The organism is Thalassolituus sp. UBA2590, assembly GCF_002339775.1.
Lineage (GTDB): Bacteria > Pseudomonadota > Gammaproteobacteria > Pseudomonadales > Oceanobacteraceae > Thalassolituus.
The window spans coordinates 1-43,732 of record NZ_DDKU01000134.1; the positions used below are offsets into that span (position 1 = coordinate 1).

The 43,732-nt window shown below is 51.7% G+C and carries 44 protein-coding genes, 1 rRNA gene and 1 pseudogene; 17 read left to right on the forward strand and 29 right to left on the reverse strand.

The genetic code is table 11. From position 1 onward, the window contains the following. The 5 genes from B2067_RS11610 to ilvY form a co-directional block, all read right to left on the reverse strand. Nucleotides 1-266, reverse strand: a 16S ribosomal RNA gene (locus tag B2067_RS11610); the annotation flags it as partial. A gap of 584 nt (nucleotides 267-850) precedes the next feature. Further along, complete coding sequence (locus tag B2067_RS11615) at nucleotides 851-1,468, reverse strand: sulfite oxidase heme-binding subunit YedZ (protein WP_068438609.1); 618 nt, start codon at nucleotides 1,466-1,468, stop codon at nucleotides 851-853. After that, entirely contained in the window at nucleotides 1,459-2,463 is a 1,005-nt protein-coding gene (gene msrP / locus B2067_RS11620; RefSeq protein ID WP_068438606.1) for a protein-methionine-sulfoxide reductase catalytic subunit MsrP, read from the reverse strand. The genes B2067_RS11615 and msrP overlap by 10 nt, the downstream gene beginning before the upstream one ends. Nucleotides 2,464-2,554: 91 nt before the next feature. After that, on the reverse strand, nucleotides 2,555-3,328 hold the full coding sequence (gene pssA / locus B2067_RS11625; protein ID WP_084189041.1) for a CDP-diacylglycerol--serine O-phosphatidyltransferase: 774 nt from the start codon (nucleotides 3,326-3,328) through the stop codon (nucleotides 2,555-2,557). 59 nt (nucleotides 3,329-3,387) lie between these two features. Continuing rightward, nucleotides 3,388-4,263 carry an HTH-type transcriptional activator IlvY gene (gene ilvY / locus B2067_RS11630; protein ID WP_068438116.1) on the reverse strand — a complete coding sequence of 292 codons (876 nt, stop codon included), beginning with the start codon at nucleotides 4,261-4,263 and terminating at the stop codon, nucleotides 3,388-3,390. A gap of 328 nt (nucleotides 4,264-4,591) precedes the next feature. Here ilvY and ilvC point away from each other — a divergent pair, with 328 nt between their 5' ends. From ilvC to B2067_RS11645, 3 genes are all read left to right on the forward strand, one after another. Continuing rightward, complete coding sequence (ilvC, locus tag B2067_RS11635; protein ID WP_068438119.1) at nucleotides 4,592-6,082, forward strand: ketol-acid reductoisomerase; 1,491 nt, start codon at nucleotides 4,592-4,594, stop codon at nucleotides 6,080-6,082. Between the two features lie 135 nt (nucleotides 6,083-6,217). Further along, entirely contained in the window at nucleotides 6,218-7,411 is a 1,194-nt protein-coding gene (gene dapC, locus B2067_RS11640; RefSeq protein WP_068438124.1) for a succinyldiaminopimelate transaminase, read from the forward strand. Between the two features lie 9 nt (nucleotides 7,412-7,420). Next, nucleotides 7,421-7,849 (forward strand): SufE family protein, encoded by a 429-nt coding sequence (locus B2067_RS11645; protein WP_068438126.1) that lies wholly within the window; start codon nucleotides 7,421-7,423, stop codon nucleotides 7,847-7,849. Nucleotides 7,850-7,862: 13 nt separating this feature from the next. Here B2067_RS11645 and B2067_RS11650 read toward each other — a convergent pair whose 3' ends face one another. From B2067_RS11650 to B2067_RS11675, 6 genes are all read right to left on the reverse strand, one after another. Next, entirely contained in the window at nucleotides 7,863-9,095 is a 1,233-nt protein-coding gene (locus B2067_RS11650; RefSeq protein WP_301388568.1) for a sensor domain-containing phosphodiesterase, read from the reverse strand. Between the two features lie 291 nt (nucleotides 9,096-9,386). Continuing rightward, nucleotides 9,387-10,604 carry an EAL domain-containing protein gene (locus B2067_RS11655; RefSeq protein ID WP_068438128.1) on the reverse strand — a complete coding sequence of 406 codons (1,218 nt, stop codon included), beginning with the start codon at nucleotides 10,602-10,604 and terminating at the stop codon, nucleotides 9,387-9,389. 90 nt (nucleotides 10,605-10,694) lie between these two features. Then, the gene (locus tag B2067_RS11660) at nucleotides 10,695-11,156 is read right to left on the reverse strand and encodes a methyltransferase family protein (RefSeq protein WP_068438131.1); all 462 of its coding nucleotides are present in this window, start codon (nucleotides 11,154-11,156) and stop codon (nucleotides 10,695-10,697) included. A 96-nt stretch (nucleotides 11,157-11,252) separates the two neighbouring features. Continuing rightward, on the reverse strand, nucleotides 11,253-12,317 hold the full coding sequence (gene fba, locus B2067_RS11665; protein ID WP_301388569.1) for a class II fructose-bisphosphate aldolase: 1,065 nt from the start codon (nucleotides 12,315-12,317) through the stop codon (nucleotides 11,253-11,255). A 156-nt stretch (nucleotides 12,318-12,473) separates the two neighbouring features. After that, nucleotides 12,474-13,139, reverse strand: a complete 666-nt coding sequence (locus tag B2067_RS11670) for a cold shock domain-containing protein (RefSeq protein WP_301388570.1) — start codon at nucleotides 13,137-13,139, stop codon at nucleotides 12,474-12,476. A 323-nt stretch (nucleotides 13,140-13,462) separates the two neighbouring features. Beyond that, nucleotides 13,463-14,623 (reverse strand): phosphoglycerate kinase, encoded by a 1,161-nt coding sequence (locus B2067_RS11675; protein ID WP_301388571.1) that lies wholly within the window; start codon nucleotides 14,621-14,623, stop codon nucleotides 13,463-13,465. A gap of 337 nt (nucleotides 14,624-14,960) precedes the next feature. Here B2067_RS11675 and B2067_RS11680 point away from each other — a divergent pair, with 337 nt between their 5' ends. After that, entirely contained in the window at nucleotides 14,961-16,700 is a 1,740-nt protein-coding gene (locus B2067_RS11680; RefSeq protein ID WP_301388572.1) for an ABC transporter transmembrane domain-containing protein, read from the forward strand. Here B2067_RS11680 and B2067_RS11685 read toward each other — a convergent pair whose 3' ends face one another. After that, complete coding sequence (locus tag B2067_RS11685) at nucleotides 16,701-17,720, reverse strand: type I glyceraldehyde-3-phosphate dehydrogenase (RefSeq protein ID WP_301388573.1); 1,020 nt, start codon at nucleotides 17,718-17,720, stop codon at nucleotides 16,701-16,703. 120 nt (nucleotides 17,721-17,840) lie between these two features. Between B2067_RS11685 and B2067_RS11690 the strand changes: the two genes are divergently transcribed. Beyond that, complete coding sequence (locus B2067_RS11690) at nucleotides 17,841-18,497, forward strand: class I SAM-dependent methyltransferase (protein WP_301377938.1); 657 nt, start codon at nucleotides 17,841-17,843, stop codon at nucleotides 18,495-18,497. Between the two features lie 56 nt (nucleotides 18,498-18,553). Here the strand turns inward: B2067_RS11690 and B2067_RS11695 are convergent, their stop codons facing one another. After that, nucleotides 18,554-19,480 (reverse strand): AraC family transcriptional regulator, encoded by a 927-nt coding sequence (locus tag B2067_RS11695; RefSeq protein WP_301179754.1) that lies wholly within the window; start codon nucleotides 19,478-19,480, stop codon nucleotides 18,554-18,556. A gap of 267 nt (nucleotides 19,481-19,747) precedes the next feature. Between B2067_RS11695 and B2067_RS11700 the strand changes: the two genes are divergently transcribed. From B2067_RS11700 to B2067_RS11715, 4 genes are all read left to right on the forward strand, one after another. Continuing rightward, on the forward strand, nucleotides 19,748-21,268 hold the full coding sequence (locus B2067_RS11700) for an aldehyde dehydrogenase family protein (protein WP_301388574.1): 1,521 nt from the start codon (nucleotides 19,748-19,750) through the stop codon (nucleotides 21,266-21,268). A gap of 230 nt (nucleotides 21,269-21,498) precedes the next feature. Next, nucleotides 21,499-23,025, forward strand: a complete 1,527-nt coding sequence (locus B2067_RS11705; protein ID WP_301388575.1) for a protein adenylyltransferase SelO — start codon at nucleotides 21,499-21,501, stop codon at nucleotides 23,023-23,025. A gap of 120 nt (nucleotides 23,026-23,145) precedes the next feature. Beyond that, the gene (locus tag B2067_RS11710) at nucleotides 23,146-24,138 is read left to right on the forward strand and encodes a glutathione S-transferase family protein (RefSeq protein WP_301388576.1); all 993 of its coding nucleotides are present in this window, start codon (nucleotides 23,146-23,148) and stop codon (nucleotides 24,136-24,138) included. A 110-nt stretch (nucleotides 24,139-24,248) separates the two neighbouring features. Next, the gene (locus B2067_RS11715; RefSeq protein ID WP_301388577.1) at nucleotides 24,249-24,968 is read left to right on the forward strand and encodes a mobilization protein MobD; all 720 of its coding nucleotides are present in this window, start codon (nucleotides 24,249-24,251) and stop codon (nucleotides 24,966-24,968) included. An 18-nt stretch (nucleotides 24,969-24,986) separates the two neighbouring features. Here B2067_RS11715 and B2067_RS11720 read toward each other — a convergent pair whose 3' ends face one another. The 5 genes from B2067_RS11720 to alr all read right to left on the reverse strand — a co-directional run bounded on the left by B2067_RS11720 (nucleotide 24,987) and on the right by alr (nucleotide 28,934). Beyond that, a complete protein-coding gene (locus B2067_RS11720) occupies nucleotides 24,987-25,580 on the reverse strand; it encodes a hypothetical protein (RefSeq protein ID WP_301388578.1) in 594 nt (197 codons plus the stop codon). Nucleotides 25,581-25,663: 83 nt separating this feature from the next. Then, nucleotides 25,664-26,203 carry a hypothetical protein gene (locus B2067_RS11725; RefSeq protein WP_301388580.1) on the reverse strand — a complete coding sequence of 180 codons (540 nt, stop codon included), beginning with the start codon at nucleotides 26,201-26,203 and terminating at the stop codon, nucleotides 25,664-25,666. 105 nt (nucleotides 26,204-26,308) lie between these two features. Beyond that, nucleotides 26,309-27,142: a patatin-like phospholipase family protein gene (locus tag B2067_RS11730; protein ID WP_301388581.1), complete on the reverse strand. Its 834-nt coding sequence runs from the start codon at nucleotides 27,140-27,142 to the stop codon at nucleotides 26,309-26,311. Nucleotides 27,143-27,170: 28 nt separating this feature from the next. Next, nucleotides 27,171-27,686 carry a PaaI family thioesterase gene (locus tag B2067_RS11735; RefSeq protein ID WP_068438176.1) on the reverse strand — a complete coding sequence of 172 codons (516 nt, stop codon included), beginning with the start codon at nucleotides 27,684-27,686 and terminating at the stop codon, nucleotides 27,171-27,173. A gap of 177 nt (nucleotides 27,687-27,863) precedes the next feature. Then, nucleotides 27,864-28,934 (reverse strand): alanine racemase, encoded by a 1,071-nt coding sequence (gene alr, locus B2067_RS11740; protein WP_068438179.1) that lies wholly within the window; start codon nucleotides 28,932-28,934, stop codon nucleotides 27,864-27,866. 109 nt (nucleotides 28,935-29,043) lie between these two features. Here alr and B2067_RS11745 point away from each other — a divergent pair, with 109 nt between their 5' ends. Genes B2067_RS11745 through B2067_RS11755 form a run of 3 tightly spaced genes read left to right on the forward strand, consistent with a single transcriptional unit; the run spans nucleotide 29,044 to nucleotide 30,986 of the window. After that, complete coding sequence (locus B2067_RS11745) at nucleotides 29,044-30,228, forward strand: DnaT-like ssDNA-binding domain-containing protein (protein WP_068438181.1); 1,185 nt, start codon at nucleotides 29,044-29,046, stop codon at nucleotides 30,226-30,228. Then, the gene (locus tag B2067_RS11750; protein WP_301377944.1) at nucleotides 30,143-30,790 is read left to right on the forward strand and encodes a replication protein P; all 648 of its coding nucleotides are present in this window, start codon (nucleotides 30,143-30,145) and stop codon (nucleotides 30,788-30,790) included. The genes B2067_RS11745 and B2067_RS11750 overlap by 86 nt, the downstream gene beginning before the upstream one ends. Before the next feature lies 1 nt (nucleotide 30,791). Beyond that, complete coding sequence (locus B2067_RS11755) at nucleotides 30,792-30,986, forward strand: CPXCG motif-containing cysteine-rich protein (protein ID WP_301377945.1); 195 nt, start codon at nucleotides 30,792-30,794, stop codon at nucleotides 30,984-30,986. A 74-nt stretch (nucleotides 30,987-31,060) separates the two neighbouring features. Here B2067_RS11755 and B2067_RS11760 read toward each other — a convergent pair whose 3' ends face one another. From B2067_RS11760 to rpsF, 6 genes are all read right to left on the reverse strand, one after another. Then, on the reverse strand, nucleotides 31,061-31,600 hold the full coding sequence (locus tag B2067_RS11760; protein ID WP_068434933.1) for a GNAT family N-acetyltransferase: 540 nt from the start codon (nucleotides 31,598-31,600) through the stop codon (nucleotides 31,061-31,063). After that, nucleotides 31,600-32,202 (reverse strand): hypothetical protein, encoded by a 603-nt coding sequence (locus B2067_RS11765; RefSeq protein ID WP_301388582.1) that lies wholly within the window; start codon nucleotides 32,200-32,202, stop codon nucleotides 31,600-31,602. Before B2067_RS11765 ends, B2067_RS11760 begins: the two co-directional genes overlap by 1 nt. A gap of 38 nt (nucleotides 32,203-32,240) precedes the next feature. Then, nucleotides 32,241-33,629, reverse strand: coding sequence for a replicative DNA helicase (dnaB, locus tag B2067_RS11770; RefSeq protein WP_068438189.1), 1,389 nt, complete (start codon nucleotides 33,627-33,629; stop codon nucleotides 32,241-32,243). Nucleotides 33,630-33,726: 97 nt separating this feature from the next. Next, nucleotides 33,727-34,173, reverse strand: coding sequence for a 50S ribosomal protein L9 (rplI, locus tag B2067_RS11775; RefSeq protein ID WP_068436695.1), 447 nt, complete (start codon nucleotides 34,171-34,173; stop codon nucleotides 33,727-33,729). Between the two features lie 127 nt (nucleotides 34,174-34,300). Then, entirely contained in the window at nucleotides 34,301-34,531 is a 231-nt protein-coding gene (gene rpsR / locus B2067_RS11780) for a 30S ribosomal protein S18 (RefSeq protein WP_068438192.1), read from the reverse strand. A 14-nt stretch (nucleotides 34,532-34,545) separates the two neighbouring features. Beyond that, entirely contained in the window at nucleotides 34,546-34,977 is a 432-nt protein-coding gene (gene rpsF, locus B2067_RS11785) for a 30S ribosomal protein S6 (RefSeq protein ID WP_068435653.1), read from the reverse strand. Between the two features lie 354 nt (nucleotides 34,978-35,331). On the opposite strand from rpsF, the gene B2067_RS11790 reads away from it, so the two are divergent. From B2067_RS11790 to B2067_RS11805, 4 genes are all read left to right on the forward strand, one after another. Then, a complete protein-coding gene (locus tag B2067_RS11790) occupies nucleotides 35,332-35,589 on the forward strand; it encodes a hypothetical protein (protein ID WP_068435652.1) in 258 nt (85 codons plus the stop codon). Beyond that, nucleotides 35,582-35,950 carry a hypothetical protein gene (locus B2067_RS11795; protein WP_301388583.1) on the forward strand — a complete coding sequence of 123 codons (369 nt, stop codon included), beginning with the start codon at nucleotides 35,582-35,584 and terminating at the stop codon, nucleotides 35,948-35,950. Before B2067_RS11790 ends, B2067_RS11795 begins: the two co-directional genes overlap by 8 nt. 156 nt (nucleotides 35,951-36,106) lie before the next feature. Next, nucleotides 36,107-36,505 carry a hypothetical protein gene (locus B2067_RS11800; RefSeq protein ID WP_301377946.1) on the forward strand — a complete coding sequence of 133 codons (399 nt, stop codon included), beginning with the start codon at nucleotides 36,107-36,109 and terminating at the stop codon, nucleotides 36,503-36,505. 5 nt (nucleotides 36,506-36,510) lie between these two features. After that, the gene (locus tag B2067_RS11805) at nucleotides 36,511-36,939 is read left to right on the forward strand and encodes a hypothetical protein (RefSeq protein ID WP_301377947.1); all 429 of its coding nucleotides are present in this window, start codon (nucleotides 36,511-36,513) and stop codon (nucleotides 36,937-36,939) included. A 34-nt stretch (nucleotides 36,940-36,973) separates the two neighbouring features. Here B2067_RS11805 and B2067_RS11810 read toward each other — a convergent pair whose 3' ends face one another. The 3 genes from B2067_RS11810 to B2067_RS11820 all read right to left on the reverse strand — a co-directional run bounded on the left by B2067_RS11810 (nucleotide 36,974) and on the right by B2067_RS11820 (nucleotide 41,390). Then, nucleotides 36,974-39,754, reverse strand: a complete 2,781-nt coding sequence (locus tag B2067_RS11810; RefSeq protein ID WP_301388584.1) for an ExeM/NucH family extracellular endonuclease — start codon at nucleotides 39,752-39,754, stop codon at nucleotides 36,974-36,976. A gap of 146 nt (nucleotides 39,755-39,900) precedes the next feature. Continuing rightward, nucleotides 39,901-40,401, reverse strand: coding sequence for an NUDIX domain-containing protein (locus B2067_RS11815; RefSeq protein WP_301388585.1), 501 nt, complete (start codon nucleotides 40,399-40,401; stop codon nucleotides 39,901-39,903). After that, nucleotides 40,398-41,390 carry a CobW family GTP-binding protein gene (locus B2067_RS11820; protein ID WP_301388586.1) on the reverse strand — a complete coding sequence of 331 codons (993 nt, stop codon included), beginning with the start codon at nucleotides 41,388-41,390 and terminating at the stop codon, nucleotides 40,398-40,400. The genes B2067_RS11815 and B2067_RS11820 overlap by 4 nt, the downstream gene beginning before the upstream one ends. A 130-nt stretch (nucleotides 41,391-41,520) precedes the next feature. On the opposite strand from B2067_RS11820, the gene B2067_RS11825 reads away from it, so the two are divergent. After that, a complete protein-coding gene (locus B2067_RS11825) occupies nucleotides 41,521-42,324 on the forward strand; it encodes an inositol monophosphatase family protein (protein WP_068443740.1) in 804 nt (267 codons plus the stop codon). Here B2067_RS11825 and B2067_RS11830 read toward each other — a convergent pair. Together B2067_RS11830 and B2067_RS11835 are read right to left on the reverse strand one after the other, a co-directional pair. Beyond that, nucleotides 42,281-43,288 (reverse strand): lipase secretion chaperone, encoded by a 1,008-nt coding sequence (locus B2067_RS11830; protein WP_301388587.1) that lies wholly within the window; start codon nucleotides 43,286-43,288, stop codon nucleotides 42,281-42,283. The genes B2067_RS11825 and B2067_RS11830 overlap by 44 nt on opposite strands. 1 nt (nucleotide 43,289) lies before the next feature. Beyond that, a pseudogene (locus tag B2067_RS11835) lies at nucleotides 43,290-43,732 on the reverse strand (lipase); the annotation flags it as partial.

Sequence of the window (43,732 nt, forward strand, 5' to 3'; positions counted from 1 at the left end):
TTGGTAGGCCTTTACCCCACCAACTAGCTAATCTCACGCAGGCACATCCGATAGCGAGAGCCGAAGCCCCCTTTCCTCCGTAGAGCGTATGCGGTATTAGCCATCGTTTCCAATGGTTGTCCCCCACTACCGGGTAGTTTCCTACGCGTTACTCACCCGTCCGCCGCTCGTCAGCAGATAGCAAGCTATCTCTGTTACCGCTCGACTTGCATGTGTTAAGCCTGCCGCCAGCGTTCAATCTGAGCCATGATCAAACTCTTCAGTTTAAAAGTTTTCGATCGGTGGAATATCCGATCTAATCTTGCTCAAGAATAAAACTGTCAACATTCACGTAAATGAATTTTCGACGAGTTCTTACTTGAAATCTTATGTCTCCACAACATCTCAGTAAGCACCCACACGAATTACTTAATGCTAATTTTTAAAGAACGTTGCTTTGAATCTGCCAGAAGCTTTCTCTCAAAGCGGGCTGCGCATTTTACAGAAGCAGCTTTCGATGTCAACAAGTTTTTTAAACTTTCTTAAGAAGCGAACTTCTTAATTCTTGACATCTGATCCGGACAACTCAGCGTCCCGATCAGTGCGAAGCATTCTACCAGAGAACCTTTCGCTGTCAACCGTTAATTTTCAAAAAAATCTTTTAAAATCAACAAGTTGTAAACCTTTTCCAGACAACTCCGAGGAGCCTCTCTGTCGGATCAGGCGGCGCATTCTACAGTCTTTTCAGACTTGGTCAACACCTTTTTTCGACCCGTTTTCCTTTTCGTTTCAGCGCTGTGCTGGGTAACGATCAAGAGCGGCGCATTATAGAGATGCGGCGATTTGGGTCAACTACTTTCTGTAATAATTTTCAGGAAGTTCTGGCGCGTTTCTTCTTAGCAAAAAACCATAGTCTTAACGCCAGCAGGAATGCAGCTATAAGAGTGTAGGCGACAGGCTCAAACCAGCTAGCCCTGATTTGTAATAAATAGTGAACGGCTGCGAGGGCTACGATTACATAGATGAGTTGGTGCAGTTTCTTCCAGCGCCTCTTCAGCCTTCGCTGCCATGTTTTCGTCGAGGTGATCACCAGCGGCAACAAGAGCAACCATGATAAAGCTCCAACCAAGAGATATGGACGCTCCACGACCTCACGACCTAACTCACCCCACTGCCACCCCAGAAGGAGAGCCAGGTACGCTAATGCGTGCAAAGATACATAGAAAGCTGCATAGAGGCCCAACATTCTCCGGTGTGGCATCAGCCACTTCTGTTTCGTAAGTCTTACTATCGGTGTCACTGCGAGTGTCAGCAGCAAGAAGTTGAAGCCCCATGTGCCTGTAAAGTGGGTAATTGCCTTGCCAGGTTCCGGCCCTAACAGGTTCCATTCGCCTGTCTGCACCCGGACTATTGCCTGCACTAAGTATATGAGTGGTAGTGCGCAGGCGATACCAATAAGCCACCTACGCCCAGTCAGCGTTAGTACCATTTACGCAGATCCATACGTTTATACAGGTGAGCAACCTGTTTGCCGTACCCGTTAAACATTTCAGTCGGTATCCGGTTGGGGCTGAAGATGCTGTTAGGCAGGCGCCGCTCAGAAGCCTGACTCCATCGCGGATGATCGACTTCCGGATTTACGTTGGCATAGAAGCCATATTCCTGGGGAGCAAGATCGTTCCAAGTCGTCGGAGGCATGGTTTCGCGGAAACGGATTTTTACGATCGACTTAATGCTCTTGAAGCCGTACTTCCACGGAACAACAAGGCGCATCGGCGCTCCGTTCTGATTTGGCAGGACATTGCCGTACATCCCTACTGCCATGAGCGTCAGTGGATTCATGGCCTCATCCATTCTGAGCCCCTCTCGGTAAGGCCAATCGATAGTAGAGAATACCGAGCGCTGCCCCGGCATTTCTTTTGGTCGCTCAACAGTCACGAACTCGACGTACTTGGCTGAAGATAAGGGCTTGAAGCGTTTAATCAGCTCAGCCAGTGGGAAACCTACCCAAGGGATCACCATTGACCACGCCTCTACACAACGCAGTCGATAAATCCGCTCTTCCAGGTCGATTCCCTTTAGAAGATCTTCGAGCGCGAAGGAGCCTTTCACCTCGCACTCACCTTCAACAGTCATGTTCCATGGGTCTGTCGTGAACTTACCTGAGTTTTCGAATGGGTCCGACTTACTCATCCCGAACTCATAGAAGTTGTTGTACTGCGTAGCTGAGCTATAAGGCGCTGGCTTTTCACCAGCACCAAAGGACGTTTCAGACGCATTAACGACGGCCTTCTCCAGCCACTCAGGGCCTTCAGGTATACGACTACCTCCCTCAGGTGACACAAGCGCCTGTGCCTGTATTGTACTGAGTGCCGCTGCCGCAGTGAGACTGCCCTTCATAAAGAGACGCCTGTTGACGTACAACTCTTCTGGCGTGATCTCTGAAGGATCGATTTTGGGGTAACGACGCTTTGGAATCAGCATATGCACCTCTAATGGCTGAATTACTCTGACAAAAAAGCCCGGTTGTTGTGCCGGGCTTCTTTCCATATTTATGTCTACATTCGTATAGTCGTTAATCAAACAACTTTTCTTTCACCGCCCATGCCGGGCCAGATAATGCATACAACATAAAGACAGCCAGCAGGACCGTTGCGGGATCAATCGATACAATCGCAAAGCCCATAACAATGGCCAGCAAGGCGACAAAAGGAATCTTGCCGCGCAGATCCAGACCTTTGAAACTGTGGTACTTGAAGTTGCTGACCATTAACAGGCCCGCTGCGGTCACGATAATAGCCATCCACCAGGCAGCATCAGCTCCCTGCGTGCCCGACTCTGTGAAGACCCAGATATTCCCAGCAACAATTGCCGCTGCAGAAGGACTCGCCAGTCCGGTGAAGTAGTTTTTATCAGCCACCGCCAGCTGAGTATTAAAGCGCGCGAGACGTAGAGCTGCCCCCGCACAGTAGACGAAAGCTGCGACCCAGCCGACTTTACCCAGATCCTGCAACGCCCAGCTGAACGCGACCAGCGCAGGCGCCACACCAAAAGAGACCATGTCGGCGAGGCTGTCATACTCTGCGCCGAAATCACTCTGGGTATTCGTCATACGCGCAACGCGACCATCAAGTCCATCCAGCACCATGGCGACAAAAATTGCGATGGCTGCATTCTCAAAATCGCCGTTCATGCCGGCAACGACGGCGTAAAATCCTGAAAACAATGCACCCGTCGTAAACAGGTTGGGCAAGAGGTAAATCCCCTTCCTGTCCCTTTTGGTTGCTACCGGTACCTGAGCGTCTTCGTTATCACTCACACTATGATCCTTAATGTGTTCGGCCCGCATGAGCTGCGGATTTTAAAGTTCTGCGGCTATTATGGGCGAAACCAGTCCATCTGGCCATGTCATCGCCCTGCGGTTTGCCAAAGCGCCTGTAAGACTGGCTCATTGAGTCGTTCCGTCCGCGAGCAGAGCCCAATATGAAAGGGCTCCAGTTCAGGCGTTACCGACAACACCCGCACACGGTTAAGAAGTGGGCTGTTCTGTAAGACAACCTGAGGGACAACCCCAACACCCACGCCGAGTGCCACCATGCTGACAATGGCTTCGTGCCCCGTCACCTGTGCATAGATGTTGGGCGTCAGACTACGTGAAGCAAACCATTGGTTTACGCGTGTACGTGCCAGACCAGTCTCTGAGAGCACCATAGGCACCTCGGCCCACGATATGTCTGATTGTGAGAGCTGAGGAACAGTTCCCACCGTTCTTGGCGCGATAAACAGCAACGGCGACTCAGAAATCCCCCTGAACGTCAGGTCAGGCGACAATTGTTCGGGCCTTGCAGCAATCACGACATCCGCATCCCCGGAGGCGACTCTGGGGATAGACTCCGCGGCATCACCCGTATGAATCCGCAGATCAACTTTAGGATATTGCTCCCTGAACCGGGCCAACAGATCAGCCAGAAAAGAATAACTGGCGGTGACAGAACAAAAGAGCGTCAGCGACCCCTCCAGATCACTCACCTCCGCATTTACCGCGGAGCGCAGCGATTGCCAGGCATCCAGTGTCTGCTCCGCATGCTGGCGAAACAGCTCGCCGGCTGGCGTTAAGGTTAACGGCCCGCTGTCACGTACCAGTAACTGAGCACCCGCATCCTGTTCCATACGACTGATACGACGGCTGAGTGTTGAAGGGCTCATATGTAATTGCTGCCCCGCCCGTCCGAGATGCTGAGCTTCAACGACGGTAAGGAAAACCCGTAAGTCTTTGTATTCCATAGGCTAAATAGGTACCTGACTCGACATTGCAGTATTTGCAACAACTGCTAGCAATAATAGCATTTTACGCAACGACGCTCATCACCTATCATTCGTCTCGAATTTTTATATCAACCACTAGCTACACATCGCACCGTCTTGGAAGCGTAACCGAGGCAGTCAGAGCAAGGCGAGTGGTTTAACTTAACTGCGAAAGCGTCGGCGAAGATGGCCTGACAAGGCGGCGGTTCACTGGGAGCGCGGAGCTTATTGTAATAAGTGAGCACTCACGGTGAACCGGCAACACAGTCAGGGCGATGCAGCCAGCTTTCATTACAGGAGAATTGTGATGGGTGCTAACTACTTTAATACTCTGAACCTCCAGCAGAAGCTGGATCAACTCGGCCGCTGCCGTTTCATGGACCGTTCTGAATTCGCTTCTGAAGCTGAATTCCTGAAAGGTAAGAAAGTTGTCATCGTTGGTTGTGGTGCTCAGGGCCTGAACCAGGGTATGAACATGCGCGACTCTGGCCTGGACGTATCTTACGCTCTGCGTGAAGCTGCGATCGCTGAGAAACGTCAGTCATGGAAAAACGCTACCGAAAATGGCTTCAACGTTGGTACTTACGAAGAGCTGATCCCAACTGCTGACCTGGTTATGAACCTGACGCCAGACAAGCAGCACACTTCTGTTGTGAATGCGGTTATGCCTCTGATGAAAGAAGGCGCTTGCCTGGGTTACTCCCACGGCTTCAACATTGTTGAAGAAGGCATGCAGATCCGTGAAGACCTGACTGTTGTTATGGTTGCACCTAAGTGCCCGGGTTCTGAAGTACGTGAAGAATACAAGCGTGGCTTCGGTGTACCGACTCTGATCGCTGTTCACCCAGAAAACGACCCTAAAGGCGAAGGCTGGGACATCGCTAAAGCATGGGCTGCAGCGACTGGCGGTCACCGCGCTGGCTGTCTGGAATCGTCTTTCGTTGCTGAAGTTAAGTCTGACCTGATGGGCGAGCAGACTATTCTGTGCGGTATGCTGCAGACTGGTGCGATCCTGGGCTTCGAGAAAATGGTTGAAGACGGTATCGACGAAGGCTACGCAGCCAAGCTGATTCAGTACGGTTGGGAAACTGTGACTGAAGCTCTGAAGTACGGCGGCATCACTAACATGATGGATCGTCTGTCTAACCCAGCGAAAATCGTTGCGTTTGACATGGCTGAAGAACTGAAAGAACTGATGCGTCCTCTGTTCCGCAAGCACCAGGCTGACATCATGGAAGGCGAATTCTCTTCCACTATGATGGCCGACTGGGCAAACGACGATGCGAACCTGCTGAAATGGCGTGAAGAAACGGCAGAAACTGGCTTCGAAAAAGCACCAGCTTCTGACGTTCAGATCGACGAACAGGAATACTTCGACCACGGCATCATGCTGGTTGCTATGATCAAAGCGGGCGTTGAGCTGGCGTTCGAATCTATGGTTGAAAGCGGTATCGTTGAAGAGTCTGCTTACTACGAGTCTCTGCACGAAACTCCACTGATCGCGAACACTATTGCACGTCGTAAACTGTACGAGATGAACGTTGTTATCTCTGACACGGCTGAATACGGTAACTACCTGTTCTCTCACGCTGCCGTACCTCTGCTGCGCGAGAAGTTCATGCCACACATCAGCACTGACGTGATCGGTAAAGGCCTGAACCTGAAGTCTAATTCTGTAGACAACGCTCGTCTGATCGAAGTTAACGAAGCTATCCGTAACCACCCAGTTGAGTGGGTTGGTGCTGAGCTGCGTGGCTACATGACTGACATGAAGCGTATCGTTGAAGCGTCTAAATAAGACCTGCTTTAACTAGCAAATAAAAAGCCCCGCCAGTGCAGACTGGCGGGGCTTTCTTGTTTACTTCACACAATCGGAATTGCGCTGTAAAAGGGCTATAATGCGCGCTTTCTGAACAACAAGACCGGAAGCGGCATGAACCCAGATCTGAGCAAACTCCAGCCTTACCCATTTGAAAAACTGGCCAAACTGAAGGGCGAGGTCACGCCTCCTGCAGATCTGGAGCATATCGCCCTGTCGATTGGCGAACCTAAGCACCCAGCGCCGGAGTTTGTACTTGATACCCTGCGCACAGAACTGCAACGCGTTGAGAACTACCCGACGACGAAGGGCCTGCCAGAGTTGAACTCGGCCATCGCCAGCTGGCTGGAACGCCGTTTTTCGCTGGAGAACGTCGATCCGGTATCTCAGGTCATTCCGGTAAACGGTACCCGTGAAGCCATCTTTGCTTTTACTCAGGCAGTCGTTAATCGCAGCCAGTATCGTCCTCTGGTTGTTTCTCCGAATCCTTTCTACCAGATTTACGAAGGCGCAGCTTACCTTTCAGGTGCCGAACCGCACTTCTTACCATGCCTTGAGGAAAACGGTTTCAACCCGGATTACGATGCTGTGCCTGAAGAGGTCTGGCACCGCTGCCAGCTTTTGTTTGTCTGCACTCCTGGCAACCCGACCGGCTCAACCCTGAAGCTGGACGACTTCAGAAAACTGATTGAACTGGCCGATAAATACGATTTTGTACTCGCCAGCGACGAGTGCTATTCAGAAATTTATGTGGATGGTGCCGATGCACCGATGGGCCTGCTGGAAGCCTGTGAGCAACTCGGCCGCAAAGACTTCAAACGCTGCGTGGTATTCCACTCGCTGTCTAAACGCTCAAATCTGCCGGGCCTGCGCTCTGGCTTTATTGCCGGCGACGCCGATCTGCTGAAGCCGTTTTTGCTCTACCGTACTTACCATGGTTGCGCGATGCCGGTTCACACTCAACTAGCGAGCATCGCAGCCTGGAACGATGAAAGCCACGTACAGCAGAATCGCAGCGAGTACACTCAGAAGTTCCGCTCAGTTCTTGAGATTCTCAGCCCGGTACTGGACGTTAAACAGACGGAAGCGAGCTTCTATTTATGGCCCAAGACGCCGATTAACGAAGAAACATTTGCTCAGCAGCTGTTTGCTCAACAGAACGTGACTGTACTGCCGGGCTCATACCTTTCGCGTACAGTCGAAGGTATTAACCCTGGTGAGCACCGTATTCGCATGGCGCTGGTTGCTGAGACATCGGAGTGCATTGAAGCGGCTCAGCGTATTCGCACATTCATTGAATCTCTATAAGGAGCCAACATGTCCTTCGAAAGTCCTTTTGGAAATAGTATTACCAGTGAAGACATCGTCGATACTCTGAGCTTCTTCGATGACTGGGAAGAACGCTATAAGTACATTATTGACCTGGGGAAAGAACTTCCCGGAATGAGCGACGACAAGAAAACCGATGAGTTTCTTCTTCGTGGCTGCCAGAGCCAGGTATGGATTGATCACTCTGCGGAAGATGGAAAGCTTGTCTTTGAAGCCGACTCCGATGCACATATTGTTCGGGGGCTGCTGGGAATGGTGCTGGCGGCATACAACTTTAAAACGCCAGCAGAGATTCTTACTTTCGACAGTGATGAGTACTTTAAGCAGGTCGACTTAGTGAAGCACCTTAGCCCGACACGAGGAAATGGTTTGCGGGCCATGGTACAGAAAATTAAAGATACTGCAGCGGCTGCTTGACAGCCGCACTACGTCATTCAGTAAACGTTGCTAATGGCTGCGGGCGAGATAAAAGATAGCCCTGCCCGTAGCCTATAAACAGCGTCTCTAACTCAGCGAGTTCGCTTTCGGTTTCTATCCCCTCGGCGACAACTTTATATCCCTGAACTTCGGCAAAGCCCCTCAGCGCAGCAACCAGAGACTGCTTATCTCTGTCCTGATCGATGTCACGGATCAAGCTCATGTCCAGTTTCAACATATCCGGGCTGAGTAAAAGAATGTGACGCATGCTCGCATAGCCTGCACCCGCATCATCAATGGCCAGACGCATCCCCGAATCCCGAAGCGGTTTCAGGCGGGCATTTAAGAGGTCGTAGTCCGCGATTTCCTCATGCTCTGTCAGCTCGAGAACAATACGCTTTGCTTCTTCAGGGGTGTAAATTCCTGAAATATCACATTGGAGAAGGAAGGACGGCGTTACGTTGATAGAAACATATGCATTAGCAGGTAGCACCGCCAGGGCCTCTTTAGACTTCTCTACTACTCTGAGGCCAATCGCCGACGACAGGCCAAGGCGATCCGCATCAATAAAGAGTTGAGCCGGTGACAGATCAAGGTCTGTCGATAAACGCGCCAGTAATTCAAACCCCTTAACGGAACGGTCTGTCAGAGCACAGATTGGCTGGGCGTGCAGAAGTAACTCATCACGCTCGAGAATATCGAGAATGACTTCCTGACGCTGGCGATTTTCTTCGCTGCCTTTACGAGCATCTTCAATCAAAGCCGCAATAACATCAGCGAAAACCCGTACGAGCATCAGGCTACGATTATTAAGTTTTGGCTTAACCTCACGACTGAAAATACAGAACGTACCGAAGGTATGGCCATCAGACAAAACAACAGGAACACTGACGTGGGATTTAACGGGAATCGTCGTAAATTCGGGAACCAGGTCTGTTTCGCCACTTACTTCAGTATCCGGTACCAGCTGCTTAAGGCGGCCATCGGCGATCATCTCACAGAAACTATCTTTTAATGGGCCACAGCTGTCTTCAGACACCAGATTGGCATCACTGGCGCAATCGACGAAACGGAATACCCGCTGATCCTGGCTGAACTCAGATAAAAAACCCACATCCATATCAAGCCGATCACGTACAGAACGTATAAGACTCGAGATCGCTGTTTTCAGTGTTTCCGGGCTTTTAGGAGCAGGCTCATTGATCACCTCTGCGAGCTGTCTCGCGACATCCGGGCGCTTTTCCATTAAGTGATACCTTCAGACTCTTCACCATGGAACTATAGCACTCTGTCGGAATTAAACATGCCCCACAAGGTGACACCTCCCAGCATTCTCCAGTCAGGTCAAATATGGAGCGTTTGTACGGATTATTTCTGCAAAGCGTGAATAAATCTTCAACGGTCATTCAGGCAAATATCGTATTTTCAGCTCGGTTTATGGTGATTGAACCGACGATAGAAGACAAAATACGCCAAACTATGGCCAGCTTCCCAAATAAACTTAAACGCAAGAATCTACTGCTCAAGATATGTAGAACTACTGGCAATATTGCCCAAGTGATATCCCGGAGTGGAGCAGGTAGTCCTCATCCTGTTTATCCGATATTCCATCCGCAACTAAGGTGCTTCCCTGAGACCTTGAGAACAGCAAAAGAGCCTGCAGCATCGCCTGCTGGCCGGTGTCTGAGGCGATGCCACAAGTAAGGCCACTATCCAGTTTTACGAACTCAGGCTGTAGCTGCAATATATGCTGCATCGATGCAAATCCGGCCCCCGCATTATCAATAGACAACCGGATACCAGATTGACGCAGCGGCTGTAGTATTCGCTTCAGTTCATGATAACTGGCAACGCGGTCGTGTTCAGATATCTCAAAAACTATCCGGCCACAAAGATCATTATTGAGCCAAGCTGTAAAATTAAACTCTGCGAGAAATTCTGGCGTAACGTTAACTACTACATGTCTTTCATGGGGTGATGCTGATAGCTCAGCCAGCAATTGCTCAATTAAATTTACACCTATCAGATTTGCGAGACCTAAACGAACAGCCTGGTGCACAAGCAGTAGTGGGCTCGCTATGTTATCTGTTGCCCTCACCAGGCTCGGTATTAACTCCGTGCCCTCTTGCTTACCAGTATTAAGATTAACCAGCGGAACCCGAACATACTTCAGTCCATGTGTGGTGATCAGCTCGGTAACTTCGCTTTTCAATTGAATACGATGCTCAGATTCATACTGAGGTAAAGCCTCTGCCTCTTCGATCATAGTCGCGATCGCATCAGCAAACACCCGGCACATCGCCAGGCTTCGATAGTTAAGCTCAGGGATGGAATAACGACTGAAAACACAAAAGGTGCCAAACACAGAGCCGTCAGAGAACACGATAGGAACACTGATATGAGCCCCGACCGGCACCAGTTTCACAGCGGTGAGGTCACTTGCCCCGGAGGTCTGTTGTGCATCTCCTATCAGTTGCGGTGCGCGGCCATCCACGACCCTCTGACACAGGCTTTCACCCCGGTAATCCGATCCGCCAGACCGGACAATATCAACACCCGGAGCCGAATCTACCAGATAGAAGGTCCGCATATCCCCATCGAAGCGCGATATAAAGCCGACTTCCATTCTCAGCTTTGTTCGTGCGGTACGGAGTAAGCTCAACAGACTTTGCTCTAGCAGCTTACTGCCCTTCAGCACAGCAACCGGGTCAAAGGCGTAGGTAAGCTGCTCCAGAGCATCGGATAGATCAGACACACTAAAGGCCCAAAAGGAAAAACCTTACAGTATATGCTGGAATTTCGAAAAGTGTTCCGACCCGTGACTAAGGCCGTATACCAGGATGCCCTAGAGCCACCGCCTGACCCTGGCCTGATAATCTGAGTAATCCTGACCAAAGAGCATGAGCAGGGTCCGCTCTTCCGGAATTATCTGGAAGCGGGTGATGTACCCCACAAAAAGAGCAGGGCCAATGAACGAGGCCGGGCTCTGAAGCCACACAGCCAGCGCGCTCAGCAGTAAGGCCATTCCCAGGTACATGGGGTTGCGGGTAAATCGATACACTCCACCGGTGACCAGCGCTGACGCCTTCTCGATCTTGATCGGATTGATGGTCGTTTTCTTGCGGATAAATGAGACAAGCCCACCGGAATCCAGAAACAGGCCGATGACGACTAAAACACCCGTCACTGTTTGTGCAGTTACTCCCCACCAGTGTATTACCGGCGTCTGCGTGCTTAACCCCCACATCAGTAGTGCGCATAAAAGGCCAACCAAGGGAGGGGGTATTTTGTGCTCTAGCCTGCTCATCTTCATTCCTTTTTGGTTATATTTATTATGGTGCAGGAAATACAGGCAATAAAAAAGGCGCCGAAGCGCCTTTTTACTATCAACTGGATCAACAGATCAGCTGATTTTTGGATCAAGAGCACCGCTCTGGTACTTCTCGAACATATCGTCCAGAGAGATCGCTTTGATCTTAGACGCATTACCCGCAGTACCGAAGGCTTCGTAACGGGCGATACAGATCTCAGTCATCGCCTTCACAGATTCTTTCAGGTACTTACGTGGGTCAAACTCAGATGGGTTCTGAGCCATAAAGCGACGGATCGCACCAGTAGACGCCAGGCGCAGGTCGGTGTCGATGTTCACTTTACGAACGCCGTACTTAATACCTTCAACAATCTGCTCAACCGGCACACCGTAAGTTTCTGGAATCTCACCACCAAACTCGTTGATCACCGCCAGCCACTCCTGAGGTACAGAAGACGAGCCGTGCATAACCAGGTGAGTATCCGGAATACGCTTGTGGATCTCTTTGATACGGTCGATGGCCAGAATATCGTCTGTTGGCGGACGGGTGAACTTGTACGCACCGTGTGAGGTACCGCACGCGATCGCCAGCGCGTCTACCTGAGTCTTGCGTACGAAGTCAGCGGCTTCTTCAGGGTCAGTCAGCATCTGATCGTGAGACAGAGTGCCTTCTGCACCAATACCGTCTTCCTCACCAGCCTGACCGGTTTCCAGAGACCCCAGACAACCCAATTCGCCTTCGACCGAAACACCACAAGCGTGCGCCATTTCAACGGTGCGACGAGTCACATCAACGTTGTACTCGTAATCGGTTGGCGTTTTACCGTCTTCACCAAGAGAGCCGTCCATCATCACTGAGCTGAAGCCCAGCTGGATAGAACGCTGACATACCGCCGGAGAGGTACCGTGATCCTGGTGCATACATACCGGGATGTGCGGGAATTCTTCGATGGCAGCCAGAATCAGGTGGCGCAGAAACGGAGCACCTGCGTACTTACGGGCACCCGCAGACGCCTGAACGATCACTGGAGAATCCGTTTTATCTGCCGCTTCCATGATGGCGCGCATCTGTTCGAGGTTGTTTACGTTGAACGCTGGTACGCCGTAGCCGAACTCGGCTGCGTGGTCCAGCATCTGACGCATGCTGATCAATGCCATGAGAATACCTTCAATGGGTCTATAAAATGGGGACTAAAAAATATCCGGGTATTCTAGCGATTAAAGGTGGGGATAGAAACCTCCGGGCGAGAATGTCGGGCGGCAAGGTGGTCAAAGCATTTGAAACTCGTCCCGTTTGAGTTTGGCGATAGCGATTCAGGCAAGCCACTGGAACAAAGCAAAGCCACTTAACGTTGGTATAAGGACCATCATTGCGACCATCCCAATACAGCCATTTCCTTTGCTGTGTGTCGAATTAATCGGCTGCGAGGGATTATCTTTTAACCACTGCGAGTGACAAGTTTTACAGTAAAATCTAGTAAAGCCATTATTCCACGCTCTGATAGTTCGCATCTCATGAAGCGCCCGACTTCCGCAACCAGCACAATCAAACGATTTGTCTGCTGGTTTCTTCTGCCGATTCAGAATTAAAATTGCGACCGCGGCGATGACACAAAAGAGCCATAAATCGCCAACGCCTTTAGACCAATATAGTCCAACACCTATCGCAGCAACCGCGACTGAAGCGGTAAGAATACAGATGTAATCGAGGATGTCTTTTTTGGGTCCTTCAATCTGTTTTTTGGAGCGCTTGTAAGTTTTCTGAGTGCCTCGAGGCACGCTCTCGATCACAACCCCTCTGGCCTTAAGCTTCTGATTACCGTCTCGCGTGGGTTCGAAAAGCACGCTGTCACCTACTTGGGGCCTGCGAGCGTTCGTTTTTACCACAGAGATGTGGAAAAACACTTTTTCAGAGCCGTCCTCAGGTTGAATGAAGCCGAAACCTCCATCATCTTTCCAGTGGCAGATTTTTCCTTTCATAAGACAGCTAGCAATCCCTTATTAACAAATGATCATTCCGATTGACTGCTACATTATCCTTCACCCAACGCTTTCACAAGTTCCAATAAAAACCCCAGCATTGCTGGGGCTTAAATGGAGACAATCTTTCTAAGCTAAACCTTTTCCCTCGGCTAACGCCTAGTAAAACGGTGCTTGCGGTTGAGGCTGGTGATTCCTCGGCACGCCCATCGTCTCAAAATGCCTGTTCTGTTGATCCACCGATTGCTGAACGGCTGAGTCCTTATCGATGGTGTGCTGTGCGCAAGCCGTGAGCAGGCAAACAGCAATCAACATTAAAGCTTTCACTTCGCGCGCTCTTCCAGAATCGCAACCGCTGGCAGTACTTTGCCTTCTACGAATTCAAGGAATGCACCGCCACCGGTAGAGATGTAAGACACCTGCTCAGCAATGTTGTACTTGTCTACTGCCGCGAGGGTGTCACCGCCGCCCGCGATGGAGAAAGAGTCAGACGCAGCAATCGCCAGAGACAGCGCTTTGGTGCCTTCGCCGAACTGGTCGAATTCGAATACACCTACCGGGCCGTTCCAGATGATGGTTTTCGCTTCTTTCAGCTGTTCTGCCAGTGCTTTGGCGGAATCCGGGCCGATGTCGAAGATCATGTCGTCGGCTTCTACTTCATCTGCAGACTTCAGAGTCGCCACGGCAGTTTCAGAGAATTCTTTACCGCACACTACGTCGGTTGGTACTGGGATAGACACTTTTTCCATCAGCTTTTTCGCCGCTGGAATCAGGTCTTCTTCGTACAGTGACTTACCAACAGGCTTGCCTGCTGCCGCCAGGAAGGTGTTGGCGATACCGCCACCCACGATGATCTGGTCACAGATGTCGGACAGACTTTCGAGTACTTCCAGCTTGGTCGACACTTTAGAACCACCCACAATGGCGACCAGCGGACGAGCTGGTTTATCCAATGCTTTGCCGAGTGCATCGAGTTCGGCAGCCAGCAGAGGACCTGCACACGCAACCGGTGCAAATTTGGCGACACCGTGCGTCGATGCCTGAGCGCGGTGCGCCGTACCGAAGGCGTCCATCACGAAGATATCGCACAGTTCGGCGTAGGCTTTAGCCAGTTCATCTTCGTCTTTCTTTTCGCCTTTGTTAAAGCGTACGTTGTCGAGCAGTGCCAGTTCGCCGTCGGCCAGTTCGATGCCCACGCGGAAGTCTTTAACAACGTTTACATCGCGACCCAGCAGGTCAGCGAGGTGATCAGCCACAGGCTGCATGGAGAATTCTTCGGCGTATTCGCCTTCGGTCGGACGACCCAGGTGAGACATCACAATGACTTTGGCACCGGCTTCAAGCGCGTGCTGAATGGTTGGCAGTGACGCACGGATACGCACATCAGAAGTCACCTTGCCGTCTTTTACCGGCACGTTCAGGTCTTCGCGGATCAGAACCCGTTTTCCTTTCAGGTCCAGGTCGGTCATTTTCAAAACAGTCATAGTCATGTCCCAGATAATGGAGTCGTTTGTTTGTCAGGCGTTGCGGATAAGCCTCGGCTGACCGTCTGCCGCATGGACGCGGCAGCCGAGCGTACAAGGATGTATTCACCGCGTGTCAGCAGAGACTTACCGCCAACGCCTACACGACTGGCGGTGCCTATTTATGCAACCAGCCAGATCGATCAAAATTCGCGCGGGAGTATACCAGCATGAACAGTGCGTTTCATCGGCACACACATGACAATCACCGCCCAGAACTGACCTTTACCTTGTTTACCTCGGTCAGTGCCGATAGCCTGCTTACCCTTTTGTGTAATTACAGTTCAAAGGCTTTCTGATGCTGCGCTGGCTCTGGCAATTTATCCGCCCTTACAAACTGCGTTTAACCATTGCAGTGATCGCACTGGTGACTACGGCTGGCCTGACGCTCAGCCTTGGTCAGGGCGTTCGCCTGATGATCGATCAGGGGTTTGCGGCCAGTTCAGTCGAAGGCCTGAAAGACGCGGTGATCTTTTTCGCCGTATTGGTGGTTGCAGTGTCAGTCGGGGCTTACTTCCGGTTCTATATGGTGTCCTGGCTTGGCGAGCGGGTGGTCGCTGACATCCGTAAAACCCTCTACCGACACTTAGTCACTCTGCCGCCTTCCTTCTTTGAAGATAACCTGTCTGGCGAAATCCAGAGCAGGATCACTACCGATACTGCGCTCCTGCAAACCGTAATTGGCTCGTCGTTTTCCTTTGCTCTACGCAATGCCCTCACGTTTGTGGGCGGCATTACCCTGATGTTTATCACCAACCTCAAACTCAGCCTGATCGTGCTAGTAGCCGTGCCTCTGGTGGTGTTTCCTATGGTGTTTTTCGGGCGAAAAGTGAAAAAACTCTCGCGCGAAAGCCAGGACAAAGTCGCCAGCGTCGGCGCCTGGGCCGGGGAAAGTCTGCAACACATCAAAGTCGTGCAGGCCTTTACTCGTGAAGACAGCGTAAACAAACAGTTTGGCGACGCGGCAGAATCCGCCTTCGATGTCGCCTTGCTGCGCATTCGCCAACGCGCGTTTATGATCGCGCTGGTGATGATTCTGGTGATGGGGTCCGTTGCGGGCATGCTGTACGTCGGCGGTCACGATGTGATTACCGGCAGCCTGAGTGGCGGCGATCTGGCCGCCTTTGTGTTTTACGCCATCATGGTCGGCGGCTCGCTGGCCGCGGTGACCGAAGTCTACGGAGAAGTTCAACGCGCGGCGGGCGCAGCAGAGCGTATTCGTGAACTGATGGCGGCGGAGTCTGATATACGATCACCCGCCGACAATGTGACTCCTGCCGTAAAGCACAGCGAGACTCAGATTGCATTTCAAGAGGTCAGTTACCACTACCCTTCGCGGCAAGACAAAGCAGCCTTAACAGAACTCAATCTCGAGGTACGCGCTGGCGAGCGCATTGCCTTGGTCGGGCCATCCGGGGCAGGCAAATCCACCCTGTTCGATATGCTGCTGCGCTTTCGTGATCCGCAACATGGGCAAATTCTGGTGGAAGGCACACCATTGCCTGAATGGCAGTTACAGAGCCTGCGCAGCCAGTTTGCTCTAGTGCCTCAACAGCCGGTGCTGTTCAGCACTAACGTGCTGGAAAACCTGCGCTACGGCCGACCTGACGCCTCCGATGCGGATATTCTCGCTGCCGCCAAAGCGGCGCATGCCGATGAATTTATTCAGCAGCTGCCGGAACAATACGAGTCGTATCTGGGAGAAGGCGGCGTGAAACTATCGGGTGGTCAGAAGCAACGCTTGGCCATCGCCCGAGCGATTCTGCACGATCCGAAAATCCTCCTGCTTGATGAAGCCACCAGCGCCTTAGATGCCCAGAGCGAGTACCTTGTGCAACAGGCGTTAGATAAACTGATGCAGAACCGCACCAGCTTTGTGATCGCGCATCGTCTGTCGACCATCAAACACGTCGACCGCATCGTTGTGATGGACCAGGGGCGTATAGTGGCTGTCGGCACGCACGATGAACTGCTTGAACGCTCGCCCTTGTATAAGCGGTTGGCCGAGTTACAGTTTGGGGAAGAGAAAAGCGCTTAATCAGGCCTTGATCACAATCATCTCACTGGCCGTGTCCAACATACGGTTAGCAAAGCCCCACTCGTTATCAAACCAGACCAACAGTTTGAGCAAGCGTCCGCCGCTGACCCGGGTCTGAGTCGCATCCACAATGGCCGAACGCGGATCATGATTAAAATCGATAGAGGCGTGGGCTTCACGGGTCAGCCCCAGAATACCGTCGAACCTCTGATTAGCCGCTGTCGCCAGTAACTGATTCACCGCTTCGGTATCTGTCGCTTTGTTGAGTTGCAACGTGATATCCAACGCCGAGACATTGATGGTAGGCACACGCACGTGCAGGCTCTCTATTTTGCCGGCCAGTTGCGGCATCAGGCGCTCGATCCCCGCGGGTAACCCGGTATCGACAGGAATAATGCTCTGCACAGATGATCGGGTACGACGCAGGTCTGAGTGGTAGGCATCAATCACTGGCTGATCATTCATCGCGGAGTGGATGGTGGTCGTGACCCCGGCTTCAATGCCATAGGCCTGATCGATCAATGTCAGTACCGGAATCAGAGCATTGGTCGAGCAGGAACCGTTAGAAACAATGCGCTGATCCGCCGCCAGTGAGTCATGGTTGTGACCATAAATGATGGTGTTATCGACTGCGCTGTCTGCCGGGTTCGAAATCAGTACTTTCTTCGCACCGCGGCTGAGGTGCAGCTCGGCATCTTCGCGTGAGCGGATCTGGCCGCTGCATTCCAGCACCAGGTCCACGTCCAGCGCAGCCCAATCCAGTTCTGCCGGATCACTGATATGACGAACACAGATACGATCGCCGTTGACCATCAGGTGCTGCTGATCAGCGATGCTGACGGTGCCATTGAAGCGACCGTGCGTACTGTCGTAACGCAGCATGTAGCTCAGCGACTCAATGTCTGCCAGCTCGTTGATCGCGACCACTTCGATGTCCTGCCGGTAACCGTTTTCATAAAGCGCACGCAGCACACAGCGGCCGATACGTCCAAAACCGTTGATGGCGATACGGGTTGTCATGGGTTTGTGCGCCTCATTACTGTCTCATGATTGCCGGGCTTCTCAGAAGCTGGATACTATGCACTCTATTGTCGCGGAATTGGTCGCCGTAGGCAAAATGCACACACCGGAATACCCGACATGACTTATCCCCCCTGCCCTTTGTGCCACGAAACAGAGCAGATTTCGGTTCTCGACAGCGCCATGCCGCGTCGTTATCTCGCCTGCGGGCAGTGTTATCTGGCGTATATGCATCCCAATGACTACCTGAGTGCAGATGAAGAGAAAGCATACTATGCAACCCACGAGAACAGCATAGATGACGAAGGCTATGTCGGGTTTCTGAATATTCTGCTGGCGCCGTTATTAGATCTCATCGAGCAGAAAGAAAAGACAATAGCGCTGGACTATGGTTGTGGTCCGGGCCCCACCCTTTCTGTGTTGCTTGAGCAGAACGGCATCCACTGTGATAACTATGACCCGTTTTTCTTTCCGGAGGGCGTATCTCCGCCCTACGATGTCATCACGGCTACTGAATGCTTTGAGCACTTCCACCACCCGGAAAATGAGCTTAAGAAATTAGTATCAATGTTAAAGCCGGGAGGCCTTCTGGCTTTAATGACAAGTCGCTGGAGCAATGCCGAAAAATTCATGCACTGGCATTACAACCGTGATCCGACCCACGTGATTTTCATGCATAAAAAAACGACTCTGTTTATCGAAGAAAATTTCGGATTAGACAGTATTTTTCGTGATAAAAAACGCGTCATTATTTTCAGAAAAAAGAAACAAATATAAAAAGAAATAAATAGAAAAAACAAAAAAGGAAATTAATAAAACCTGAAAAACAGAAATCAACGCGACGCAAATTCTCTCGGCGTCATGCCGTACTGCTGATGGAAGCGACGAGAAAAATGACTTGGATTAGAAAACCCGAGTTCATAACAGGTACTGGTAATACTTTTTCCGCTACGGATAAGTTTGCAGGCGTGTTCTAAGCGACGCTGCTGCTGGTATTGGGCTGGGCTGCACCCAAGGCTATTTTTAAACTGCTGAAAAAGCTTAGTGCGCGACATACAGGCAACACGCGCAAGCTGATCAATATCCACCGACTGTGCAAGATTCTCTTCAATATAAGCCACGGCATTCGTCAGGCCCGACTGGGTCGGGTTCTGTTGCACACAACGCAGTAAGAAATCCCGCCCCTGCTGACGTAGCATCCGCGCTACCAGCTCATTTACTCCGAAGTTCAATACCAGGTCACAATCGTCTTCTTTCTGTACGTGGCTGGCGACGATACGCTCTAGTAGCTGCTGAGTAGCATCGGTGTGAGCGAGATGCCACTGACGTGTCTCGACTTCCCACTCACCCAGATCTTTCGGTCGCTCGCTGACAGTATTCAGCTGATCGCAGACTTTCAGCAGAGTCTCGCGCGGTATTTCCAGCGTCATACAGGTGGTGGGGGTATCTAACGTGGCTTCGGGAAAGTCGATTTCAACATATTCACCGGGCGCAACAACGAAGGACTCGTGAGGAAGAAATTCCGTCGAAAAACCATCCATACCATGCATGACTTTCCGGCCGGTCATCATGCCGCAGTACAACAACTCACCAGCATCCAGACGGATACGATCGGCCTGTTCATAAGTGTCATACACAGATAACTCGGCTAACTGGCTGGCATATACCGTACGGTTTTCTATTAATTCGCTGGGGACGACTTTCTGGCGATGAGCACCTGCGAGTGCAGCCATACTGCCCGGTCGATGTTCTGTAGTCATAAGAAATGCGCCGTCGTCGTTACATAGAGTCGTTCTAAGAAAAAGCCTCTGTCTGCCAATCCGCTCTCGTGTGTAATTGCGGGCCAGTTACACATCCTGACACCAGCGGGACTCAGAGAACATTCTTGCGGACTGTCGTGCAAGTCATCACCCCAATAGACCACATACTCTGGAGTCACACAACAGAAAACGCCGGCAGATTGGGCCGACTAATACTTTAGTCGAAGATCTGAAAGGACCGGTAAGAATAACAACGGAGATAACACCATGATCTATGCAAACCCAGGACAGCCGGGCGCTGTCGTATCCTATAAAGAACAGTACGGTAACTACATCAACGGTGAGTTCGTTGCTCCGGTTAATGGCAACTATATGGACAATGTCAGCCCGGTAAACGGCGAAGTGTTCTGCCGCGTTGCCCGCTCTGACGCCGACGATATCAATAAAGCACTCGATGCCGCACACGCTGCAGCGGCTGCATGGGGCAAAACCTCAGTGCAGGAGCGCTCAAACATTCTTCTCAAAATTGCAGACAGAATGGAAGCAAACCTCGAAATGCTGGCCGTTGCCGAGACCTGGGATAACGGTAAAGCCGTGCGCGAAACTCTGGCAGCAGATATTCCTCTGGCCATCGACCACTTCCGTTACTTCGCCGGCTGCCTGCGTTCACAGGAAGGCAGTATGGCTGAACTGGACGAGACCACTGTGTCGTACCACGTTCATGAACCTCTGGGCGTCGTTGGCCAGATTATTCCGTGGAACTTCCCGCTATTGATGGCCGCGTGGAAACTGGGCCCAGCGCTGGCTGCCGGAAACTGCGTAGTTCTGAAGCCTGCTGAACAAACCCCGGCGTCCATTCTTGTGCTAATGGAACTGGTCGGTGACCTGCTGCCACCGGGTGTTCTCAATATTGTTAATGGTGTCGGTGAAGAAGCCGGTCAGGCACTGGCCACCAGCGACCGTATCGCTAAGCTCGCCTTTACCGGCTCGACTCCGGTTGGCCAGCACATCCTGCGCTGCGCAGCAGAAACTCTGATCCCAAGCACCGTTGAGCTGGGTGGCAAGTCGCCGAACGTCTATTTCGAAGACGTGATGCAGATGGAAGACGACTACCTGAGCAAAGCCGTCGAAGGCACCGTGCTCGCCTTCTTTAACCAGGGCGAAGTCTGTACCTGCCCATCCCGCGCTCTGATTCAGGAAAGTATTTACGACGAATTTATCGCCAAGGTCGTTGAGCGTGCTCAGACCATCAAGCGCGGTAATCCACTGGATACGGACGTTCAGGTCGGTGCTCAGGTATCGAAAGAACAGTACGACCGCATTATGAAGTACATCGAAATCGGTAAACAGGAAGGTGCAGAAGTCCTGACTGGTGGTGCTGCAGCAACACTGGAAGGTGACCTTAAAACTGGCTTCTACATTCAGCCGACCGTGTTCAAAGGTCACAACAAAATGCGTGTTTTCCAGGAAGAAATCTTTGGCCCAGTCATCAGTGTGACTACCTTCAAAGACGAGGCCGAAGCCCTGCAAATCGCCAACGATACTGAGTTTGGTCTCGGTGCTGGCGTCTGGACCCGCGACATGAACCGCGCCTATCGCATGGGCCGTGGCATTCAGGCTGGCCGGGTATGGACCAACTGCTACCACGCTTATCCGGCACACGCTGCCTTCGGTGGTTATAAGAAATCCGGTATCGGTCGCGAGACGCACAAAGTAGCGCTGGAGCACTATCAGCAGACTAAGAACCTGCTGGTCAGCTACGCTACCAGCCCTCTGGGTTTCTTCTAAAGTCGGTTTCTTTTAAGGAAAAAAGCTTTACCTCTCCTCTGGTATGAAATGCGCTGCATTTCTCCTCCTGGGCTGATGTCGGTTTGTTGGGAGACCCGGCATCATTAAGGCCCTTTTTTTAAGCACCCGTTCGCGGGTGCTCTTTTTTTATCTCGGGCCTGCTCTGGTATACATACGCCACAATCAATAATACCCTATCAATATACTCAGTTATTATTGGTTGCATCGCTATGCCTGTCGTCTTCCCGTTCGAAAACATCTACGCGCAACTCCCTGAGCAGTGTTTCGAACGCGTTATGCCCACACCGGTGAAAACTCCGACGCTGATTCGTTTCAATGCGCCCTTAGCGACCGAATTAAATATCGAATTCAGCGATGCCGGTGATGAAGAACTCGCTCAGGTATTTTCCGGCAATCTGGTGCCACACAATGCCGACCCACTGGCGATGGCGTATTCCGGGCATCAGTTTGGCAACCTGAATCCACAACTCGGGGATGGCCGCGCAATCCTGCTGGGTGACCTTTACGACAGCGACGCGAAACTGAAAGATATCCAACTCAAAGGATCTGGGCGCACTCCCTTTTCGCGCGGTGGAGACGGTCGCAGCCCGCTCGGGCCCGCGCTGCGCGAGTACATTCTGTGCGAGGCCATGCATGCCTTAGGTATTGCGACCACTCGGGCACTCGCGGTGGTCAGCTCAGGCGAGCATGTGATTCGCCAGCAGCGCGAACCCGGTGCAGTATTTACCCGTGTGGCATCCAGTCATATCCGAGTCGGGACGTTTCAGTATTTTGCGATACGCAGAGATCATGTCGCCCTGAAAGCGCTGGCAGATCATGTGATTGACCGGCATTTCCCCGAGCTTAAAAGCAGCCCTGAAAGCGAGAATATTTATTTATCACTGTTTAAAAATATCGTTAAGAAACAGGTAGAATTAATTGCATCATGGATGAACCTTGGATTTATTCATGGCGTGATGAACACCGACAATATGACCGTCAGTGGCGAGACAATTGATTACGGCCCCTGCGCGTTTATTGATGCGTTTAATCGTAAAAAAGTTTTCAGCTCAATTGATCAACAGGGTCGCTACGCATACATTAACCAACCTGCCATTGGACAGTGGAATCTGACCCGTCTGGCTGAAGCCATGCTCCCTTTGTTTATGAATGACACCGACAGCGAAGCAGTGGAGAAACAGGCGATTGATGACGCTACTCAGATTCTCAATGACTATGTCCAGATGCACCAAAGTGCCTGGGAATCCGGCATGGCGAAGAAGCTTGGCCTCAGCTCAGTCGAGACTGGCGACCGGGAGAGCTTCGAGTCTCTGCTCGACCTTCTTGATGAAAGCCGTCTCGACTTCACGTTGTTTTTCCGACGACTGAGTGACTGTACAGACTCGAATCATGATACCAGCGCTCTGTTTACCCTATTTGATTCACCTGATGCCCGCTCAGCGGATGACCTCAGGCAGCGCCTGTCAGACTGGATCAGCAAATGGCAGGCACGACTGAGCGAACGCGAAGAGCTGAAAGCGGCTGAAGAGCGGATGAAACAGAATAACCCTGCCATCATCCCCCGCAATCATCAGGTGCAGGCGGTGATCTCGGCGGCGGAAGAAGGGGACTACGCTCCGTTTGAAGCTTTACTCGGCGCTCTGAAGTCGCCCTACGAGCAACATGCCGAATACGCCGCGTATGAAACGCCCCCCTTGCCAGCAGAGCAGGTGTTCAGGACCTTCTGCGGCACCTGATCAACAGGCCATGTGGCTTGGTTCCCTTACCGCTTGCAACCCATTGTTCCAGAATCCCGGTTTTTACCCATGCTGCCCGCTGCTAACCTGAACAGAAGATGATGACCAAGAGAGGCTCAGATGGGACTGCTGGTAAAAGGTGAGTGGCACGACAAATGGTACGACACCGATAAGTCAGACGGTGCGTTCGAACGCGAAGACGCGCAACTACGAAGCTGGGTAACGGCAGACGGCAGTGCTGGCCCTTCCGGTAATGCTGGTTTCAAGGCCGAGTCGGGCCGCTATCACCTGTATGTCTCTCTCGCCTGCCCCTGGGCACATCGCACCCTTATATTTCGTCAGCTGAAAGGACTTGCTGGCCATATTGGTGTGTCTGTCGTATCTCCCGATATGCTGGACCACGGCTGGACCTTTGATACCGAGGCAGGCAGCTCTGGCGATCCGCTTTATCACAGCGACTTTATGCATCAGATTTATACCCGCAATAAATCGGATTACACGGGCCGGGTAACTGTCCCTGTGCTCTGGGATAAACAGCAGGAATGTATCGTCAGCAACGAATCTGCTGAGATCATCCGTATGCTGAACAGCGCCTTTAACAATATTACCGGCGATCAGCAGGATTTCTGCCCTGAGCATCTGAAACCTCAGATCGATGAAGTGAATGAGCGGGTTTACCACACGATCAATAATGGCGTGTACAAAGCCGGCTTCGCTACGAAAGCAGAGAAGTATGAAGCTGCCTTCAGCGAATTATTTGACTCACTGGACTGGCTAGAGGAACGACTGACGCAGCAGCGTTATCTGGTCAGAGATGGGGACAAAAGTGTACTGACAGAGGCTGACTGGCGTCTGTTCACAACCCTGATCCGGTTCGACGCCGTGTACTTCGGTCACTTCAAATGCAACCTGCGCCGCATCGAAGATTACCCGGCGATCAGTGGCTACGTGCGCGACCTGTATCAGCATCCGGGCGTTGCCGACACCGTCGACTTCTCCCACATCAAGCGTCATTACTATTACAGCCACGACATGATCAACCCAACGCGCATCGTGCCCGTCGGCCCTACGCTCGACTTTAACCGGGCGCATGGTCGAGAGTCACTCAAGTGATCGTCGTCAAAGACGACAATTGAAATAATTCCGACATCCGGATTGTGCTAGCGTAGTCGACCTTCAAACATTTTTGCCTGCTGCCCATGCAGGCATCGCAGGGACACACTATGAGCACAATCCACTTTATTGGTGGCGAAAAAGGCGGTGTCGGTAAATCCGTATTCTCCCGCCTGCTGTCGCAGTACTTTCTTGATAACAACATGCACTACGCAGGGTTCGACGCGGATCAGTCCCACGACACCCTGACCCGCTTTTATCCTGAGTTCACCCAACCAGTAAATCTGGATAAGTTCGAGAGCGCGGACCGTATTGTTGAAACCGCCCTGGAGAACGACGTCAATGTTGTCGTTGACCTCCCGGCTCAGAGTGAACGTTTCCTTAAGCGCTGGATGGATGACAACGACGTCAGCGCCTTATGTGAAGAAACCGGCGTGAAGTGCTATTTCTGGTACGTCGTCGACGATGGCATGGATTCAGCGCGACTGGCTGCTGCTTTTCTCGATCGCTATCAGGATGAACTCCCATGTGTCATGGTTCACAACTATGGCCGTGGTGGCGATTTCAGTAGCCTTGAGAAGACAATCGCTGATGCAGGGATTACCCCAAAAGCATCCATTGTCATCAATGAGCTACACGATGGAACCATGCGTAAAATCGACAAACTGTCGCTGAATTTCTGGGCTGCCGGGAATCTTACCGAACGCGCAGAGGGCACGCTGTCGTTAATGGAACGTCAGCGGACGCGCGTCTGGTGTAAAAAGTCTTACGCTGAGATTGAGAAAGGACTTCAGGCACATACATCGAGTCTTGCCCCACAAATCATCTGATTCTGAGGCAGCGGAAGATCATTTAGTCTTATCTTCTGCTGCCTCCTTTCCTTCTGCTGTAGCGTCACGCTTGTCCGAACCTGATTTGCCTTTCTGAAGCTCGTCTTCCTCAACCTGATCCGTCACACGATTAATAATCTGAGGGACAAAACGCTCCGAGAACCCTGCAACAAACGACCAGAACAAGAGCTTGGCCATATCCTGGCCTGTCGCTGGATAGGTCTCGGTCAAAAAAGAGACGATGTATGCATTGTCGGGATGTCCATCCGGTTCAGGGATGTAGAACCAGGGAAACATATGCCCTGAAACTATCCCTGACAAGAAGAGGCTGTAGAGCACGAGGGCAAAAAGGCCACCAAAGATAGGTATCAGCAGAATCTGGAACCAGGAACGGGTAAGCAACCGCAGCTCCTGATCCGTGACTGTTTTTACTCGCTGCTGAATACTGACAAACCCACCCAGAATACCGCAAACAAACACAGCCCAACTGACCATCAAGCGGCCTTCGTGTAAGAAGGTTGCGGAGAACAACGCGGTAAAAATGCAGATCGAAACGGCTGTCATAATGATCAGCCGCTTCGTAAGAATATACACACCTGTAACACGATCCATATGCTGTTTCTCTTCCTGAGTGCGTTTTATGACTGACTATACCCGTTTATAGCCAGCCTACCATTTACCACTTTTTCACGAGTTCAGAGAACCGCTGCCAGAACCACAAACACCAGAATACCTGCTGCCGTCAGACCGATGGTTGGTTTCTTCAACAGAGGAGACTTCAGACCAATAATCAGGCCCGAAATCAGAATCAGGATCAGACCAAGCGCGGTCACTTGCTCAAGAATACGAAACAGGCCCGGTCCATGACCTTTGTGTAGTTCCATCAATGAAGCAACAAGGTCTGGCGATACCGGCGTGATCTTCATGCCCTGCGGCGTCGGTTCGAGCTCGTAGTAGTCGCGACTAGTAGGCCGTGTCTGAAGCAGGCGCCCGCGATCTTTAACGTATTCAAAATCAGCGTCCAGCCCTGCCTGTTCCAGAATACTCTGGACCTGTGACTCTTTCTCCGCATCTGCATCAATGCTCACTGAGGGTAAAAATATACTCTCACCCTTTTCTACACTCCCCTTGACGCCCGTCAGGTAGAGGCCACCAGAGACTGCAAATAACAGCATGATCGGTGCAAAGAAAGCAGCGAGGTAAAGATGAATGGTCATGAGCGTTTTGCGTGACATATTTCTAAGCCTGTTTTTAAAAGAGGAAAGTCATCCAGGATGTGTTCAGAGTGACTATACCGTTGAACAATTCGGGCGTCAGTAGAGAGTCGCTTTTATCCTGAGTCAGATCAGATTCTGACTCAGAATGTTAACTCCGTCGGCTTTGCCCATGGCATAGGCTTCGTCCAGAATCTGCATATCTGTAGTAAATTGTCCGGCAGAGAACGCTTCTGGTGGACACAACTCGATGACCTGGCAGTCGTCAGGTGGGTTGCGAATAAAGTCGAGCGCTTCGTTGTATTCAATATGACGCCGCTGCAAACGACGCGCTACCGCCGGGTACTGCCGTAAGATATAAGGAAAGAGGTGCCGGAAACGGTAAGCCTGCTTACGGTAAGAAGCCGGATTAGAACGTATCACCATAATTTTACGTGCACCGCGACGATACGCTTCTTTTACGGGGAGGGAGTCGGCGACACCGCCATCCAACCAGGTACGTCCACGAAACCTGATGGAGTCTCTGAACGCCAGAGGCATAGCGGCAGAACACTTAATTGCCTGAAACAGTTCGTGACGCTCAGGAGCAATGTAGTCAGCCTCTCCTGTTTCGGCATCAGTAACAACGGCAAGAAAGCGGCCTTTGTGCTTATCGATTTCGTCGAGACCAATATCAAGCTCGCGCTCGGTAATATCCCACAACCACTCAATATCGATCAGGTGGCCGCCACGTAGAAAGCGCCGAAGGCTTTTAAACTCGGGCCGCCGGCAGTAGTCGGTGATGACTTTATAATTGCGCCCATATTTTTTTCCGATATAGGCCGCTGTATTCGACGCGCCCGCCGATACACCGAAATACCAATCAAAGGGATAATAATCTGCACGGATAAACTCATCGAGGACACCTGCGCTGTATATCCCGCGCATGGCTCCCCCTTCCACGATAAGGGCCGATTCCACCTTGCTTACCTCTGGTATCTGCGCCGCCTCAGTCATTTGAATAACTGTGTCCGTAATCGTGTGATGAGGAGAATGTACAGGTCATTGCGTCCAGATCCTCTTCGCCGACCAGCCCTAACTTAAGGAACTGATCTTTATCGAACATAGCGAATTCGGACGATGAAGAAGCCAGTAACTCTCCGCTTTCGTCATGCAGCTCGCCGACGAGGAGAAACTTCCGACGATTTTTCTGCTCCTTGATCCAGCCCGTTGCCGTTACCGTCTGGTCGACGTAAACAGGCTTCTGGAACGTGACGTTCAGGTCTCTGGTCAGTGGGTACTTATTAGTGAAATACATACTGGCCCAACCCATCACCTCATCCAGAATGGTTGAGGTAACTCCACCATGGGCAAGCTTCGCCCAACCACGAAGGTGCTCCGGAATCGTCACAACCGTTCTGACCTTCTCGCCATCAGTCTCGAAATTCATATTCAGGCCGTGTGGATTTTCTGTACCGCAGCCAAAACAGCGGTGGTCAGCTTTGCTGATGGGTTGCCAGGGCATGATGCGCTCTCTTACCGGGAAAAATAATCAGGACAGCATTATGCAAAGTCGGGCAGGATTTGTCCCCGTCTGGCCGCAATTGGCCAGCCCGAGACGCGCACCAGTCTGTTCCAGAGATCTGATTACCGGCAGAAACGAATCCCGGATGGCTACTGCAAGATGGCTTTTGCCAGATGGTTACTGCAAATTAATACGAGGCACTCTCTGCGTCAGTCGACAATAAAGCTCGTAGCTGATCGTCCCTGCCAATCTTGCTACCTCATCCACATCCACCAGCTCCCCCCAGAGCTCAACTGGAGAACCGATGGTCGCTTCTGGAACATCCGTAATATCGACGGTCAGCATATCCATGGATACTCGCCCAACCAATTCGCAACGCTGGCCAGCGACATTAACGGGCGTTCCGCTGGGGGCATGACGCGGGTAGCCATCACCGTAGCCGATGGCGACCACACCAATACGGCTGTCACGAGGCGCCGTCCACGTGCAGCCATAGCCAACAGTGTCTCCCGCCTTTACGGTGTGCACACTGATCAAAGCCGACTGCAGCGTCATTACAGGTTTCAGACCTGCCTCGCCTGCACTGATGTCTTCGCAAGGGGAGCTTCCGTACAGCATGATACCGGGACGCATAACCTTTTCTTCCGCAACGCCACCACGGATGACAGAGGCACTGTTACTTAGACTGAGAGGAACCGGCCAGGCATGACTGATCATCCGCTGCTTCTGCTCTTCGTAGAAAGAGGTATCCGCCTCATCCGAGGTAGCAAAGTGGCTCATGACATGCCGGAGGATCAGACCGCGATCATTGCGGATGCGAGCAATCATTTCAGGGGCATCTTCCAGCTTTACGCCGAGTCGGTTCATCCCACTACTGACCTTGAGCCAGACCGCCACATCATCAGAAAGTTGAGCTTCTGCACGATCTTTCAGTTGTTGAGGGTGATGAACCGCAAGCTGAATATGGTGCTCTGATGCCTGCTCCCATTCCTCAGCATCGTAGGCGCCTTCTAAGACAAGAATAGGCTGACGGATACCTGCATTGCGCAGTTTTACCGCTTCATCAACACAGGCAACGGCAAACCCATCGGCTTCACCACTGAGTGCATTGGCACAGGCCACCATGCCATGGCCATAGCCGTCGGACTTGATCACGGCGTACGCCTCATGAGAGGTAGCTTCGCGTGCTTTTCGATAATTGTGACGCAGATTCGACCATTTCAGCAGGGCACGTGTCGGACGGGTCATAGGCGTATGAAGATTCCTGAAAATCAGTACAATGTTGGGTTCGCGCCGGTGCGAACACCGGAGCGCTTATGTCATTATGTCAGCCTTACTTACACCCCGGAAGTCGTTCATGCCCGTTCATCCGCTAATCAGCGATCATGCCATCAGTCTCTCTGCGACACTCGCGGCAACGATCGGGCTCGAAGAAGCAATACTGCTGTCGGTTCTTAATGACGCCGCACGCCTGCAAACCCAGCCTCAGGCACGTCTGAACAGCGATACTCTCCGGCGCCAGGTGCCGTTCTGGGACGACAGCACCATAGTGCGGGTACTGGATTCCCTGACAGCCAAAGGATTGTTGCAGTTGCACGGCCCGGCTTTTACTCAGGCTGCGGGCATCGTATTCAGCTTTGGTAATGCCCCTACGCCTCAGATCGCACCCGAGCGCAATACATCCCCTGCTCAGTCAGTGACGGTTCAACGAGTAGCTGCGCAGCCGCAGAGTAAGCCACAACCGACCCGTCCTGCGCCTATGCCTGAGCAATGGCAACCCTCTGAGGAAGCCGTTCAGCGACTTGAGCAACATGGCATTCCTCGCGCGTTTTCGTTTTCACAGCTTGATGCCTTCATACTGCAGGGGCAGGAACAGGGCTCAAACCGTAATGACTGGAACACACGCTTCTTCCGTTTTATAAAAAATCAGTGGGTCTATGCGCAGAACGACGCTGGCCGTTTCCGGCGACAGCAGGAACGGACAGGCTTTCAGCCAACTCAGGAAGAAGCCCAGCCCATTACCGGAGACTGGCAACCCAGCAGCGATGCATTGCAGATCCTGCAGCGCGCGGGTATCGATCCGCAGTTTATTGAAGATGCAGTGCCCGAATTTGTTCTCTATTGGCAGGAGCGCGGCGACGTATTCAAAACCTGGAACAGCAAATTTATTCAGCATGTCCGCCAACAGTGGGCGCGTTACACCGCCGCCGTTGAACACTCACCTATGCCTACCCGCATCGAGAGCAACTGGCAGCCCGCCGAAGACTGTTACGACATTCTGGGCATGGGCCATATTCCACGCGAATTCGCCAGCGCACTGGTCGCCGAGTTTGTTTTATACTGGCGGGATTCGAATCAGGTACACAACAGTTGGAATAGCCGCTTCTTACAATACGTGAAGCAGCAATGGGCGAAACGACACGCTCAATCCTCTGGCAATCCAACAGGAGCCAACAATGGACAGCAAGCAGGTACTCAACCGGGTTACTCAACAGCTGAAGCAAGCGTCAGCCGACTCAGTGACACCAGCTGGGCAAAATAGCGCGCCAAGCGACGACCAGCTGTCTGCCATTAACCAGATTTTTGAGCTCTTCAGATTTAACTATCACAACCAGTTTCTGAAGGCGTTTCCCGACCTCGACACCATGAATATGGCGAAACGACTGTGGTTGCGCCTGCTCGGGGACTACAGTGGTGAAGTCATCATGCGTGCCGCTGAAAAAGCGGTAAAAGAAAATGGCTGGCTACCTAACGTTCACGAAGTACTGGCACGCTGTGACGTTGCTGAAGTACTGGGCCTTCCCGCCGCTCACGCAGCTTACGTCGAAGCCTGCCGGGCACCATCGCCGAAGAAAGAGTTTAACTGGAGCCACCCCGCGGTCTATTTCGCCGGGCGCGCAACTGACTGGTTTTTTATTGCCAACGAACCCGAAGAAAAAGTCTTCCCGGTTTTTAAAAGAAATTACGACCTCTTATTAAACCGCATACAAAATGGCGAAGATCTGGAAATTGATCTTCCTCGTGCTCTCCCACAAGAAACCACAACGCCGCTTTCCCGTGATGAGCAAAAAGACCGCTTGAAAAACCTTATGGCAGACCTCTGACATGTTTCTTGAAGAGCAAGGTATTCACTGTCCGTATTGTGGCGAATATCAAACCGTCTTTATTGATCCGAGCGATGTGGAAGAAGAAAACTATATTCAGGATTGCCAGGTCTGCTGCCGGCCTATCCATTTTCACTTGTCCGAGGAATTCGATGGCAGCGTGTCGTTGAGTATCTCTCACGAGAACGACTCCTGAAGACCGAGCTTTACTCTTGCATCATAAAAAAGGCCGCATCTGCGGCCTTTTTTATTCTGTCAGCGAGCGTGAAATTACGCCTTCAGCTCTCCTGTAAGTAAGGAGTAAACATCCAGATCAATATCTTCGCCTTCAAACTCCTGCTGAGAAGGCAGCGTGCCTTCGCATGAAAAGCCCAACGCAGTCAGTAGCTTGCTCTGACCGTCACTACCCGCTCTCAAACGCATTTCCAGGCGATGTAAATGCAGGTCCTGTGATAGGTAATTTACAATAACAGGAAGCACTTCCTGCAATTCTTCAAGACCACACCGGTCCGACAGCTCCCATTGCATCTGAGCGTTCAGCATCATCCAGTTGATGTACTGAATGCCGATACGTGCAATAACGTCTCCGTCTGACTTACGTTCGATCAACCAGAAGGCCGCTTCACGCGTCTCGAATCGCATTGCGATTCTACGTAATTCATCCAGCGCCTGAGCTTCAACAGTCATAGGCAAACGCGGAATATGAGCTACTGTCGAGTTTTTACTCAGCAGCTTAAACAGTGCTGCTCCGTCCTCATCAGAAACCGGCAGGCGAATAAAAAAGTGTTCTGTTTCGAAGTTCCAACTCATCAGGACTCCCCTCTTTTATTTGCATTGAGGTTCTGGCCCAGTTCGTCATCGTCACCCAGTTTTCTCGGTACGGGCTTATCGTCACTGGACACCCAATGATATTGCTCTACATCTGAGAACTCGGTATTCCCAGTGCGCCAGCCGTCGCGCAAGCGCGCAGCCAAAGTAAAACCACATTCTGAGAGCGCGACTTTAATATCGTCAGACTGACCTTCAATCCACTGATAAGCAAAATTACGGACGTGGTATTTTTTGCTCAGGAATCCGATCGCTGCTTTCAATGCCCCCGCTCGCTCTTCTACCGTTAAAGCGGGTAAGCCATCAACGCGCATCACAATTCGCAGATTTGACGGCTGCCAGTCAAATCCACTGACCATGCCTTTGATCTGCCCGTCCGTTTCGATAGCCCACATCATCCCACGCTGAGTGGCAGCCATCTGAACACTGTAATCAATCATACGATTCAGCTGCTCTTTGTCTTCAAGAGGGCGCTGGCCGGGTATTTCAGGATGTTTGTACAGTTCGAATAAACCGTCGATATCGTCGTAGTGCAGCGGTTTGATGCAACCGCCCGGGATCTCCAGCTCGGGAGTAAATTTCATGGGAACTACCTACTGATTAAAATCGGGCTGATGACGAATCAATATTCGTCATCACCGTCATAGCCATGAGCAAGGTTTTCGAATCGGGTGTATTTACCAATAAATGCCAGACGGTCGATACCAATCGGACCATTACGGTGTTTACCGGTAATAATTTCGGCAATGCCTTTATCGGGAGAGTCTTCGTTATAGACCTCATCACGATAAATAAACTGAATAATATCCGCATCCTGCTCGATCGCACCGGATTCACGCAAGTCAGAGTTCACTGGCCGCTTATTCGGACGCTGCTCCAGTGACCGGTTAAGCTGTGACAGGGCAATCATTGGGCAGTTAAATTCTTTGGCGATGATCTTAAGGGTTCGCGAGATTTCAGAAATCTCCTGCGTCCGCCCCTCAGAAGGGCCTGATACCCGCATCAACTGAAGGTAGTCGACCATGATCATGGCCAGATCATTATTGTTCTCGCGGTACACTTTACGTGCACGGGCACGCATTTCCTGCGGTGTGAGCGCAGCGGTGTCATCAATGTACAGCGGCAGGTCTTTCAGCATATTGACCGCAGCTGACAGCTTCGGCCAATCTTCATCAATTAACTTACCCGAACGGATTCGGGTCTGGTCGATTTTCCCGATCGAAGACAACATACGCATCACGATAGATTCTGACGGCATCTCAAGACTGAACACCAGACACGGTCGCTTGGTCGCCAGAAGCGCATTCTCTACCAGATTCATGGCGTAGGTGGTTTTACCCATGGATGGACGTGCCGCCACAATCACCAGGTCGGCTTTCTGGAAGCCCGAAGTCCTGTTATCAATCTCAGTAAAACCCGTTGTCAGACCCGTCAGCCCTTCAGGCTGATTAAACATCTGATCAAGCTGCTCAAGCGTATTTTTGAGGATAGGGGCAACCAACTCCGGGCCACCATCCTTGCGGTTGCCTTCGGCAATCTGGGCGATGGATTTTTCTGCATCGGATACCAGCGTGAGAGCGTCTGCACCGCCCGGCTCATAGGCCTTCTCGATGATGTCACTAGCGGCTTCGATCAGGCTACGCTGCTGTGAGCGTTCCGCGACAATGGTTGCATAGGCTGCACAGTTGTCGATTGAAGGGGTCATATCAACGAGCCGACTCAGATAAGAGGCCCCGCCTGCTTTCTCAAGCTGTCCGCGCTCTTCAAGCTCTTCCGCAACTGTCACAACGTCAATCGGCTGTTCCTGAGCGACGAGATGCTGAATAGCCCGGAAGATGATCCGGTGATCGTGACGGTAGTAATCGGTATCCAGCAGGGTTTCTGAGACAGTCTCCCAGGCGCGCTCATCCAGCATCAGGGAGCCCAGCACTGATTGCTCTGCTTCAACTGAATGGGGTGGCATACGGCTACTGCCGACGCTTTCTGTATCCTGTCCGAATTCTTCGTTCATATCTTCAATGCAAAAAATAAAGGCACTATCAGTGGGAACCAATAGTGCCTTAATCTACCGCAATGAGCCATCATTGCGGCCACCGCGCGGTAATTACTTATTCAGCAACTACGTGCAGTTTCAGTACTGCTTCAACTTCTGGGTGCAGACGGATGGTGATGTCGTACTCACCTACCTGACGCACTGGGCCTTCTGGCAGCAGTACTTCAGATTTAGCCAGCTCAACACCAGCGGCAGAAGCCAGGTCTGCGACGTCACGGTTACCCAGTGAGCCGAAGAGCTTGCCTTCGTCGCCTGCTTTAACTGCGGCAGACAGTTCAATTTCGTTGATCTGCTCAGCGCGGGCCTGAGCGGCAGACAGCTTATCAGCAGCCTGAGCTTCCAGTTCTGCACGACGTGCTTCGAACTGTTCAACGTTTGCTTTAGTCGCAGGAACCGCTTTGCCCTGTGGGAACAGGAAGTTACGAGCGTAACCCGGACGAACAGTTACCTGATCACCCAGTGAACCCAGGTTTGCGATTTTTTCCAGCAGAATGATTTGCATGATGATTCCTCATTACAGGGTGACTTACTTATGAATTAATAAGCCACCGTGTCTTTTTGTCTCCCGACATTCATTCACGGATGCCGGGCTACGAAAATTAGTAATGATACAGTGTTAACCGTATCTCTTATTTGTCGTGCTGATCAGTGTATGGCAGCAGAGCAATGTAGCGAGCACGCTTGATTGCTGTAGAAAGCTGACGCTGATACTTTGCACGGGTACCGGTGATACGGCTTGGTACGATTTTGCCAGTTTCGGTAACGTAGCCTTTCAGAGTGTCCAGATCTTTGTAATCAATCTCGGTCACACCTTCAGCGGTGAAACGGCAGAACTTACGACGACGGAAAAAACGAGCCATGATCTGATCTCCTATTACTCAGCGTTGTCTTCAGCTGAAGATTCTTCTTGTTCAGCCTTTTCTTCAGACTGTTCGGTTTTCGCTTCAGAAGCTTCGTTGCGCTCAGCGCGACGACGGTCTTCACGGCTTTCTGCCGCTTTGATTGGAGACATTTCAGTCACAGCTTCGTCACGACGGATAACCATGTTACGCAGAACAGCGTCGTTGTAACGGAAGTTAGTAGTCAGTTCATCCAGCGCTTCCTGAGTACATTCAACGTTCATCAGGATGTAGTGCGCTTTGTGCACATCGTTGATTGGGTATGCCAGGTGACGACGGCCCCAGTCTTCGTAACGGTCGATCTTACCGCCAGTAGATTCGATGGTGTTGGTGTAACGCTCAACCATCGCAGGTACTTGTTCGCTCTGGTCCGGGTGAACCAGGAAAACGATTTCATAATGACGCATTTTCAGCTCCTTATGGGTTTATAGCCTTCCGGCCCATCCGGTAAGGCAAGGAGTCCGGATTTCCGTGCCATCACAGGGCACAGAAAAACGAAGGGCGGCGATTATATGTGATCAGGCCAGTGGATTCAATCCCGGACTGCGACACTCTGCCACATCCCCAGCGTTAACTACGGGCCCTACTATAGATAAGGGCTATGAGGGTGGCCTGACCCACGCAGCTGCTGGGGCAACTGTCTGTCCGTTGGCGGTAGCTGCGTACGTCATCCCCCAGCTCTTTCTTCAACCCCGGAACCCTCCTACACTGATAGCCTGACATCATTAACGGAACCGGGCCCATGCCCGACAGCCTCAAACATGGCATTGAAAGAGTGGATCATTGCAAAACAGGGTAAAGAGCGGCGATATCTGACCCGTTTCTCAATTGGCGCCACACTGTTTTTTGCCGGCGCAGGCGCCATGCTTTTCGCCGATAACCGAATATCGCCGTCTCTGGCTCAGGAAGTCGTGACGCTGATCGGTCTGACGACCGCAGCAAGCGGTGCCCTTATTTCTCTATGCGCCTATATAATGCTCACCCTACTTCGACTGTTTTCGGATACCCGCAATGACTGAACGCTTCCCGGACCTTGAGATTTACCTGATGAAAGGCGACCCAGCCAAAGTTACCGAGTGGCTACGTTCCGTGCTGGGAGAGATCAACACAATAAAGGACACCGGCGCTCATCAACACTGGCGTTCAGGCGGTATGGACATCTATATGAACGCCAACGCTGAAAAGAACTTCTCCAGCCTCTGGTTCAAACAGAACGATACGCCGTGGAATACCGACCTGGAAGCAGCACGAGCTGCCTGGCAAGCCTTAAAGACCGAAGTCCGCTGTAGCGACAGTGGCTGGGAAGAATCAGAAAGCGACTCCGGAAAAGAAGGCTGGGTGAAACTGAACGCCCGGGGCGAGAAGCCTTTCAACTGGTAATTTTGCTTTTTCTATCGAATGTGGCTTTTTTATCGAAGCAGCTTTCACTATCTAAAATCCAATTCTGATAGATATTTGCAATAAGCCAAATATTGCAACTGATAATAATTCGCATTAACTTATTCTTATCCGATGGAGGAAGAGCTAATGCGATCCATGCAACCAGTCCCAGACGACCCAAAGCCCTGTGATACTACCCCTGGTTTGTCCCGGCACGATCAATTTACAGTGCTTGAACTGAGCATCACCAATTACCGTTCGCTGAATAGTGAATTGTTGGATCATTATCTGGACACAGGTCTTGACCTTGCCATCAAGGCTGGAACCTCAGGCTTAACACGCTTGCAGGAAAGCTGGCTGCGCAGAATCTACACGACCCTACGTTCAATCAGCCTCGACCCAGAGTGCGAGGAAGCCTCCCGCACCCTCTGCTTCGATGCTCTGTATCAGGTGTTCTTCGCCCTACGCCATATGTACAAGGCTCGCCCAGGTGGTGAGCGCTGTTTACGCAATCTTGTCCGCGAGATGCAGTTCATCAGCCACCACCTGGTGTAGCTGCTATGCTCAAGCGAATTCCTTTACGTCCGACCGTCGAAAACCCTGCAACCACGGCCAGCGTTCCGATGTCTTGCGCAGCTTTGATATGCACCGCTGGTTGCCCAGCAGACATTACCGAAAAACTCGCAGAGTCTCTGCCTGATGTCTGCTTTGACTGTTATTCGTCAGAAGTCACCAGCGCGCAGAATATCTGCCCATACAAAGATATTTATCTGCTGATTTCGGCGGAAGACATTATTGGTATTGAGGAAGACTGGCTGAATACCACAACGGCGTTCAAAGGCATCAGTCTGAAAGAACGAAATGTCTTTATTCAGGGTTATCGTAACGAATTATTAAGTCCCGACTGGGAAGCATTGTTGAGTAGCTTCGCCAGCCGGGGCGCTCTGCCTGTGCTGCTGGAGTCAGCACAGGCACAAGTTAATTTCTGATCTGCCTACGACTGGCGCATGACATGCTCAGAAGTTAACGTCCAAACAGCCAGGAAAAGATTGAGCGGAATAACTCAATTATCCTGCTGAAAAAATTCGTCGCCGGGCGCTCATCCCGGATGTCGACCACCAGCTGAACACTCTCTGCCCCATCACTGACTTCAATAGTTGCAGTCGCAGGTAGCTGATTCAGCAGATCACGATCCGCCACACCAGAGAGAACCCCCATCGCACTCAGTGTCATGCCTTCTGGAAGCGTTAAGGCCTCATAAGACAGAAGGTCACCGTCAGCATCGCTCACATAAGTACTGAGGTCCAACTCGATGTTTTCATTGCGACGGGTAATCTCAATCGCAGGAATATCGGCTATCTGTTCTGGTGCAACATTGGGCGCTTCGATCATCAGACCAACGACAATCGGATCATGATCAGATGAACGGTAAGCATCTGGCGCGGCGTAGTTATCAACAGATGAATACGGCTGACCATTGGCTTCGGTCAGATAATCCACCAGCGAGTCTTCCACCGAGTTGATGTGCCAGGCATCGACACTCACCACCTGAGCCAGCAGATCGCTCGTCGCCAGTGCATGATCCAGAGAACCTAACAGGCCCGAAAAGGTATAGCTGTATGGCTGTTCTTCGGTGGCTGCTTCCGTGTACTTAAGATTGGTAAAACCAGCACTGTAGAAAGCCTGCATCGGGTCTTCCTGGCTGTAGGCATTCAGATCACCCAGAATCATGACCTGTTCATCGTCAGCAAGAAACTCGACCAGCGCCTGAGCTGCACGAGTACGGTTGATGTTGCAATTACCCTGACCATCGGCACCTTCGTTAGGCTCGTTACATGCTGAGCCCTTGGACTTCAGGTGGTTAACGGCAAAGGTAATTTCCTGACCATCAACATTAAAGGTCTGAATAAGCGCAGGACGGTTTTTGGTGTCGTCAAACAGTGGAGTGTTACTTTCATCCAGCGGTGAATTGCTGGAATCAAGGACACGAGCCGCACCGGTAGGCGATACGCGATCAGCGCGATAAATCAGACCGACGGCAATAGCATCTGTACCTAACCCTGAAGCCGCAGCGTCCGGATTAATAACCGAATATTCATCGCCCGGCGCCTGAACGGCGTTCAGTGCTTCTGTGAGCTCAACGATGGCGCTTTCAGGACCCCAGCCGTCGTTTTCCAGCTCCATCAGACCAATAACATCGGCATCCATGGCATCCAGAGCGGCAACGATTTTTGCCGTCTGCATATCGAGTGCGTCCTGAGTCGGTGCGCCACGAGAGGTCGGGAAGCCGCCACCCATGCCATCACCATTAAAGAAGTTGAGCACATTCATGCCGACAACAACCAGATTCGCCTGCTCAGACACCTGCGGCGCCAGTGTGCGTAGGTGTGTCGGATCAATGGTGACGGCCGAAGGAATAACCGTGTAATTATCGCGGAACGCGTTCATCACACCCTGGAATGCAGGAACGGAATAACCGATACGTACCGGGTTATCCGCAGAGAAACCAGAGGCATCCGGGAAAGGAATATATTCCGGATACGACGCCGACACACCGTCATCAACCAGCAGAGTATCCAGTACACGATTGGGCTCTGCGGCAAGCGCTTCTGGCGAGCCGGGTAACGCTATCTCAGTGCCCTGAAAATGCAGACGGGATGACACAGCAAACTGTCCGTAATTTCCGAAGCCATAACCGGTACCGAACAGGTCACTGATCAACAGCGACTGGTCGCTTTCAACCAGCATACCTTCGACCGCTTCAAATTCTGCCAGATCAGCAACCGGCAGAGTCACTTCAACAGCAGTTGGAAGCGCATTACCACTTGAGCAGACTGCGATGTCAGAGATATTGCTCAACTGAGTGACATTATTGTACTCACCGACGGTTGCCTGCAGACGTACACGATCACCAACAGAGACGTTTTCACTGTAGTTGTATACGAACACACCTTCGGATGTCATCGGGTCAGCGTCAGCTTCGCTATCCGCCTGCTGTAACCAGAAGCCGCTGTACTGATACGAATAATCGCCGTTCGCCAGAGCGCCGCCCTGAAGGTCTGTTGTAACAATGGCTTCGACAATCACCTGCTGGCCATTTAGCGGGCTGGCATCATTGGTGATATCTGTAATCAGGCCCTGTATCGCACTGATCGGCGTCGCGGCGTCACCGCACGCACCCAGCGTTGGCTCAGGCTCGCTGCCGCCACAGCTGTTCGCCTCCCCCGGGGTTGGCAGGTCGGCGACAAATCCTTCGGTCTCCCGCGCACCACCAGAACAACGCTGCAGTGAGTGCTGATCTTTATTGCCGCTCATTGCCTCGTTCAATTGAGGCTGACCAGAATTCAGTAATACCAGCAGAGCGTCGTCATCACTGTCGTTAGTGTCGTAAACGACAGCGTCGATCAGGCCGTCAGTCGTAATCGGCGTATCCTTCGGAAAATCTGAAGCCGGGCGGGAAAAAAGCGCAACCGCATCCGCGCCGTTCTGAATCAGGTTACTGTCTGGTGACAGATCCAAATCACAGTTACTGACGTTAGTGTCGTCACCGCAAACAACAAAGTAGCCGTCTGCATTGGTTTGAAAGCCATTCAGCGAAATAGATTCATAGCTGGCATCATCGCTGCCATTAAACAGAACCAGTGACAGTCCATTGAGTGACTGAGCACCGATGCCGCCATCATACAGCTCAATAAATTCGGCCGTATCTGTGCTGGGGTTATCAGCATCGGTTTCATTAATAAGAATATCGGCATGAGCGGCGCTCGCAGAGAACATCGCCAGCCAGAGAAGAGAATGTTTCATTACATCACCGTCCGGTAGAAAAACCAGCGGGTATTCAGTCAGAAACAGATGTCAGTGCCGGGTCACTTTTTTTACGGTTTTGCGGCGTATTTATTACCGTTTATTAAACGTATTTTTTATAAGGTTTCCCGGCAATCAGTAATAGCTTAGGAATTTTTCCGATCGAGCCAGCGCTGAACAATTTTACCCGTAGCCGAGCCCCAACCTTTCAGTTTCTCAACGGGAATAATTTTGTATTCATCCAATTCGTTTTCATCCAGGGTAATGACCCCTTCGGCATAGACATAAAAGCCGATGATAATCTGATTGTATTCATGGCCATTAAAGCCTTTGCCATCAAACAATTCGAAACCAATAAACTCCGCTCGTTCACCACGCAGGCCCAACTCTTCTTCGGTTTCCCGTAACGCACAGACCTCCGGTGTCTCGCCACGTTCCAGAAACCCCGTGATAATACTGTACTTACCCGCAGGCCAGAGTTTGTTGTGCGCCAGAACGACACCGTCCGGTGTTTCTACAACCACCGCCACCACGGGTGTCGGGTTATCCCAGAAAACAAAGCCGCACTGAACCGAGCAAGCGCGTCGCTCCTCACCGTCAATAACCTGAAGATTGATATCGGCTTTGCATTGCGGGCAGTATTTCATTCTTCACTCCGGCACTTCATCAGGGATGATTCCAGCACATCGGCAACGGGTGCCGTTTCGGTAATTAATTCGAGACGACTTTCTTCCAGCGGCCGGGTTGGCATCTCCGACAGTACCCCATCCCGCCAGTTGAGAACAAAATGCCCCTGCTCGGTCCGGATTAACGCTTTGGCACGCACCACTTTGTTCTCACCCGATTCCAGCTGGTCAAACCAGTGACGCAGAGCATCCAGAGAAAATACCCACTCACCCGTGATCAACCAGCCACAGGAAAAATGCCCTTCGCCATGACTCTCCAAACGACGCAGTTCTTCACCCTGCGATAAAGCCACCGGCGCACTCGCCTCTTTGCTGTGGTGATGATGGTGACCACGATCCTTCAGCTGCAGACGATCAGGATTGGCTGGCAACGCCAGTAAGCCTACATCGACCTGCCCCTGTACCGTGCGCGCACTCGCTGCTTTGGCTGGCTTAGCCGACGCCACCAGTGCATCGAACGCGGCAAGATCATCAGGCGAGCAAAGATCGGTTTTATTGGCAATCAGGACATCCGCCAAGGTGATCTGATCGTTATACGTATCGTTGTCGGTATAGCGCGGGTCTTTCAGGTGGCGAGGGTCTATCAGGCAAAGATTAGCACCTGCCGTGAGCAGCTCGCGATAGTCGTCGCTGCGCAATGTCGTCAACACTTTGCGAGGGTGCCCAAGGCCGGTTGGCTCAATCAACAGAACATCGGGCTTCTCTTTGGCAAGCAACATATTCAGCCCCATCTGAAACGGCAGCCCCGACACGCAACACAGACAACCACCCGGGACTTCACGTACTACTGCGCCGCTGGCTTCGAGGATGGCGCCATCGACTCCGACTTCTCCAAACTCATTGACTAACACCGCCCACTTCTCGTTTTCAGGTGACTGCTGCAAAAGGTCCAGAATGGCAGTCGTTTTACCTACGCCCAAAAACCCAGTGATGAGATGTACTCGTGTCATACCGTTTGCTCTGGCTATAAAAAGATACAGTGTAACACTGTCTCGCTGTCACAGCCCTGGCCAGCCTACTGGAAAGCAATGTTCCGGGAGCGCATACTCTTAGAGACTGAATTCCAGCGGTTGTTGAATTATGCACGAAACCAACATTCTGACCCTGGCGCTGCGTATGGCTAAAGAGGCCGGCGACCTGATTGCCGGCCAAAGAAAATCATTGTCGCTTTCGTATAAGAATGGCAGTGAACTTGTCACTCAGGCAGACGTCGCAGCGGACGAACTGATTACAGCGACCATTCGTCGGAACTACCCTGACCACCAGATACTGTCTGAGGAATTAAACCCTGATGAGCTGGTTAACGCCGGCCAACAGGAACACCTTTGGATCGTCGACCCGATAGACGGCACCGTCAACTTCGCCCACGGCCACCCTCAGGTCGCTGTTTCAATTGCTTACTATCACAAAGGCAAGGCGCGGGTGGGTGTCGTGCACAACCCCTTTATGGATGAAACCTTTCATGCGCAAGCAGGAAAAGGCGCAAGACTCAATGACCTGCCCATTCACTGCTCAGAGAAAACCGACCTGGCACGGTCAATCATAGCGACCGGTTTCCCGTACGAGATCGACAATTTGCCGTTATTGATGAAACGACTGGAGCAGGTTCTGGCACACTGCGCCGATATACGCCGCCTGGGTTCTGCTGCACTGGATATATGCTGGGTAGCCTGCGGACGTCTGGATGGCTACTATGAATCGGTAAAACCCTGGGATTTTGCCGCTGCACAACTGATTGCCCGTGAGGCTGGGGCTTCGTTCGGCCATATTCAGCCATTATCTGTAGAGGTAAACCCTCAGCTTTGCGGCGACAATATTCTTATTACCGCAGCACCGCTGTTCAATCCGCTGCAAGCTCTTCTTCGTGAGGCAGAGGAGAAATAGCGCTGCTTTCCGGTATTTGTGCAGACCTAGCCTGTAAGGCTGCATCGATCCGCTTCTGCTCCACCACTGAGAAATTTTCTGCGCGGTAGGCTTCAGCCAACTCATCAAAGTTCTGCTTAGCGGAGTTGCGTTCAAGGAAGTCATGGTAGTCTGTAAGTCTGGCCTGCCACTGCTGTCGCTCTGCATCCAGAATCGCCAATCGGTCGGCGGCTGCCTCGCCAAACTGTTCTTTTCGCGCTTGCCAGAGTGCCTCAGGGTCATCGATAGAATCCCGCAGGCTCTGAGACGTTTCAATGGCTCGGGCTTTCTCTCGTGCAACACGAAGGTGAAGCGGAAGTTCTTTTTCCAGCTGCTGCATAGCTTCTGTATCGCCGCTCTGTGCAAGGCGCATTCTCTCCAGAGAGTAGCGATCCAAAGCCTCATCATCACCAAAAAAAGCGGCAATAGTAGCGTCAGCGAAGTACACCCGCCGCAGATCTTCCAGCCATTCCATACGCGCTGTAAGGCCGGCCAGATCGGCACCATTTATTTTCCTTCCGCTAACTTCATCGTACCGGGAAATATCATCGAGATACGCAAGATACTTATTCAAAAGATCCAGCGCCTGCTGATCTGCAGGCGCTGGCAAGGTGCGCATCTCTGCTTCCATAAATTCAGTGATTTCTTCGATACTGAATTCACCCACAGAGCTGAGATAAAAATCCATCCAACGTTTCAGATCGCGATTGACCATCAGGGCACCATTCAATACCTGCAACCGCCCATCGGGTGATGCCCCTCTGAACGTTGCGGATTGATTAATGCGAGCATGCATCGGGGTGGCCGCTATGGGCTCCCGATAGTAATCTGGCTGCGAGGACAATGGATCTGACTGGCTGATCACAAGATCACCTTGCGGCAGCCAATAAAATCCAGCGACGGTCGCTGACAACAGCAGAACGACAACGACTATGCTGGTTTTCATATTACAGTCCGTCGTTCTTCAAACGGTTGGCGTGTGTACGGAATACCGTCAATGGGTCAGTTTCATTCAGGTCATGAATGCCGAGCATCTGATTGACTTCATCCAGATGAGTCATCGCAAAGTCATTGCGAATGACCATACCCAGGTTGCTCGTGCACGGGTCCACGAAACCATCGTTAGCGACCCCGTCCGGGAAGAACTGAGAAAATGCTATGGTGATCGGTTCCAGCGGATCCAGAAGGTTGGTTGCTGGTTTCGCCCCTGCCCAGGAGTAATAACGCACACCGTTATACTCATAATCGCCTTCACCGCACTCGCTGTCAGGAATCCCACCCGGATGCGCCGCGTTGAAGATAACCGATGCCTCCGTTGTCATAGAGCGGACAGACTCCACCGGCGCTAGTGGCAGATCACTGCCTGAAGCAAAAGAGATAAGTTCAGAAA

Excerpts from the sequence above, each read along its gene's own strand:
- B2067_RS11735 (WP_068438176.1), bottom strand. The coding sequence starts at position 27,686 with ATGCCCTGGCAACCCATCAGCAAAGCTGACCACCGCTGTTTTGGCTGC.
- pssA (WP_084189041.1), bottom strand. The coding sequence starts at position 3,328 with ATGCGGGCCGAACACATTAAGGATCATAGTGTGAGTGATAACGAAGAC.
- ilvC (WP_068438119.1), top strand. The coding sequence starts at position 4,592 with ATGGGTGCTAACTACTTTAATACTCTGAACCTCCAGCAGAAGCTGGAT.
- B2067_RS11645 (WP_068438126.1), top strand. The coding sequence starts at position 7,421 with ATGTCCTTCGAAAGTCCTTTTGGAAATAGTATTACCAGTGAAGACATC.
- B2067_RS11725 (WP_301388580.1), bottom strand. The coding sequence starts at position 26,203 with ATGTCACGCAAAACGCTCATGACCATTCATCTTTACCTCGCTGCTTTC.
- B2067_RS11715 (WP_301388577.1), top strand. The coding sequence starts at position 24,249 with ATGAGCACAATCCACTTTATTGGTGGCGAAAAAGGCGGTGTCGGTAAA.
- B2067_RS11795 (WP_301388583.1), top strand. The coding sequence starts at position 35,582 with ATGACTGAACGCTTCCCGGACCTTGAGATTTACCTGATGAAAGGCGAC.
- B2067_RS11745 (WP_068438181.1), top strand. The coding sequence starts at position 29,044 with ATGCCCGTTCATCCGCTAATCAGCGATCATGCCATCAGTCTCTCTGCG.
- B2067_RS11805 (WP_301377947.1), top strand. The coding sequence starts at position 36,511 with ATGCTCAAGCGAATTCCTTTACGTCCGACCGTCGAAAACCCTGCAACC.
- B2067_RS11615 (WP_068438609.1), bottom strand. The coding sequence starts at position 1,468 with ATGGTACTAACGCTGACTGGGCGTAGGTGGCTTATTGGTATCGCCTGC.
- B2067_RS11750 (WP_301377944.1), top strand. The coding sequence starts at position 30,143 with ATGGACAGCAAGCAGGTACTCAACCGGGTTACTCAACAGCTGAAGCAA.
- rpsR (WP_068438192.1), bottom strand. The coding sequence starts at position 34,531 with ATGGCTCGTTTTTTCCGTCGTCGTAAGTTCTGCCGTTTCACCGCTGAA.
- dnaB (WP_068438189.1), bottom strand. The coding sequence starts at position 33,629 with ATGAACGAAGAATTCGGACAGGATACAGAAAGCGTCGGCAGTAGCCGT.
- B2067_RS11810 (WP_301388584.1), bottom strand. The coding sequence starts at position 39,754 with ATGAAACATTCTCTTCTCTGGCTGGCGATGTTCTCTGCGAGCGCCGCT.
- B2067_RS11685 (WP_301388573.1), bottom strand. The coding sequence starts at position 17,720 with ATGACAACCCGTATCGCCATCAACGGTTTTGGACGTATCGGCCGCTGT.
- B2067_RS11700 (WP_301388574.1), top strand. The coding sequence starts at position 19,748 with ATGATCTATGCAAACCCAGGACAGCCGGGCGCTGTCGTATCCTATAAA.
- rplI (WP_068436695.1), bottom strand. The coding sequence starts at position 34,173 with ATGCAAATCATTCTGCTGGAAAAAATCGCAAACCTGGGTTCACTGGGT.
- B2067_RS11705 (WP_301388575.1), top strand. The coding sequence starts at position 21,499 with ATGCCTGTCGTCTTCCCGTTCGAAAACATCTACGCGCAACTCCCTGAG.
- alr (WP_068438179.1), bottom strand. The coding sequence starts at position 28,934 with ATGACCCGTCCGACACGTGCCCTGCTGAAATGGTCGAATCTGCGTCAC.
- B2067_RS11815 (WP_301388585.1), bottom strand. The coding sequence starts at position 40,401 with ATGAAATACTGCCCGCAATGCAAAGCCGATATCAATCTTCAGGTTATT.
- dapC (WP_068438124.1), top strand. The coding sequence starts at position 6,218 with ATGAACCCAGATCTGAGCAAACTCCAGCCTTACCCATTTGAAAAACTG.
- ilvY (WP_068438116.1), bottom strand. The coding sequence starts at position 4,263 with ATGGAATACAAAGACTTACGGGTTTTCCTTACCGTCGTTGAAGCTCAG.
- B2067_RS11660 (WP_068438131.1), bottom strand. The coding sequence starts at position 11,156 with ATGAGCAGGCTAGAGCACAAAATACCCCCTCCCTTGGTTGGCCTTTTA.
- B2067_RS11800 (WP_301377946.1), top strand. The coding sequence starts at position 36,107 with ATGCAACCAGTCCCAGACGACCCAAAGCCCTGTGATACTACCCCTGGT.
- B2067_RS11825 (WP_068443740.1), top strand. The coding sequence starts at position 41,521 with ATGCACGAAACCAACATTCTGACCCTGGCGCTGCGTATGGCTAAAGAG.
- B2067_RS11670 (WP_301388570.1), bottom strand. The coding sequence starts at position 13,139 with ATGAAAGGAAAAATCTGCCACTGGAAAGATGATGGAGGTTTCGGCTTC.
- B2067_RS11680 (WP_301388572.1), top strand. The coding sequence starts at position 14,961 with ATGCTGCGCTGGCTCTGGCAATTTATCCGCCCTTACAAACTGCGTTTA.
- B2067_RS11675 (WP_301388571.1), bottom strand. The coding sequence starts at position 14,623 with ATGACTGTTTTGAAAATGACCGACCTGGACCTGAAAGGAAAACGGGTT.
- B2067_RS11765 (WP_301388582.1), bottom strand. The coding sequence starts at position 32,202 with ATGAAATTTACTCCCGAGCTGGAGATCCCGGGCGGTTGCATCAAACCG.
- B2067_RS11755 (WP_301377945.1), top strand. The coding sequence starts at position 30,792 with ATGTTTCTTGAAGAGCAAGGTATTCACTGTCCGTATTGTGGCGAATAT.
- B2067_RS11830 (WP_301388587.1), bottom strand. The coding sequence starts at position 43,288 with ATGAAAACCAGCATAGTCGTTGTCGTTCTGCTGTTGTCAGCGACCGTC.
- B2067_RS11695 (WP_301179754.1), bottom strand. The coding sequence starts at position 19,480 with ATGACTACAGAACATCGACCGGGCAGTATGGCTGCACTCGCAGGTGCT.
- B2067_RS11710 (WP_301388576.1), top strand. The coding sequence starts at position 23,146 with ATGGGACTGCTGGTAAAAGGTGAGTGGCACGACAAATGGTACGACACC.
- msrP (WP_068438606.1), bottom strand. The coding sequence starts at position 2,463 with ATGCTGATTCCAAAGCGTCGTTACCCCAAAATCGATCCTTCAGAGATC.
- B2067_RS11690 (WP_301377938.1), top strand. The coding sequence starts at position 17,841 with ATGACTTATCCCCCCTGCCCTTTGTGCCACGAAACAGAGCAGATTTCG.
- fba (WP_301388569.1), bottom strand. The coding sequence starts at position 12,317 with ATGGCATTGATCAGCATGCGTCAGATGCTGGACCACGCAGCCGAGTTC.
- B2067_RS11820 (WP_301388586.1), bottom strand. The coding sequence starts at position 41,390 with ATGACACGAGTACATCTCATCACTGGGTTTTTGGGCGTAGGTAAAACG.
- rpsF (WP_068435653.1), bottom strand. The coding sequence starts at position 34,977 with ATGCGTCATTATGAAATCGTTTTCCTGGTTCACCCGGACCAGAGCGAA.
- B2067_RS11720 (WP_301388578.1), bottom strand. The coding sequence starts at position 25,580 with ATGGATCGTGTTACAGGTGTGTATATTCTTACGAAGCGGCTGATCATT.
- B2067_RS11650 (WP_301388568.1), bottom strand. The coding sequence starts at position 9,095 with ATGGAAAAGCGCCCGGATGTCGCGAGACAGCTCGCAGAGGTGATCAAT.
- B2067_RS11760 (WP_068434933.1), bottom strand. The coding sequence starts at position 31,600 with ATGAGTTGGAACTTCGAAACAGAACACTTTTTTATTCGCCTGCCGGTT.
- B2067_RS11790 (WP_068435652.1), top strand. The coding sequence starts at position 35,332 with ATGGCATTGAAAGAGTGGATCATTGCAAAACAGGGTAAAGAGCGGCGA.